Here is a 57,671-nt window from a genome sequence, read left to right as displayed (position 1 = left end):
GTGGCAGGAATGGGCGATGTGCTCTCGGGGCTGGTCGGCGCGCTGTTGGCCCAGCACGTTGAGGCTGGCGCCGCGGCGCGTTACGCCACGCTGGTACATGCGCGAGCGGGTGATTGTGCTGCAGTTTCTGGTGAATACGGTATTCTGGCGTCTGATTTGATAATGCCTATCCGAACCATCCTCAATACTAGGGGCTCCCATGAGTGACAGTTTGTTTGCGGCAGACGAGCAGGCAATGGAGTCGCTCGGTGCAGCTATCGGTCAGGCCATGGGGTTTCGTGGCGTGATCTACCTGGACGGCGATCTGGGTGCAGGCAAGACGACGCTTAGCAGGGGATTGATACGTGCGTTGGGCCATCGCGGGGCGGTAAAAAGCCCGACGTTTACGCTGGTTGAGCCTTACGAACTGGAGGTCGGAACGATCTATCATTTTGATCTGTACCGCTTGCTGGATCCCGAAGAGCTTGAGTTTCTCGGCATTCGTGACTACTTCGCCCCGGGGAGTCTCTGCTTGATCGAATGGCCGGAAAAAGGCGCCGGTGTTTTGCCAAGTTCGGACCTGACGATTACCATTGCCGCAGAAGGCGAGGGGCGCCGGCTGCATCTGGCTGGTCATAGTGCGCAAGGCCAGGCTGCATGCCGGCAACTGCGCGACAAACAGGAGTAACGCAATACCGTGATCGGAACCACACTAGGACAAGGCAAGGCACTGGCCGTCTGGGCACTGGTAACCTTGTGTGCGCTGGTCGCAGGTACGGTGAGCGCAGCGGAGATCGAGAACGTGCGGGTCTGGCGTGCGCCTGACAATACCCGCGTGGTATTCGACCTGAGCGGTCCGGCTGACCACAAACTGTTTACCCTGAGCAGCCCGGAACGCATTGTCGTTGACCTTTCCAATGCCAATTTCAGCGCCGCGACGGATGCGCTCCCGCTTGCGGATACCCCGCTCAGCGGCTTGCGGTCAGCTCAGCGTAACGGCAGCGATCTGCGAGTCGTTATTGATCTGAAACAAAGGGTTACCGCGAAAAGTTTCGCATTGCCGCCCAATCAGCAGTACGGACATCGACTGGTGCTGGATCTCTTTGATGATGGTCAGCCGCCAAACCCGCTGCAGTCGCAAACGTCACCCGAGCCCTCGGCGTCACCCTTACCGCAAAAGCCGACCCGGTCCGCCAGTGTTATCGGTAACCGTGACATTATCGTCGCGGTGGACGCCGGCCACGGAGGGGAGGACCCGGGGGCCGTGGGTCATAAAGGCGCCCGGGAGAAAGATGTGGTGCTGGCTATCGCGAGTGACCTGAAAGCGCTGATCGATGCCGAACCCGGCTTCCGGGCCGAGCTGGTGCGTACCGGTGATTATTTTATTCCCTTGCGCAAGCGCACCGAAATTGCGCGTAAGCACAATGCCGACCTGTTCGTATCGATTCACGCTGATGCGTTCACCCGCACCAGCGCATTCGGCGCCTCGGTATTCGCCCTGTCGGACAATGGCGCGACATCTGAAACGGCGAGGTTACTGGCCGACAAGGAAAACCGTTCCGACCTGATTGGCGGGGTAGGGGGCGTCAGTCTGGGCAACAAGGATCAGGTGCTGGCCAGTGTGCTGCTCGACCTGTCGATGACGGCGTCCCTGTCGGCCAGTCTTGATGTCGGCAATCAGGTTCTGGGCTCTATCGGCAAGATCACACCGCTGCACAAGCGTCGCGTCGAACAGGCGGGCTTCATGGTGCTCAAGTCACCGGATATCCCGTCCATCCTGATCGAAACCGGCTTTATCTCCAACCCGGGCGAAGCGCAAAAGCTGGTTACCCGCAAACATCAGCGATCACTGGCGCGTGCCATTCAGGGCGGTATTCATGACTATTTTCTGCGTAACCCGCCACCGGGGACCCGCGTCGCTTCGCTCAAGGCGAATGGCAAGATCGCCCAGGGTCCGCGGGAACATACCGTTACCCGTGGCGATACCCTGACGATGATCGCTGCGCGCTACAACATCAGCCTGGCGAGCCTGAAACAGGCGAACCGCCTGGGTGGCAGCGACGAAATCCGGGTTGGTCAGGTACTCAAGGTCCCTGCTGGTAGCGTGCTGGTCAAGAATGAGTCCTGAGATGTCCCGCATAGAGTTGCTGAGCCCTCGGTTGGCCAACCAGATTGCCGCAGGCGAGGTCGTTGAGCGTCCCGCTTCGGTCATCAAGGAACTGCTCGAGAATAGCCTTGATGCCGGGGCGTTGCGCATCGACATCGATGTCGAGCAAGGCGGTGTCAAGCTGCTGCGCGTGCGTGACGATGGGGTCGGGATCATTGAGAATGATCTTCCACTGGCGTTATCACGACACGCGACCAGCAAAATCCGCGATCTGGATGATCTCGAGCGGGTCGCCACGCTAGGGTTCCGCGGCGAAGCGCTGGCGTCGGTCAGTTCGGTATCGCGCCTGAGTCTGACTTCCTGCGCGGAAGGGGCTGATCAGGCCTGGCAGGTTGAGACTGAAGGGCGGGATATGGCGCCGCGTCTGCAGCCTGCAGCGCACCCGCGAGGCACCACCGTTGAAGTGCGCGATCTGTTCTTCAATACGCCGGCCCGAAGAAAATTTTTACGTACCGAGAAGACCGAATTCTCCCATCTTGAGGAAGTCGTCAAGCGGCTGGCGCTGTCGCGTTTTGATGTGGCTTTCAATCTGCGGCACAACGGACGTAGCGTGCTTGGGCTGCGACCGGCGCGCACCGAGCAGGAAGCCCGGCGGCGCGTTGCCAGCGTATGCGGTCCTGCGTTTGTCGAGCAATCGCTGAATATCGATAGCGAGCGCGACGGGCTGCGTTTGTGGGGCTGGGTCGGCATGCCAACCTTCTCGCGCAGTCAGGCTGATTTGCAGTACTTTTTTGTGAACGGTCGGATGATCAAGGACAGGCTGGTCGCCCACGCGGTTCGCCAGGCGTACCGTGATGTGTTGTTCAACGGTCGTCATCCGACTTTCGTGTTGTTCCTGGAGGTCGATCCGGCCGTGGTCGATGTCAATGTACATCCGACCAAGCACGAGGTGCGCTTCCGCGACGGTCGCATGGTGCATGATTTTCTGTTCAGCACGTTATATCGGGCGTTGGCAGACCAGCGTCCCGGCGAACAGGCCCAAGGATTACCGGAACAGACGACGGAAGCCATGCCCGTTGCCTCTGGGCTATCTGCGGGCGTGTTTTCCGGGCAGACGCATATGCCGTTGGCCGAGCCCGCTGCTGCCTGGACGGCCGGCCCCGCCCAGCCGTTTTCCGAACGCCCGGCGGCAACGGCGTTGGCTGGCGCGACCGAAGCGTACGGCAGTCTGTACGGCTCTGCGCCCGAGTCTCCAAGGCCAGCGATGCCTGATGGTCAGGATATCCCGCCGCTGGGCTACGCCGTTGCGCAGCTGCATGGCGTCTACATTCTTGCAGAAAATGCCCAGGGGCTCGTCGTGGTCGATATGCATGCAGCCCATGAACGCATCACCTATGAACGGCTCAAGCTGGCCATGGACCAGGAGGGATTGCGCAGTCAGCCGCTGCTGGTCCCTGAGTCGATCGCGGTCAGTCAGCGTGAAGCGGACTGTGCCGAAGAACATGCTGCCTGGTTTAACCGGCTCGGATTTTCGTTACAGCGCATGGGGCCGGAAAGCCTGGCGATCCGTGAGATCCCCTCGCTGCTGCGACAGGCGGATGCGCCTCAGCTGGTTCGGGATGTGTTGGCTGATCTGATGGAATACGGCACCAGCGATCGCGTTCAAGCGCACCTGAATGAACTGCTCGGGACGATGGCCTGTCACGGAGCCATTCGCGCCAGCCGACGCCTGACCCTGACCGAGATGAACGGCTTGCTGCGCGATATGGAGCAGACTGAGCGAAGTGGCCAGTGCAATCACGGCCGTCCTACCTGGACGCAGATGAGTATGCCGGAGCTGGACAAGCTGTTCCTGCGTGGCCGCTGATGGATAGTCTCGACGGGGCGCCTGACGCGGCGTTGCCGCCGGTGATCTGTCTGATGGGCCCCACTGCCTCAGGCAAGACCGAGCTCGCTTTACATCTGGCGGATCACTTGCCGTGCGAACTGATCAGTGTCGATTCTGCGCTGGTGTATCGCGGCATGGATATTGGCACGGCCAAGCCGGACGCCGCGACCCTGGCGGCGTATCCGCATCACCTGGTGGATATTCTGGATCCGGCTGAAGCCTATTCGGCGGCAAGGTTTCGTGATGACGCAATCGAGTTGCTGACTGCGATCACCAGGCGTGGCCACATTCCGTTGCTGGTGGGCGGCACCATGCTGTATTTCAAAGCCCTGTCTGGCGGGCTGGCCCAGATGCCATCTGCTGATCCGATTGTTCGGCAACGTATCACCAGTCTGGCTCTACAGCAGGGGTGGCCAGCGGTCCATGCCGAGCTGGCCAAGGTCGATCCAGCAGCCGCTGCACGAATCCATCCGAACGATCCCCAGCGCATCCAGCGCGCGTATGAGGTGTATCTGATCTCAGGGGTGCCGCTGAGCACCTGGCACGCCCGCCAGGCGCAAGAAAAAGCCGAAACGGGCGCGCCCGCGGGGCAGAAATTACCCTATACTATGCACCACATGGCGATCGCACCCGCAGAACGTCATGTTCTCCATGATCGTATTGCACAGCGTTTTGCTCTGATGCTTGAGCAGGGTTTCGTACAGGAAGTCGAAACACTTTACGCGAGGGGAGATCTTGATACGACGATGCCGTCCGTGCGAGCCGTAGGTTACCGGCAAGCATGGGACTTTCTGGAAGGCAAACTGTCCTATCAGGAAATGGTCGAACGTGGGGTTATTGCTACGCGTCAGTTGGCCAAGCGTCAGTTCACCTGGTTGCGCGGATGGGAGGCCGAGATCGAGTGGCTCGACAGTCTGGATCCAAAAAGATTCGGAATGGCCTTGAAACGTCTGGAGCGGATCACAATATAGTTCACAGATGTTCTGCTAACCTTGTTTTGCAGCCATAGGAGCCTCTGGAAACGTAGCGAGCGAAGGTCAGGCAAGACGAAATCCGACGAAAACGCGCAGTTTACGCAGTGTAAATGAGCATTTTGAGGAGGATTTCCACGCAGCTTGGCCGAGCGCAGCAGTTATTCAGAAGTTCCGTAAGGATACTGCCTGCTCGTCTTAGGGATAATGGACAGGCCGGCAAAAAACGCATTTAAATGCTTAAGAAACCTCTGAAACAGATTATCCAGAGGCTTCATAAAAAAACGGTTCCCATTAAGGAGTGAGGCAATGTCAAAAGGGCATTCACTACAAGACCCTTACCTGAACGTTCTGCGCAAGGAACGTGTTCCGGTATCAATTTATCTTGTAAACGGCATCAAGCTGCAGGGACAGATCGAGTCTTTCGATCAGTTCGTTATTCTCTTGAAAAACACTGTCAGCCAGATGGTCTACAAGCATGCGATTTCGACCGTGGTGCCGGGACGGCCGGTGCGGCTCCCGGTCCAGGCTACAGGCGATGAGGCTGAAGCTGGCAATCCTTGATAATCGCGGAGGCCTGATTGTTTTTTGAACGCCATGAAGGGGGTGAGCGAGCTGTGCTCGTTCATCTCGAAGGCATGGATGAGTCCAGCCGGGAAGATCCGCAGGAATTTCTTGAGCTGGTCGCGTCTGCTGGAGCGGATATTGTCGCTTTCCTCACGGTAAACCGGTTTCAGCCGAGCCCAAGATTTCTGGTTGGCGCCGGCAAGGTAGATGAGCTGCGCGAGCTGGTCGCCAGCCATGAAGGCGACCTGGTCATCTTCAATCACACACTTTCCCCCAGTCAGGAACGTAACCTTGAGCGCGAGCTGAAGTGTCGCGTGATCGATCGTACGGGGCTGATTCTGGATATCTTTGCTCAGCGCGCGCGGACCCATGAAGGCAAGTTGCAGGTAGAGCTGGCTCAGCTTGATCACCTGAGCACGCGCCTGGTGCGGGGCTGGACTCACCTTGAGCGCCAGAAGGGCGGTATCGGTCTGCGTGGTCCGGGTGAAACGCAGCTTGAAACCGACAGACGCTTGTTGCGTGTACGCATCAAGCAGATATCCCAGCGCCTTGAAAAGGTTCGCAGCCAGCGAGAGCAGGCGCGCCGTTCCCGTCAGCGTGCGGAAATTCCGGTTGTGTCGCTGGTCGGTTATACCAATGCCGGTAAATCTACCCTATTCAATGTTCTCACCGAATCCAGTGTTTTCGCTGCAAACCAGCTGTTTGCGACGCTTGATCCGACTTTGCGCCGAATCGAGCTTGCCGAGATTGGTCCGGCGATTCTGGCTGACACGGTGGGATTCATCAGGCACTTGCCGCATAAGCTGGTAGAGGCCTTCCGCGCCACGTTGGAGGAGTCCAGCCAGGCCGACCTGTTGCTGCACGTGATCGATGCGGCTGACGATGAGCGCACCTCACACATTGAACAGGTCCACCTGGTTCTGAACGAAATTGGCGCGCTGGAGCTCCCGATTCTGGAGATCTACAACAAGATCGACCTGTTGGACGGTTTTGAGCCGCAGATTCAGCGCGACGAGCAGGGCAAACCGGTGCGCGTCTGGATTTCCGCCCAAAGCGGACAGGGTCTTGAGCTGGTCGCTCAGGCGATTGCCGAGCGACTGGGTGAAGACATGATGCAGGAGTGGTTGCTGCTCGAGCATGCGGAAGCCCGGTTACGCGCGCAATTTTACGATGCAGGGGCAGTCCTCGGCGAGCGTGTCGCCGAGGACGGACGTCAGCAGCTCGAAGTACGGCTTCCGCGTAGCGATTTCAATCGGTTGCTCAAGCGCGAGGGGTGGCAGATGGACGACTTTCTCAAACAACACACTCTGCAATAATGCTTCTGGCAGCGGTTCGCGCTGCCATCGGCTTTTGCGGTAAGATTGCCCGGATCCGCGTCGGGCGTGCATGACTTCGCGACGTAACGTTTCAAACAACGGAGAACGCTATGGCCTGGAATGAGCCTGGTGGTGGTAACAATTCGAATAACCAGGATCCCTGGGGAAGTGGCGGAAACCGGGGCGGTAATCGCGGCGGCAAGCAAGGTCCGCCGGATCTGGACGAAGCATTGAAGAAGCTTCAGGATAGCCTCAACAAGATGTTCGGTGGCAAAAAGGGCGGTGGTGATCGAGGCAAAGGAACTGGCAGCGGTGGTGCCGGTATCCCGAAGGGCATGTGGATTGTCGCTGGCCTGATCATTCTCGCTGTCTGGTTGTTCAATGCTGTGTATATGGTTGACGAGCAGGAACAGGCCATCGTTCTGCGTTTCGGTGATTATCACCGTACGGTTGAGTCGGGCCTGCATTTATATTTCCCTCCCTTTGAACGCAAATTCCAGCGCAACGTGACTCAGGTTCGCTCGTATCGCCAGCAAGGGCAGATGTTGACCGAAGATGAAAACATCGTGGAAGTGCCGCTGGCGGTGCAGTACCGTATCTCCAATTTGGAAAACTTCGTGTTGATGAACGAGGATCCGGAAACCAGTCTGCGTCACGCCACCGAGAGTGCGTTGCGTCACGTGGTGGGCTCCACGTCGATGCACCAGGTGCTCACCGAAGGACGTGAGCAGATGGCGGTGGAAACTGCAGAGCGGCTTCAGCGCTATCTCGATTTGTACAATACCGGTATCACGGTCGTGCAGGTGAATATCGAAAGCGCTCAGGCTCCAGATGAAGTGCAGGACGCTTTCGACGATGTCATCCGGGCTCGTGAAGACGAAGTCCGCGAGCGTAACCAGGCTGAATCCTATGCCAACGGCGTCATTCCCGAAGCGCGCGGTCAGGCTCAGCGGCTGTTGGAAGAAGCCAGCGGTTATCGTGACGAAGTAGTAGCCCGCGCGATGGGTGAGGCTGAACGCTTCAACCTGTTGGTTGGACAGTATCAGCAATCGCCGGAGGTCATGCGTGAGCGTCTGTATCTGGACACCATGCAGGACGTCCTGAGTAATACCAGCAAGGTTCTGGTATCTGGTGGCGAAGGCAGCAACAATCTGTTGTACCTGCCGTTGGACAAATTGATGCAGCAGGGTGGGTCCGGGTCTGGCGGATCGTCGTCGGGTTCGACCAGTTATTCATCTGGGGCTGATGCTTCCACGCGGACGCCAGTGCAGTTGCCGCCACGCGATCCGCGCGCTAGGGAGACTCGTTAATGACTAACAAGTCGATGTTTGGCCTGATTACCGCACTTGTAGTGTTGGTGGTTGCCTGGAACAGTTTTTTTGTAGTCAGTCAGATTGAAAGGGGTCTGGTGCTGCAGTTCGGTAAGGTGGTCAAGGCTGACCTCGAGCCGGGGCTGCACTTCAAGTTGCCGTTCGTGCAGGATGTGAAAAAATTCGATGCGCGCTTGCTGACGCTTGATACGGCCACCCAGCGCTTTTTGACCCTGGAAAAGAAAGCCCTGATGGTGGATTCGTACGCCAAATGGCGGGTTGCGGATGTGCAGCGTTACTATACGTCCACATCCGGGCTGCGGACCTTGGCTGAGGAGCGTCTGTCTCGTCAGCTCGAATCAGGGCTCCGTAACGAAGTCGCCCGTCGTACTCTGCATGAAGTAGTCTCCGGCGAACGCGATCAGCTGATGGCGGATATTACCGAGTCGCTGAATAGCAGCGCGCAGCGTGAACTCGGTATTGAGGTGTTGGACGTTCGGGTTAAAGCCATGGATCTGCCGCGCGAGGTAAACCGCAGTGTGTTCGAGCGGATGAGTAGCGAGCGTGAGCGGGAAGCCCGTGAGCACCGCGCCAAGGGTCGCGAGCTGGCTGAAGGGATTCGTGCAGATGCTGATCGTCAGCAGCGTGTCATTCTTGCCGAGGCCTTCCGTGAGGCTGAAGAAATTCGCGGTGATGGTGATGCACAGGCTGCTTCGATCTATGCCGACGCCTACAACAAGGATCAGGAGTTCTATTCCTTCTATCGTAGTTTGCAGGCTTATCGCCAGAGCTTTTCGGATAAGTCGGACATGCTCGTCCTCGATCCTGAAAGCGAGTTCTTCCAGTACTTGCAGCGGGGCCAGGGCCGCTGATACAGCCTCAGCCACACTCGCCATGTTGCGAGTGTGGCTGGCTGAAAACATGCTACAATCGCGCAGCCGGGCCAGCCCGGCTTTTTTGTGACCAGCGCTCTGCTGGTTGTGGCCTGAAAAGGCCTGTCATCAAGGATGCAGGGTGTGTTGTCAGGCTTTGCGACAGCAGTGTGTCTGATGCTCATTGTTGAAGGCATGATGCCCTTTCTGGCGCCAGTGCGCTGGAAGCAGCTGCTGGTCAGTCTTGCCCAGCTTACTGATCGCCAGGTCAGGCTTGCAGGTCTGGCGAGCATGTTGATCGGAACCGCATGTCTGTACCTGCTTCGCTAGCACGTACCGGCGTCCACTGCGAAAGTAATAAGGTTGTGAAAATGCCTACTGTTGATCGTTGGCTGTTGCCCGACGGGATAGAAGAAGTGCTGCCTGAAGAGGCCGCACGCATCGAGACCGCCCGCCGCCAATTGCTGGATCTGTTTGCCAGCTGGGGTTATGACCTGGTCATTACCCCTCATATCGAATACCTCGAATCCCTGCTTACCGGCGCCGGGCATGATCTGGATCTGCAAACCTTCAAAATGACCGATCAGCTGTCTGGGCGCATGCTCGGGCTCCGTGCTGATATCACGCCGCAGGTCGCCCGTATCGATGCCCACACCCTGGGTGCTGACGGTGTCAGCCGCCTGTGTTATTGCGGCAGCGTATTGCATACGCGTCCACGTGCTCTGTCGACTTCCCGTAGCCTGATCCAGCTCGGCGCGGAGCTGTATGGCAATGCGTCCTGCGCAAGCGACATAGAAGTTATCTCCTTGATGCTTGAAACGCTGGCTGCCTGTCAGGTCGAGGGTGTCCATCTCGATATTGGTCATGTCGGTATCTATCGAGGGCTGGTGCAAGCCGCCGGACTCGATACGACCGTAGAGAGCGCACTGTTCAATGCCTTGCAGCGCAAGGCGGTGGACGAGGTCAGGGAGATAACAGCGGGGCTGGAGCAGTCATCCATCGCCGCGATGCTGTCCAGCCTGGTCGAGTTGTCGGGCGGCATGGAAGTTCTTGAACGTGCCCATGTGCTGCTGGACGGGGCTCCCGAGTCGGTCATGGCCGCACTGGATGACCTCGCTGAGCTGGCCCAAACGCTGAAACAGCGATATCCGGCGATCCCCTTGTATTTCGATCTGGGCGAGTTGCGTGGTTATCACTATCACACAGGCGTTGCTTTCGCTGCATTCCTGCCCGGTGTTGGCCAGAGCATCGCGCAGGGCGGTCGGTATGACGATATCGGCAAGGATTTCGGTAGAGCCAGACCGGCTACCGGCTTTTCCACGGATCTCAAGTTTCTTGTTGAACGCGGCACGATTATCAGTCGCCGCAGCGCCGGGGTCTGGGCACCTTTCAGTGACAAGGCCGGTCTCCAGGCTGAAGTTGTTGCGCTTCGCCGCCAGGGTGAGCGCGTAATAGTCGCGTTGCCGGGACAGCTGGAAGGTGATGCTGCTGAATACGGCTGTGACCGGATTCTGCGTTATGCGGAAGGCGGTTGGCAGGTCAGCGAACTTTAATTCGATATACGGCCTGCCGGGCCGCCACTTACAAACGAGGCTAGAGCTGAACATGGGTAAGAATGTTGTCATCCTGGGCACCCAATGGGGTGATGAGGGTAAAGGCAAGATAGTGGATCTGCTGACGGACCAGGTAGCGGCCGTAGTGCGCTATCAGGGCGGGCACAACGCAGGTCACACCCTGGTCATCGATGGCGAGAAAACCGTACTGCACCTGATCCCGTCAGGCATTCTGCGGGAAAACGTCACCTGTTTCATCGGCAACGGCGTCGTGCTGTCCCCCGAGGCGCTACTGAAGGAGCTGGGCGAGCTGGAGGCAAAAGGTGTTCCGGTGCGAGATCGCCTGCGCATCAGCCCGGCCTGTCCGCTGATCCTTCCCTATCACGTGGCGCTGGATCAGGCCCGTGAAAAGGCGCGTGGCGAGGCCAAGATCGGCACCACCGGTCGCGGCATCGGTCCGGCCTATGAAGACAAGGTTTCGCGTCGTGGCCTGCGCGTAGCGGATCTGTTCAACCGCGAACGCTTTGCCGCCAAGCTGGGTGAAGTGCTCGAGTATCACAACTTTGCGCTGCAACATTATTACAAGGTCGAGCCGGTTGATTTCCAGAAAACCCTGGACGAAGCCATGGGTTATGCCGAGTGGCTCAAGCCGCTGATGACCGACGTTACCGCGCGTCTGCATGAGTTGCGTCGGGAAGGTGCAAACATCATGTTCGAAGGCGCCCAGGGCTCGCTGCTGGATATCGACCACGGTACCTATCCCTATGTCACCAGCTCCAATACGACGGCGGGCGGCACCGCCACCGGCTCGGGATTTGGTCCTCTATATCTGGACTACGTACTGGGTATTACCAAGGCCTATACCACTCGGGTCGGCTCGGGTCCGTTTCCGACCGAGCTGTTTGATGCAACCGGTGCGCGTCTGGCTGAGCGTGGCCATGAATTCGGTTCTACAACCGGACGCGCCCGCCGTTGTGGTTGGTTTGACGCGGTCATTTTGCGTCGCGCCATCGAGATCAACAGTATCAGCGGGCTGTGCCTGACCAAGCTTGATGTGCTCGATGGGCTTGAAACCATCCGCATCTGCGTGGGCTATCGCAATGCTGACGGAGCGGTGATCGAGGCGCCGACGGATGCTGACAGCTATCTCGGCCTGGAGCCGGTGTACGAAGATGTGCCTGGTTGGAGCGAGTCGACCCTCGGCATCAAGTCCCTGGACGATCTGCCAGCCAATGCACGCGCCTACATTGCCCGGATCGAAGAGTTGGTCGGTGCGCCGATTGATCTGGTCTCGACCGGCCCGGATCGCCATGAAACCATCATTCAGCGACAGATTTTCTGAGTTGATGTTCTGAGCAGGATCCTGTTCAGACTGCACGTCTGGTCAGGTTGCAAAGAACCCGCAGAGATGCGGGTTTTTTGGTTTCTGGCGGCGCGATCTTATAGTGCAGAGAGTGGTTGAACCGGTCGGACGACGTTTCGACCCGGATCTGGCACGTATTTGGGTAGGCTGAAGCAGCAGGCTGTGAAAAGCGGGCACAAAAAAACCGGACATTGTCCGGTTTTTTTAAATTGGTGCCCAGGAGAAGACTCGAACTTCCACGGCCTTGCGGCCACTAGCACCTGAAGCTAGCGTGTCTACCAATTTCACCACCTGGGCGCATCATCAACAACGAGTGCTAAGATGAACGCTGGGTTCGTTCTTGCCAACCGTTGTCGTGTTGACGGCGCGAATAATACGAAGCCTGTAATGGTCTGTAAACCCCTGTTTGCAAAAATAATTGTATATCGACGGAAACAGGTGCATGTGAAGCGGATTCGCGGTTCAATAGGTGCCTATGACTAAAAAGACCAAACCCCAAGATCCGACTTCCTTGTCGGGCAATGCTTCACGTTCGGGCTCCGGACCCACCGATTGGATCAATCAGGATCCCGCAGCACAGCGCGAAGCAGAGAAATATGACAATCCGATACCGAGCCGCGAACTGATTCTTCAGTTGCTGGAAGAGCGTGGAGCGCCTGCGACCCGCGCGCAGTTACAGCAGGAATTTGGACTGGACGATGAAGATGCCATTGAGGCGCTTCGCCGCCGCCTCCGGGCCATGGAGCGCGATGGCCAGCTGATCTACACCCGCCGTGGTGCTTATGCGCCGGTCGACAAGCTGGATCTGATCCGTGGTCGGGTGCAGGGTCATCGCGACGGCTTCGGTTTCCTGGTGCCGGAGGACGGTGGTGATGACCTGTTCCTCGGGCCAGCACAGATGCGGCTGGTGTTCGATGGTGACAGAGCGCTAGCGCGGATTACCGGCGTTGATCGACGTGGTCGCAATGAAGGTGCGATCGTGGAAGTCATCGAACGCGCCCATGAAGTTCTGGTAGGCCGTTATTACGTCGAGAACGGCATCGGCTATGTGGTGGCTGATAATGCCAAGATCAATCAGGAAGTGCTGATCCCGCCGGGCCTGGATGGCGGCGCGGAGCATGGTCAGTACGCCGAGGTGCGCATCACTCAGTGGCCGGCGATCCATCGCCAGGCGCAGGGTGAGATCATCGAGGTGGTTGGTGATTACATGGCGCCGGGCGTCGAGGTTGAAGTGGCGCTGCGTAGCTACGACATCCCGAGCGTGTGGCCGCAGGCTGTATTGGATGAAGCTGATCAGCTCAGTGATAGCGTCGAAGAAAAAGATAAACAGAAACGCGTCGACCTCAGGCATCTGCCGCTGGTCACTATCGACGGCGAAGATGCCCGTGACTTCGATGACGCTATCTACGCTGAACCGCACAAGGCAAGTGGTTGGAGATTATTCTCCGGCGGCTGGAAACTTTACGTGGCGATCGCTGACGTGTCTCACTACGTTCCGCTCGGGTCGGCCCTGGATCAGGAGGCAGAGCTACGTGGCACTTCGGTGTATTTCCCAAGCGAAGTGATTCCCATGTTGCCAGAGGCCATCTCCAATGGTCTCTGTTCACTGATGCCGAATGTGGACCGTCTCGCCATGGTGTGCGAGATGACCGTATCGAAGAGTGGCGAGCTGACTGACTTTCAGTTCTATGAAGCGGTTATCCACTCCCATGCCCGACTGACCTACAACAAGGTCTCGTCGATGCTGGAGCATCCGCGGAGCAAGGAGGGCAGGGCGCTCAGCGAGGAATACGCCGAGGTACTGCCGCATCTGAAAAACCTGTATGACCTGTACAAGGCATTGGCCAAGGCGAGACAGGGGCGTGGGGCAATCGATTTCGAAACAACCGAAACGCGAATCATCTTTGGCGAGAATCGCAAGATTGCAGAGATTCGGCCGACTACCCGCAACGATGCGCACAAGATAGTGGAAGAGAGCATGCTGTGCGCCAACGTTGCCACAGCGCGCTTCATGCAGGAGTTGGAAGTGCCGTCGTTGTACCGGGTTCACGATTCGCCGAAACCTGAAAAGATCGAGCGGCTGCGCCAGTTTCTGGCATCCATGGGCATTACCTTGAGCCGAAAGAATGCTGACCCGACGCCGGAGGATTACAGCGCTGTGTTGCAGAAGGTGCAGGGGCGCCCGGACGCACAGCTGATCCAGACTGTGATGCTGCGCTCGCTCAGCCAGGCTGTGTACAGCCCGAACAATGCCGGACATTTCGGCTTGAACTACGAGGCCTATACGCACTTCACTTCGCCGATTCGCCGCTATCCCGATCTATTGGTCCATCGCGCCATTCGTAGTGTTATTCGTTCACGCAAAAAAACTGACCGGGTCAAGCGAAGTGGTGCGCCGGCTATAGCCAAAGCGGCTGTCTATCCCTACGACCACCAGGCGTTGGAGCAACTTGGCGAACAGTGCTCGCAGAATGAGCGGCGCGCCGATGAGGCGACCCGCGATGTGGTCAGCTGGCTCAAATGTGAATTCATGCAGGACCGGGTGGGAGACAACTTCGACGGACTGGTCACCGCGGTCACCGGCTTCGGCTTGTTCGTGGAGTTGACCGATTTCTACGTCGAGGGTCTGGTGCATATCACCGCTTTGCCCGCGGATTACTACAATTTTGACGCTGTGCATCATCGTCTTACCGGTGAGCGCTCGGGTAGAACCTTCCGTCTCGGAGATTCGGTTCGCGTGCAGGTTGCCCGGGTAGACCTGGATGACCGCAAGATCGACTTCGAAATGGCCAAGGATCAACCGGCCACGGTGGGTGGCGCTGATGTTGAAGCGAGCCGGGCAGCGCGCAGCAAGCTGATGAAGGAGGCAAAGGGCGCTGCTGCGGGGGACGGCAAGGGACGCGGAAAGGGCGGCAAGGCAAAGGGGCCGCGCGCGCCGGAGAAGCGCGCTGCCCGTGCGGCTGAGCGCAAGTCCAGTCGCAGCAAGGACGAGAGCAAGGCTGCGCCTGCTCCGCAGAACGTTCGCCCTCCACGCAAACGCAAGGCTCGGCCCGAGAAAGGTTAGATCAATCGAATGAGTGACAAGGAATACGTATACGGGCTGCATGCCGTACAAGCGATGCTGCAGCACGCGCCGAAACGCGTAAAGCAACTACAGCTGGTGCGGGGGCGCATTGACTCCAGGATGCAGGGGGTGGTGGATCTTGCGCAGCAGCACAAGGTTGCTGTCCAGCATGTCTCGACAGAGGATCTCGACAAGCTGGCTGACGGTGGTGTTCATCAGGGTGTGATCGCTGTGGTAACGCCCAGTCAGCTGTGGTCTGAAGACATGCTTGGGCATATGCTCGATGACCTCGACAGTGTGCCGCTACTGCTGGTTCTCGACGGCGTCACCGATCCGCATAATCTCGGTGCGTGCCTGCGTAGCGCCGATGCAGCTGGCGCGCATGCCGTGATTATTCCGCGTGATCGTTCAGCTAGTCTGTCTCCGACCGTGCGCAAGGTTGCCTGTGGGGCCGCTGAAACGGTTCCGCTGGTGGCAGTGACGAATCTGGCGCGCACCTTGAAGCAGTTGCAGCAGCGTGGGTTGTGGGTGGTGGGCGCCGCCGGCGAGGCCGAGCAGCTGTTGTATGAGGTCGATTTCAAGGTGCCCAGCGTTATTGTCATGGGCGCGGAGGGCAGCGGTATGCGCCGTTTGACCCGTGAAAATTGCGATTACCTGGCCAAGCTCCCGATGGGCGGGGCAGTGAGCAGCCTGAACGTCTCGGTAGCTGCCGGAGTCTGCTTGTTCGAGGCCGTACGGCAAAGAACCCAAACGAGCTAGATGTTCAATCGAACACCCGACCGGACTCCCTGGGTTTCGTCGGGTTTCGAGGCTGCTTGATCAATACCACTTGACGTGCTGCCGGCAATGTCTTTTCCTTCCAGCTTCCAGCCGTACGTTGCGCACCGCGTTCCCCTTGCTACTTCCCTTCGCCTTCCCTAGAATAGCCGCCCCAAACTAGAGTTCTACTCCTTGCCAGACCATTTGGGTGGCTGGCTACAACCCGTAAGGAGCACCAATGCGTCATTACGAAATCGTATTTCTGGTTCATCCGGATCAGAGCGAGCAGGTTAACGCGATGGTCGAGCGTTACACCAAGCTGATTGAAGAAGACGGTGGCAAGATTCACCGCCTTGAAGACTGGGGCCGCCGTCAGTTGGCTTACCCAATCGACAAGATCCACAAAGCTCACTACATCCTGATGAACGTTGAGTGCAGCGCCAAGGCTCTGGATGAGCTGACCGAGAACTTCCGTTACAACGATGCCGTGATTCGTAACATGGTTATCCGTCGTGACGAAGCCGTTACCGAACAGTCCGACATGATGAAGCCCGAAGATACTCGCGGCGGTGATCGTGGTGAGCGCAGTGATCGTGGCGATCGCGGCGAGCGCCGTGAACGTCGTGACGACAACGAGTCGGACGATCGTAACGCTGACAATGAAAGCCGCGACACCGATGACGGTGACGACGAGTAATTTCTTTTCGGTCCCAATTTCAGATTCCAAGGAGACGCTGCCATGGCACGTTTTTTCCGTCGTAGAAAGTTCTGCCGTTTCACTGCAGAAAATGTAAAAGAGATCGATTACAAAGATCTCAACACACTGAAGGCCTATGTCACTGAAACCGGCAAGATCGTACCTAGCCGCATAACCGGTACCAAGGCCAGATACCAGCGTCAGTTGGCTGTAGCCATCAAACGCGCCCGTTATCTCGCCCTGCTGCCGTTTACCGACAGTCACGGTCGTTGATCAGAGCTGAAAACGTGTAATCAGGGGTACTGAATCAGCATGCGCGGTCTGGCTGAATACATCATGCGTGGTAGCAAGCAGGCCACTTTGGTGGTGGCTGTTACCGCTGCGATACCGCTGCTGTTCTGGTTCAGTGCCGCAGCCCTGGCGCTGGTTATTCTGCGTCGCGGCCTGAACGACGCACTGTCGGTTGTGATATGGGGCATTCTGCCCGCCCTGGCATGGGCAGCAATGGGCGATTTAACGCCATTGCTGGTGATACTGGGGAGTGCAGCACTCGCCGTATTGCTGCGTCAGCGTAGCGACTGGGCTGTGGTGGTACTCGCGGCGGTCCCTTTGGGGGGGCTCTTTGCCGTAGTGCTGCAGACGGTACTCAATGAGCCCTTGGTGGCGCTGGCCGCGCAGATCCGGGAGATGTTGCCCGAGATGTTGGCGGGAATGAACGGATCGCTGGATGAGGCCGGGATGGCTCATCTCGAGGCGCTTCTGGTTCCGGTACTGGCAGGGTTGATGGGTGCGGTTCATACAGTCATGGCATTGGTCAGTCTGATGATTGGCAGATCCTGGCAGGCCCGGTTGTACAATCCGGGTGGATTTCGCGAGGAGTTCCACACGCTGCGGTTGTCGCCCTGGGTTGCCATCGCGCTACTGGTGCTGACTGTTCTCGGGCCGCAGTGGCCTGCATTGGCCATCTTGGCACCAGTAGCCAGTATTCCCTTGCTGCTGGCCGGGCTGGCGCTCATGCACGGTGTGGTCGGGATCAAGAGGCTGGGTACTGTCTGGCTGGTGGCGCTGTACGCGATGTTTGTTTTCGTCGCCCAGTTCGTCTACCCCCTGATTATGTTTTTAGCGTTTGTTGATAGCTTGTTCGATTTTCGTTCCCGCCTGCGGTCGCCTGACGGTCCGGCAGGGAGCTGATTCGAACAGCCAAGGTTGAATTTCAAGAGGTCATCGTTATGGAAGTTATCCTGCTCGAAAAGATCGCGAATCTGGGTAATCTGGGCGACAAAGTCGCTGTAAAAGCAGGTTACGCTCGCAATTTCCTGTTGCCGTTTGGTAAGGCAACTCCGGCTAATGCCGCCAACATCGAAGCCTTTGAAGCGCGCCGCGCCGAATTGGAAAAGATCGCTGCCGAGCGTAAAGCTGAAGCTGAAGCGCGTGCCGAGAAGCTGGCAGAACTGACCGTGACCATCACGGCCAATGCTGGTGAAGAAGGCAAGCTGTTCGGTTCTATCGGTACCCGCGACATCGCTGATGCCGTGACTGCCGCTGGCGTCGAAATCGAGAAAAGCGAAGTTCGCCTGCCGGAAGGTCCGTTGCGTAACGTCGGCACCTTCGACATCGCAGTACACCTGCACACTGATGTCGAAACAACGGTCAAGCTGGAAGTCGTTGCCGGCTAACGGGAGTTTCCCGGACTGTCGAGCAGCTTTGCATCATCGTGGTACGGCTGATTGAGTCGCTGATGATCTGACGCAGCTTTGCAGTTAGACTTACCAACACGGCGCATGTCACTGGCATGCGCCGTGTTGTCTTTTCTGTCTTCGCCGTTTCGAGCCCTTGCCCATGAATGATTCCGTCTATAGCGATACCGCTGAACTTGACCTGCAAACCACTGCGTTGAAGATCCCACCTCATTCGATCGAGGCGGAACAGGCGGTGCTGGGCGGCGTAATGCTGGAGAACACCGCATGGGAGCGGATCTCGGAACTGGTCAGCGAGACTGATTTTTATCGCCACGATCATCGTCTTATTTTCCGGGCCATGGTGCGGTTGGCTGCCCGTAATCAGCCATTCGACGTTGTGACCCTGGCTGAGGACCTCGACCGCGAAGGCCTTGCGGATCAGGTCGGCGGCCTGGCTTATCTGGGGCAGCTAGCGAAAAACACACCCTCGGCTGCCAATATCAGTGCCTACGCACAGATCATCCGTGAGCGTGCGACGCTGCGGCAGTTGATCAGCATCAGTTCGGAAATCGCCGATACGGCGTTCAACCCGAAGGGCATGCAAGCCGCTGAAGTGCTTGATGATGCCGAGCGCAAGATTTTCGCCATCGCCGAGAGTCGACCCAAGACCGGCGGGCCGGAGTCGGTGAATACGTTGCTGACAAAAGCGATCGACCGTATCGATACGCTATTCAACAGCGACGGTGCAATCACCGGTCTGTCGACCGGCTTTACGGATCTGGACGAAATGACCTCCGGTTTACAGCCGTCTGACCTGATCATTGTCGCCGGGCGTCCTTCGATGGGTAAAACCACCTTCGCCATGAACCTGGTCGAGAATGCAGTGCTGCGGAGCGAAAAGGCGGTTCTGGTATTTTCATTGGAGATGCCGGGCGATTCGTTGATCATGCGTATGCTTTCATCGCTGGGCCGGATTGATCAGACCAAGGTACGTTCCGGTCGGCTGGAGGACGAAGACTGGCCGCGGCTGACGTCGGCGGTGAATCTGCTGAATGACCGCAAGCTGTTCATTGACGATACCGCTGGCCTGTCGCCTACCGAGATGCGTGCACGGGCACGGCGTGTGGTGCGTGAACACGGTGATCTGGCGTTGATCATGATCGACTATCTGCAGTTGATGAGGGTAGGCGGCACTGGCTCGGAAAACCGTACCAACGAGATTTCCGAAATCTCCCGCTCGTTGAAGGCGCTGGCCAAGGAGTTCAATGCGCCGGTCGTGGCGTTATCCCAGCTCAACCGGTCGCTTGAACAGCGTCCAAACAAGCGTCCCATCAACTCGGATCTGCGTGAGTCCGGCGCGATCGAGCAGGATGCCGACGTCATCATGTTTGTCTACCGCGACGAGGTGTATCACCAGGATTCGCAGGACAAGGGCATAGCCGAAATCATCATCGGCAAGCAACGTAACGGTCCTATTGGTACCTCACGCCTGGCGTTTTTAGGCAAGTTCACCCGTTTTGAAAACCTGGCGCCGGGCTCCTATTCCGGCTACGGGGATATGGAGTAGATATGGCTCTCAGCATGCCGGCTGCCAAGCCGCTTTTTGATTATCCCAAGTACTGGGCCGAGTGTTTCGGCCCGGCGCCCTTTCTGCCAATGAGCCGCGAGGAGATGGACCTGCTTGGCTGGGATAGCTGCGATGTCATCATTGTCACCGGCGACGCCTATGTTGATCACCCTTCGTTCGGTATGGCCATCATCGGCCGTCTGTTGGAAGCGCAGGGCTTTCGCGTTGGCATCATCAGCCAGCCCGACTGGCACAGCAAGAATGATTTCATGAAGCTGGGCAAGCCGAATCTGTTTTTCGGTGTGGCCGCGGGCAACATGGATTCGATGATCAACCGTTATACGGCAGACCGCAAAATCCGCTCCGATGACGCCTATACAGCTGGTGGCAAGGCAGGCAGCCGGCCTGATCGCGCCAGCGCAGTGTACAGCCAGCGGTGCCGGGAAGCGTTCAAGGACGTTCCGATCGTACTTGGCGGTATCGAGGCCTCGTTGCGGCGAATAGCCCACTACGATTACTGGCAAGACAAGGTTCGTCACTCCCTGTTGCTTGATTCCAAGGCTGACATCCTGTTGTACGGCAACGCAGAGCGCGCGATTGTCGAGGTGGCGCAGCGCATTAGCCGCGGGGAGACCGTTCAGTCCATCACCGACATCCGCGGCACCGCATTTGTGCGCAAGGATACGCCTGCAGGCTGGTTTGAACTTGACTCCACTCGCGTCGACCGCCCGGGCAAGGTGGACAAGATCATCAATCCCTACGTCAATACCCAGGACACCAGCGCCTGTGCGGTGGAGCAGTCCAAGGGACCTGGGGACGATGCCGGCGACGCCCAGGTTGTACAGTTGCTGCCAAACCCCCGCATCGAACGTGATCGGACCGTGATCCGCCTGCCTTCCTACGAGAAGGTCAAGAGCGATGCGGTGTTGTACGCCCACGCCAACCGGGTGTTGCACCTGGAAACCAACCCGGGTAACGCTCGCGCCCTCGTTCAGCGAGACGGTGAGAAGGACGTGTGGTTCAACCCGCCGCCGATCCCGCTGGACACCGAGGAGATGGACTATGTCTTCGGCCTGCCGTACGCCCGTGTGCCTCACCCGGTCTACGGCGATGCGAAAATCCCTGCGTATGACATGATCCGGTTCTCGGTGAACATCATGCGAGGCTGCTTCGGTGGCTGCACGTTCTGCTCTATCACCGAGCATGAAGGACGGATCATTCAGAACCGTTCGCACGACTCCATCATTCGTGAAATTGAGGAGATCCGGGACAAGGTTCCGGGTTTTACCGGCGTTATCTCTGATCTGGGCGGGCCCACCGCCAACATGTACCGGCTCGCCTGTAAAACGCCTGAGATCGAGGCGTCGTGTCGTAAACCGTCTTGTGTGTTCCCTGGCGTGTGCAGCAATTTGCAGACAGACCATTCGTCACTGATCGGTCTCTATCGCAAGGCCCGCGAACTGCCCGGTGTCAAGAAAGTACTGATAGCCTCCGGTCTGAGATACGACCTGGCTGTCCTGTCTCCCGAGTATGTGAAGGAGCTGGTTACTCATCACGTAGGCGGCTATCTGAAAATCGCGCCCGAGCATACCGAGGCTGGCCCGCTGAATCAGATGATGAAACCGGGTATAGGCTCTTATGACCGCTTCAAACAGATGTTCGAGAAGTACACCAGGGAAGCGGGCAAGGAGCAGTATCTGATTCCATATTTCATCGCGGCCCACCCCGGTACAACCGATGAAGACATGATGAATCTGGCGCTGTGGCTCAAGCGCAACGGCTTCCGTGCCGACCAGGTGCAGGCGTTCTACCCGTCGCCGATGGCGACCGCGACGGCCATGTATCATTCGGGCAAGAATCCGCTGCGCAAGATCAGTTACAAGAGTGAAGCGGTCACCATCGTCAAGGGTGAGCGGCAGCGCCGGTTGCACAAGGCGTTTCTGCGTTATCACGACCCGAAAAACTGGCCCTTGTTACGCGACACACTTACCGAAATGGGCCGTACTGATCTGATCGGTAACAGCAAGCAGCATCTGATTCCGACCTATCAGCCCGCGCTGGAAGGCTATCAGAGTGCACGCCGCAAGAACTCGACGCCTGCAGGGAGCAAAAAGGTCGGTCGCATCCTCACGCAACACAGTGGTTTGCCGCCACGCGACAGCGGAGGCGGGCGCAGGAGTGGCGGCGGCAAAGGCAAAGCCAAGGGAACCAGCCGGCCGGCTGGCTGATAACTATGATGGCAATCGCAACTGCCTATTAGCGCAGGCTGTCAGCCCCGTTTAATCTATCCATGTTCTGGTCAAACGGGGGAGAGGTCCATGCCAGCATTGCACGTATTACACAGTTTCCTTGCTTCCTATGCTGCGGCGTCGTCCGGCGTCGCTGACGAAGTCTGATCAGCCGTTTTAGCGCATGTGTCGGGCCGACCTCAGGGTCTGGTGGCGGTGTCGGTTTCGGACCGGCGCTGGGACCAGAGGTCCAGTTGTTCTTTGAGCTCCGCCAGGTTCACGGGTTTGGCCATATGGCCACTCATTCCAACGCGCCTCGCCTTGTCCTGATGTTCCGGCAGGATATGCGCGGTCAGCGCAATGATGGGGACGCCGACGCGGTTATTTCTCCGTTCCCACTCCCGAATTTGGCGAGTGGCGGCGTACCCGTCCAGCTCCGGCATTTCGCAGTCCATCAACACCAGATCGTAGTCGCCGGTTCTGATCGCAGCCACGGCGTCGCGGCCATTCGGGACGGTATCGACTGTAACCTTGAGTTTACTCAGCATGCCACGGATGACTTTTGTGGAGACCAGGTTGTCTTCCGCCACGAGTACTCTGATCTGGCTTTTCTGCTGTAACGGGCTGGTTGTCTCTATGGGGTCAGCGTCAGTGTGGCGTGCTCGTAGCCACTCGTCTATCAGGGTGGCCTTGAGCGTATAGCCGGCGACCGGTTTGCTCAGCGTACGGCGAATGCCAGCGTTGCGGGCAGCGATACGGCTAGGCGTCTGGTTGACGCCGGTTAGCATGATCACTATGAGATCGGTGTTCGCGGTTGACTCGTCGTAAACCCGATGAGCCAGCTCCAGCCCGGTCATGCCTGGCATCGAGTGATCGACGAGCATGAAGTCGAACGGCATGCCCAGGTTTTCCTGCGTTCGCAGCATAGCGAGCGCTTCCTTCCCGTTGGCGGCAGTCTGGGCTTGCATGCCCCAGGCAGCCGTTTGCTGCTGGATGACCTTACGGCAGGTTGCATTGTCATCAACGATCAGTACCGAGCGGTCTGCCAGACACAGACCCTCCGGATCCAGTTCATTGGCGTGGGGTATGACCTCGGCGGGAAAGCTAAGCCAGACGGTTGTACCTTGTGCGGTGGAATGGTGAACGCCGAGACGACCTTTCATCATGGTGACCAGTTGCCGGGTGACCGCCAGGCCCAGATAGCTGTTGTCAGTCTGTTCCAGCAACCGGCTAGTGCTGATGTCGTTATCCAGCAGGCTGTCGAGAGCTTGTTGTGGCATGCCGTTACCGGTATCAAGCACGGCAACTCTCAGCACGTTCTGTTCGTGTTCGTCCGGCTCGCGACCAACCACCAGCAGAATCTCTCCATGCGTGGTGTGCCGTAGCGAATTAGCTAACAGGCTCATGATTATCTGGCGAAGGCGAGTCGGGTCACCCTCCATGGTCCGCGGTACGTCCGGGTGCACAAAGCTGACCAGCTCGATACCCTGACTCTCGGCACGGCTGCGCAGGATATCCAGGCAGTCATTGATCAATGCATGCAGGTCGAACTGCACTTTATCAAGCGTCAGCTGCCCGGATTCAAGCCGTGAGATATCCAGGATTTCGTTGATGAGATTGAGCAGGTCGGTGCCCGAGCCGTGAATGGTCTGAGCATAGTCGCGCTGCTTGGCGGAAAGCGCGGTATCCATCAGCAGTTCGGTCATGCCCAGCACCCCGTTCATGGGGGTGCGAATTTCGTGACTGATGCGCGCCAGCAGTTCTGCCTTGGTTCGACGCTCGGCCTGTTCCGTGGCATCGATACTGCGTCGGTTGAGGCGCACGGCGACGACTTTCTGATAGCGCAGGTGCAAGCCCCACGCATAGCACACCAGGCTTGACCATATCAGCAGGTCTGGAAGACTTTCGCTGAACACGTGCCAGGGGGTGAGCGAGGCGACCAGCCAACCAGCCAATAGCAACAAATGCCCCGCCAGCATCGGGCGGCTGATCCTCAAGCCGGAATAACGCAGATAGATGCTGATGCCAAGGGCGCCTATTGGTACACCAGCCTGGATCAGCCCGCTGAGCAATCCAAACCTTACAGGGTGGAACATGGCGGCAAGCACTGCCAGGCCAAAGCCAGCCAGCAATAGCCAGAATAACGGCCGGTAACGTATCCGTGTGATCTTGAACAGCATCATTGCAATCGCTGGATAGGCTGCCAGCGCAAGCAGGTCGCCGGCTCGTTCATGCATGGCCGGCAGACGACTGATCAGCCAACTGATATTGGTCAGACAACTTAAACCGAGCATGAGGCTGGCCAGCGCCAGCCAGCGGTGAGGGCGGTCACGTCCGAACCAGCCCTGCAAGAAACCGTGTAATACCATGGCCAGAAAAAGGCCCGCAAGTAAGCCCTGGAACGCCTGATGCTGGCCGTGGCCGAGTACCGCGCTACGTGGCGCTGAAAGCTTGAGATCGGTCTTGAGCGAATGTTGATGCTGTAGCCGGGCGTACAACACAGGCTCGGCAATGCCTGCGGTGGGTAAGGGCAGGACGAAGCCGGGGTAGGGCATTGGCGCCAAGGTTGTCGATGAGGGAGGGCCAGCCGGATAGCTGAGTTTGACCGATTCGCCGTCCAGAACGAAAATCTGCAATTGGTTTATCGCCGGATTGTCCAGCTCAAGAAACAGCAGGGTATCGCCTGGGATGGGTATCTGCACCCACAGCGCTGCCTGGTCACCAGGCAGGGTCAGCGAGCCCTCATAACCTGGTACGAAGCGGTTGGCGTATCGGTTGGAAAGTATATCCTCAAGCGCCAGGCGCCCGCTGGTATCGACGAACATTCGATACTGGGCATCTGGCACTTCTCCGACTGCAGCGGGGGATAGTACCAACAAAAGGCTTAACAGACTGCCAAACAGAAGCCAGCTGACTTGCTTCACAACGTTCGTCCTATCCATGACATAACAAGCGGTAGATCGCGGTCGGTCAGTATAGCCCAGCGTAGAGCAGGCTCTCGCAGTTCAGCTGTGCCTTCCGACCAGCTACCGTGGATCCTTCGTAACCGGCCGTGTCGCTATTTTACCGGTCAGCTTCCCGTGCGATGGCCCGATAACCGATGTCCTTGCGGTAAAAGCAGCCATCCCAGTCGACCTGCTTTGCCAGCTCGTAAGCCTTGCGTTGGGCCGCGGCAATATCGTCGCCTAGAGCGGTTGCGCAGAGTACACGTCCACCCTGGGTAACGACTTGATCACCGTTCAGCGCCGTTCCGGCGTGGAAGATCTTCCCCTCGCTGTCTACAGCTGCCGGCAGCCCGCCGATTACCGAACCCTTGGCGTAAGCTCCCGGGTAACCGCCGGCGGCTAATACTACGCCGAGGCTAGGCCGCGGATCCCATTGCGCTTCGATCTGATCCAGCTCGCCGCAGAGCGCGGCTTCGGTCAACCCTACCAGGCTCGATTGCAGGCGCAGCATGATGGGTTGGGTCTCCGGGTCGCCAAAACGGCAGTTGAACTCGATGACCTTGGGATTGCCTGCCTGGTCGATCATCAGGCCGGCGTACAGGAAGCCGGTATAGGTGTTGCCTTCGGCGGCCATGCCCTTGACGGTCGGCCAGATCACTTCATCCATCACGCGCTGATGAATCGTCTGGGTGACGACGGGCGCAGGAGAATAAGCACCCATGCCTCCGGTATTTGGACCGGTATCGCCATCGCCGACGCGCTTGTGGTCCTGGCTGGTTGCCATGGCCAATACATGTTCACCGTCGACCATGACGATAAAGCTGGCTTCCTCACCGTCGAGAAATTCCTCGATGACGACGCGCGAGCCTGCCTCGCCGAAGGCATTGCCGGCCAGCATGTCGCGCACGGCCGCTTCGGCCTCTTCGAGCGTCATCGCAACAATCACGCCCTTTCCCGCAGCCAGGCCGTCAGCCTTGATAACAATGGGTGCACCTTGCTGGCGCAGATAGGCCAGTGCCGGCTCGACTTCAGTGAAGTTCTGATAAGCCGCAGTCGGAATCCGGTGCCGTGCCAGAAAATCCTTGGTAAACGCTTTGGAGCCTTCGAGCTGGGCTGCACCAGCGGTAGGCCCAAAACACTTCAGGCCCCGTTCGCGGAACAGATCAACCACCCCGGCAACCAGTGGCGCTTCCGGACCCACAATGGTCAGCGCAACGTTCGCCGCCGCGAAGTCGGCCAGGCGATCGAGCTCCAGTACATCGATCGCGACGTTTTCGCATTTTTCCTCGGTGGCAGTCCCGGCGTTACCGGGTGCGACAAAAACCTTTTCAACCCGCTCATCCTGGGCCGCTTTCCACGCCAGCGCGTGCTCACGTCCGCCGCTGCCGATGATCAAAATGTTCATTCTTTATCCCTCAAAGCTTGCATTGGGGTTTCTGCCGACCGCGCGGCCGTTATTCATTTTCAATGTCTGAAGTGGCGCATACCGGTAAATACCATGGCGATGTCGGCCTCATCTGCCGCGGCGATGACTTCGGCGTCACGCATAGAGCCGCCCGGCTGAATCACGGCGCGGATACCCGCCTTGGCCGCATTGTCGATGCCATCCCGGAACGGGAAGAACGCGTCCGAGGCCATTACCGCGCCTGCAACCTGCAGTCCGGCGTGTTCCGCCTTGATGGCTGCGATACGGGCGGAGTTGACGCGGCTCATCTGGCCTGCACCGACACCGATGGTCTGACGTTTGCTTGCGTAGACGATAGCGTTGGATTTAACGAACTTGGCGACCTTCCAGGCGAAGACCAGGTCGTGGACCTCCTGCTCGGTCGGGGCGCGCCTGGTGACGACCTTTAGATCTGCTTCGGTAATCATGCCGGTGTCGCGGCTCTGTACCAGGAGCCCGCCATTGACCCGTTTGTAGTCCCAGTCGGCCTGACGCTCGGTAGTCCATTCGCCGCACTCGAGCAGGCGTACGTTGGCCTTGGCGCTGACCGCTTCACGGGCGGCGGCGCTGATACGCGGTGCGATGATCACCTCGACAAACTGGCGGTCGACGATGGCTTTGGCCGTTTCCCCGTCAAGTTCGCGGTTGAAGGCGATGATGCCGCCGAAGGCAGACTCGCTATCGGTGGCGTAGGCCAGTTCATAGGCCTGACGGATGCCGCCTTCGTTGTCCGGCACCACAGCGACGCCGCAGGGGTTGGCGTGCTTGACGATAACGCAGGCCGGTTTGGTAAAGCTCTTCACACATTCAAGCGCGGCATCGGTGTCAGCAACGTTGTTGTAGGACAGTTCTTTGCCCTGCAGCTGCACTGCCGTGGCAATGCTGGCATCGGCCGGTTGCGCTTCACGATAGAAGGCGGCTGACTGGTGCGGGTTTTCGCCGTAGCGCATGTCCTGGACTTTCAGTAACTGGCTGTTGAAGGTGCGCGGAAACGCGCTGCGATCTTCGGTGCTCAATGTCTCACGGGTCTGGTCGATGGTCCCCAGGTAGTTGGCGATCATTCCGTCATAGGCGGCGGTATGTTCGAAGGCCTTGAGCGCCAGGTCGAAGCGCTGGGCGTAGCTCAAGCCGCCGGACTTCAGCGACTCGATGATGTCAGCGTAATCGCTGGCATTCACCACAATGGCCACGTCCTTGTGGTTCTTGGCTGCGGAACGGACCATGGTGGGGCCGCCGATGTCGATGTTCTCGATGGCGTCCGGCAGGCTGCACCCGGGCTTGGCCACTGTAGCGGCGAAGGGATACAGGTTGACTGCCACCAGATCGATGGGCTGGATGCCATGCTGTTGCATGACCTCGTCATCCATATCACGTCGACCCAGGATGCCGCCGTGAATCTTTGGGTGGAGGGTCTTTACACGACCATCCATCATCTCCGGAAAGCCTGTGTAATCAGCGACTTCCACAGCCTCGATACCTTGCTCACGCAACAGCTTGAAGGTCCCGCCGGTGGACAGGATCTCTACATTGAGGGCGCTGAGTTCGCGGGCAAATTCTACGATTCCGGTTTTGTCCGACACGCTGATGAGCGCGCGACGTACCGGTAGGCGGGTAGTTTGGTGGGTCATCTTGGATCCAGAGTCAATGGGTTGGTCATGTTCGGTGTCGGGGTTATAAAGGCTATAAGCTGGAAGCTGGAGATCAAGCATTGTGTCGGTTGCTGGACTCTGAGGTTTCACTGAAATCAATCTTACGTCCCAGCCTCTAGCTTCTAGCTTCTTTTTTACAACAGCCCGTACTGTTTGAGCTTCTTGCGCAGGGTGCCGCGGTTCAGGCCAAGCACTTCAGAGGCGCGGGTCTGGTTACCTTTCACGTATTCCATCACGCTTTCCAACAAGGGTGCTTCGATTTCGGCGAGCACCATGTTGTAGACGTTTGTCACGTCCTGGCCGTCCAGATGCTTGAAATAGTTCTGCAGAGCTTGCTCGACACTGTCACGCAGGGTCTTGTCTCGCTGCATTGCGTCTTCCGAGACATAATCCATGGAGGGGTCGGTGGTCTCGTTCACTGGAAGGGTTCCGTCGATCGGGGATGTGTTGATCAGGCTCATGCCGCCAGGTCTCCTTCCTGCAAGCGGTTGAAAAACGTTTGTATGCCCCGCCGTTGTTGAACGGCGCAATCAATCCGGTTGAATGTGCGACGGAAATCTTCCGCGCCTGGCATGGTCTGCAAATACCAGCCCACATGTTTGCGGGCAATACGCACCCCGTGCTCGCTGCCGTAAAAGGCGTGCAAGCCGTCGAGGTGTTCCAGCATGATGTCTCGCTGCCAGCTCAGCTCCGGGGTCGGGAGACAAGCGCCATGGCGCAGATAATAGTCAATCTCGCGGAAAATCCAAGGCCGGCCCTGTGCCGCTCGGCCGATCATTACCGCATCGGCGCCAGTATAGTCCAGAACCTGGCGTGCCTTGGCGGGGGAATCGATATCACCATTGGCGAACACCGGGATGGATATAGCCTGCTTGATTGCGGCGATGGTGTCGTACTCCGCATCGCCTCGATACAGATCGGAGCGGGTACGGCCATGAACCGCCAGCGCACGGATGCCGCTCTGTTCGGCGATACGTGCTATTTCCACGCCGTTGCGGTGATCGGGATGCCAGCCAGTACGAATCTTCAGGGTAACCGGAATGCTGACGGCACTGACAACCGCTTCAAGGATGTCGGCTACCAGCCGTTCGTCGCGTAGCAACGCCGAGCCGGCCGCCTTGTTACATACCTTCTTGGCCGGACAGCCCATGTTTATATCGATAATCTGGGCGCCCATCTGTTCATTCTGGCGCGCGGCATCGGCCATCATCTCCGGGTCGCCCCCGGCGATCTGAACCGAGCGGGGCTCGGCTTCACCTGTGTGATCCAGACGTTGACGGGACTTGCGGCTGTTCCACAGGCGGGTATCGCTGGTTACCATTTCCGAGACCACCAGGCCCGCGCCCAGCCGCCGGCAGAGCTGGCGAAACGGGCGATCGGTGACACCTGCCATGGGAGCAAGGATGACGCGATTGGCTAGTTGGTAAGGTCCGATACTGATCACTGCTCATCCATCCCTGTTTTGTCCAGTGGTTCGAGGCACGCCCTGAAGTCGCCGCTACGTCTCAGGACCGCCGGGCAGGGTTAGAAGCATGAAAGGGCGCTAATCATACCCGCTCTGGATGACCTTATAAAGACTGCGCTGGTTGATATTCGAACAGCTTCCTCTGAGCGCACCGGGCGCGGGTGCGCTACGAGTTATCGATCAAGGGGTTACGAAGCCAAGCGTGTAGCTGACCGCCTGTTCGCCCGGATCAAGCATGTTGAGCGCAACGTGGATAGGCGTCTGGGGCGGCATCAGCCGGGCGCCAGCCAGTTCGCCGGAGAGGTATTCCTCCGGGCGGAAGCGGCGCACGGCCACTTCATGACCGTGCGTGTCGGTGAAGTTCATTCGTAGCACCGGGAAGGGCTGCGCGAAATCCGCCCGGTTGTAGAGAATGACATCGATAGTCAGCGCGTTAGGGAATTCGGGATGCGGACGTACCATCAGATTGCTGCTGCGCAACATGCTCACATCCACCCGTGCCGGCAGTTCACAACCGGCCAGCAGGCATACCGTTTCCATCATGGGGCGAGTGCGTTCGTTGTGGGCGAGTTCATCAAGGTTGTAGAAAATGAACTGACCAATCAGAGCTATCAGCGCCAGTCCGCTGAGGGTTGTCCAGAGTGCGGTGTTCTTGCGCCGACGCGCTGGTCGAGGCCGCTCGGCCAACAGGATGGGCTCGTCATGAATATCAGGAATGTCGAGTTCGCCCAGCTCCGGCTCGGGCTCAGCGGCTGCGGCTTTTCGGTCAATCGGTTCGAGCCGGGCCGGGGGCACCTCGATCGGTGGATCCTCGGGTTCGTCGTCGAGCTCATGCCATGCGAGCTTGGGTGTGATGTATTCGGGGCGATCGCGCATGAAGATGCTGGGCTCATCCTCTTCGTCCGCTATCGGGCGCAGCGGGGCGTCCTGTCTGGTATTTTCCAATGAGGATGCGACCCACTCATCGAGATCATCATGCTCGGTCTCCGGCGGCGCTGCAGGGTCCTGGGGCGGGCCGTCGACGATGTCATCATGCAACTCAAAATACGGATCGGCTGAAAGCGATTCGCCGTCTTCATCTGCCCCTGGCTCCTGTTTCAGGACTGGCTCATCCCGGAGGCGGCCAAAGCCAAACTCGTCGTCTTCCTCGTCCTGTGACCCCTGAGAGCGGGAAGATTGCTGGCGGGATTCGTTGCCGGTCACCACTGAAACGGGCACGACTTCTTCAAGGGGGATGTCAACGATATGGGGAGGATTGACCTCATCGACCAGGGACTCATCCAGCCCCAGCGCCTCGAGATCCAATTCATCAAGATCCAGGTCATCATGGATGAGAAAGTCATCCGGATTGTTTCGCGGAGGTGTCGGGTCGGCCGGCGCTTCAGTCGGGGCGTCACGCTCCCCCTCGGCTGCTTGCTGCCGCTGCTGTTCAGCAGCCACCGCTAGTGCGTTGTACACCTTCAGGCATGCACCACAGCGGACATTCCCTGCCGCCGCGCTCAGCTGTTCTTCAGACAGACGGAAGCGGGTCTGACAATTAGGACATTGTGTGACCAGCGTTGCGCTCATGTATCTGTAATCCTTAGAGTCTGTTGCCGTTTCATCGCGAGCCGCGTTGCTGTGTCAAATGGCGCCAGGCCGGGCGGCGTTCCGCAAGGCAGCGCCCGCTCCCGGCGGGCTTGCTGCATTCACCGCATCCATGTGGATCGCGCGGGACGCAGGTAATGGTTGTTCCCTTGCCAAGTCCTGCAACGCCGCATGGCGTCATTTGACGCGCAACCTAGGCGGCCCCACCCGAAGGGACGGGGCCCGTTTGCCGCAGCACTGCGTTACTCGTCGCTCATTTGGAGCAACCACAAAAACGCCTGGAGCGTTTTTGCGCGTAAGCCCCGAAGGGGTGAAACACATGGATGTGTTGAACAAACTTCACTCCTCGCGCCTTGTTCTGCACCAAACGGGGCCTCCGTCGCGGCCGCGATGAAACGGCAACAGACCCTAACTCAGCCGCTTGACGTTCTTCTTGCCGGCTGTGAGCTGGCAGACAACAACAGGCCTATTGTGCCTCTATGCTGTCGACGCTGTCACGACCGGCGCATGCCACTTACCCGGATCCATCCGTCACGCTCGGCAACAGGGGCAAGTACAAAAGTGTCCCGATAGGCGGTAATTATATCGTCGGCTTGCTCGGCAAGGATGCCGGACAGTGCGATCAGACCGCCCGGCTTGACCAGGCTGGAAAGTTGCGGAGCCAGGCTGACCAGCGGGCCAGCAAGTATGTTTGCTACGACAATGTCAGCAGGCTCCGTCGGAAGATTTTCCGGCAGATACAGGTCCAGGGACTGGTCCGGCAGGCCGTTACGTTGAGCATTGTCGCGCGATGCTTCCAGTGCCTGGGTATCGATATCCGTGCCGACGGTATGTTCAGCGCCGAGCAGCAGGGCGGCAATGGCCAGGATGCCCGACCCGCAACCGAAGTCGATGACTCGCTTGCCTTTTACCGCAGTGCTATCTAGCCACTCAAGGCATAGCGCAGTGGTCGGGTGTGTACCGGTGCCAAACGCCAGGCCAGGATCAAGCAGCAGATTGACCGCGTCGGGTTCGGGTGCATCGTGCCAGCTGGGTACGATCCATAACCGCTTGCCGAAACGCATAGGCTGAAAATTGTCCATCCAGCTACGTTCCCAGTCCTGATCGGCGATATTCTCGAATTCGTATGCGGGCAGAGGCTGTTGCCAATGCGCCTGCAACGTCTCGATCAGCGTCTGCGGATCGGTTCCCGCTTCGAATAATGCCAGAAGATGCGTGTTTGACCAGAGCGGCGTCGTGCCCAGGTCAGGCTCGAAAATGGGTTGGTCTTCTGCGTCCATGAAGGTGACCGAAACGGCATCCAGGCCAAGCAGGGCGTCTTCCAGTGGTTCAGCCTGTTCAGGTTTGATGGCGAGACGCAGTTGTAACCAGGGCATAGCAGAATCCTTCGTAAAAGTGACGCTGAATGAAAAAACCGGGATGCGGCGCTCCGCATCCCGGTTCAGTCGATAGGCCTATTCTAACGTCTGGCTTATCCGATCAGCTGATACCGAGTTTATGCTCGAGGTAGTGAATATTCACGCCGCCCTTGCAGAACTCGGAATCGCGCACCAGCTCGCGATGCAGCGGGGTGTTGGTCTTGATGCCATCAACCACCAGCTCATCGAGTGCATTACGCATACGGGCCAGGGCTTCATCCCGGGTCGCACCGTGGGTAATCAGCTTACCGACCAGCGAGTCGTAGTTCGGCGGAACCTTGTAACCGCTGTACAGGTGCGAATCGACCCGCACACCGTTACCACCCGGTGCGTGGAAGAACGTCACCGTGCCCGGGGACGGCATGAAGGTCTTCGGGTCCTCGGCATTGATCCGGCATTCGATCGAGTGGCCCCGGATCACTACGTCGTCCTGGGTGATGCTCAAAGGGTTACCCGCGGCGACCAGGATCTGTTCCTTGACGATGTCGATCCCGGTAACCATCTCGGAGATGGGATGTTCGACCTGAATCCGGGTGTTCATCTCGATAAAGAAAAACTCGCCATCCTCGTAGAGAAACTCGAATGTGCCGGCGCCGCGATAGCCCAGATCGATACAGGCCTGTACGCAGCGAGCCTGCACTTCAGCGCGGGCCTTTTCATCGATGCCCGGTGCTGGGGCTTCTTCGATGATCTTCTGGTGCCGGCGCTGCAGCGAGCAATCCCTGTCGCCCAGGTGCACCGCGTGGCCCTGGCCGTCGGAAAGTACCTGAACCTCAACGTGGCGCGGGTTGGTCAGAAACTTTTCCATGTAGACCATGGGGTTGCCGAACGCTGCTCCGGCTTCGCTGCGGGTCATGCTGATCGATTTGATCAACTCGGATTCTTCATGCACGACGCGCATGCCGCGTCCGCCGCCGCCGCCGGCGGCCTTGATGATCACCGGATACCCGACCCGACGTCCGGTCGCCAGGCATTCTTCCTCGTCATCCGACAGCGGGCCATCCGAGCCCGGTACAGTGGGCACGCCGGTCTTCTTCATCGCGGCGATCGCCGAGACCTTGTCGCCCATCAGGCGAATCACCTCGGCGCTTGGGCCGATGAAGGTGAAGCCGGAACGCTCGACCTGTTCAGCAAAATCAGCGTTCTCGGCAAGAAAACCGTAGCCCGGGTGAATACCGTCGGCTCCAGTGACTTCTGCGGCGCTGATGATGGCCGGAATACTCAGATATGAGTCGGTGGCGACGGCTGGCCCGATACATACGGACTCGTCAGCCAGCGCCAGATGCATGAGTTCACGGTCAGCCGTGGAGTGCACGGCTACGGTCTTCAACCCCAGTTCCTTGCAGGCGCGGATAACGCGCAATGCAATTTCACCACGGTTGGCTATCAGTACTTTTTGCATCGCAGCCTCCGGGCCGGGCTCAGGCGATGCTGAACAGGGGTTGGTCGAATTCCACCGGCTGGCCGTTGTCCGCCAGGATGGCCTGAATCACGCCGCTCTTGTCGGCCTCGATGTGGTTCATCATCTTCATGGCTTCAACGATACAGAGTACATCGCCGGCCTTGACCGACTGGCCGACTTCGGCAAATGACGGGGAACTCGGGTCCGGAGAGCGATAAAAGGTGCCGACCATGGGTGAGCGTACCAGGTGACCGGCGGGCTCGGCGGGCGTAATGTCAGGCGTCGCAACAGGCGCGGCGGGCGCAGCTGCGGGAGCGGCAGGAGCCGCTGCAGGCGGGGCGGAAAAATAATGCTGCGGGCCAGCCGGCTGCTTGCTGTGACGGCTGATGCGGACGGATTCTTCGCCCTCATGAATTTCCAGCTCGTCGATGCCGGACTCTTCAAGGAGTTCGATGAGTTTTTTTACTTTGCGTATATCCATTGATACGTGCGCTCCAGAGCAGATTAGTCGCGTTCAGATTGTTCGATTCGGTGTACAGCCGCTTGTAATGCCAGTTCGTAGCCTTTGGCACCCAGCCCGCAGATGACGCCTTCGGCAATATCAGACAGGTAGGAATGGCGGCGAAAAGGTTCGCGTTTGTACACATTGGATAAGTGGACTTCGATGAATGGGATGCTCACTGCCAGCAACGCGTCACGTATTGCAACGCTGGTGTGAGTAAAAGCTGCGGGATTGATCAATATGAAGTCAATCGCTTCATCGCGTGCAGCATGGATTCGTTCGATCAGCTCATGCTCTGCGTTGCTTTGCAGGCTCAGCAGATGATGTCCCGCGGCGGTGGCTTGCTCACGAAGGCGCTGATTGATCTGTTCCAGCGTGGTGGCCCCGTAAACGCCCGGTTCACGGGTGCCAAGAAGATTCAGGTTGGGTCCATGCAGAACCAGGATGCTGGCCATGTCGTTTCCACAGTAGCTTTATTGTTTGGCCGGACGATCAAGCTGACCGGACAGTCAGTTGCAGACCGGAATTTTGCAGCAATGCCATCGTGCTGTCCAGAATCCGAAGGTTAACATCAGATGCCCGCATGATGTCAGCGTTAACGGCGAAAATTACCGGGAGGCGGTGCTGACGCGCTCCAGAAACTCTTCCTGGGTCACTTCGCCCTGTATTCGAGCGGCCGGAACCTGCTGCCCCTGGGCATCGAGGAAGACAAACGCGGGAGGCCCGAACAGTGATTGAGCTGAAAGCCAGGCACGCTGATCCGCGGTGTTATCGGTCAGGTCGAATTTTACCCGAGCGAAGCCGTCCAGGGCGCTGCGAACCTGAGGGTCACTGAGAACCTCGCGTTCAAACACTTTGCAACTGATACACCAGTCGGCATAGACCTCGACCACCGCTGGCTGGCCGTTACTGCGCGCGTTGTCGAGCTGGCGTTGCAGAGCGGCCTGGTCAGTCACCCGCGTAAAATATTCGCCTGACTCAGGCAGAGCTGTCTGTGAGACACCAGTGAATGGCTGCAGCGGACGCAGCGGGTCAGAACCTCCGGCCAGCGCGCCAACCAGAGCGGCGCCTGAATAGAGCGCGGCGAGCAGCGCGAGCGTCTGGCCTGTACGACCGATGCCGTTGCGCGGCGTGCGGTCGAACAAGCCAAGTTGAACCGCAATACCAGCCGCCAGGGCGGCCCATAGCGCCAGGCTGACCGAACCCGGAAGGATGCGCTCCAATAGCCACACGGACACGCCGAGCAAGCCAAAGCCGAAGAGCTGCTTGACGTTATTGAGCCATTCGCCAGAACGGGGTAGCAGGGCGCTGCCAAACAGGGCAACGAGCAACAAAGGCAATCCCATGCCGAGCGCGAGTGCGAACAGGCTCGCAGCCCCGCCCAACGCATCCCCTGTCGCGCTGATATAAACCAGCGCGCCAGCCAGCGGCGCAGAAATGCAGGGGGACACCACCAGTGTGGACAGCACGCCCATCACCGCCGCCCCGGGTACTGAGCCGCCCCGTGTGCGGCTACCCAGGCGTTCCAGTGGCTCACGAATGCGTGCCGGAAGACGCAGTTCAAAAAGCCCGAACATGGCCAGGGCGAAGATGACAAAAAATGTTGCAAATATGCCTAGTACCCAGGGCGACTGGAGTCGCGCCTGGATATTCAGTGCCGCGCCAAACACACCAATCAGCGCGCCAACCAGGGCGAAGCTGATCGCCATGCCAAGCACATAACTCAGCGCGAGAACGAAGGCGCGGGTGCGATCCATGTCCTTGCGTCCCAATACCAGGCTGGACAGGATCGGCAGCATGGGCAGCACGCAGGGAGTGAATGTCAGGCCCAGGCCGGCAATGAAGAACAGCAACAAGGCCAGCTCGAAGCTGTCTCCGGTCAGCAGATCCTGCATGCCGCTTGATGCGCTGACAGTGCCGTTGCTTGCGGAGGTAGCGCTGGTGCCGGCGCGGAGCTCATTGGGAAGCTCCAGCAGTACAGTCTCTGGCGGATAACACAGGCCGGCGTCTGCGCAGCCCTGGAAGCCGACCTTCAGCTGACGACCCGCTTCACTCCCGGGGTCCAGCTCAAGCAGCACTTCCAGTCTGTCGTAATACACCTCGACGTCGCCGAAATACTCGTCCGTCTTGTGTTCACCGTCCGGCAGTATCACCTCGACAATACTGCCGTTACCGCCTTGCAGTGCGAACTCCAGGCGGTGACGGTACAGATAATATTCAGGGGCGATATCAAACTGCACCCGCACCTGTGTCTCTGTGGTTTCGATTACGCCTGGGCGAAAGGCTTCGTGCACCGGCAGAAAATCCGCCTGTCCGCCGCTGCCATCCAGCAGCCCGCCGGACCCCTGGTTGGACGGGGAGGCAAACTGGCCCTGCGCGGTGGTAGCGACTAACAGGCATAGCAAAAACAACAGGCGACGCAACAACATGAGAAATCCGGAGTGGAGAGCGAGCCGACATCATAATCCCTGGGGGGCTACTTGCCGAGTGACAATAGGCCTCATGGAGCAGCAGCCCGCACCTTGAGATATTGACCGCTGTTTGAACTACAGGGCGGCCAGCGTTCAAAGCTGGATCCAGATACTGGGTGCCATGTGTAATGGCATGACCGATGATATGCTGAAGGCAATTCACAGACAGGAGCAGGAAATGAAATTCGGGAACAGGGCATCCGGCTATTCGGACGGCGGTTACAGGTCAAAATTCGGAACCGCGCTCGCTTATGGCCGGGGCACGCTTGGCAAGTTGATTGTCGGGCTGCTGGCCGCGCTGTTACTGATTCTGCTGATTGTCGGCTGGTACTGGAGCCGGGAACCTGGGCTGGAGCCCCTGGTGCCACCGCCATCGGCGGAAACCCCGCAGGTCATTGGCAGCACCACCGCGCGCACTGTGAACGGCTTGATGTACACCCTGCTCAACAAGCCTGGGGGCTTTTTGAATAACGACATCATGCCGCCTGGGGTATGGCTGGATAACATGCCGAGCTGGGAGTTCGGGGTGCTGGTTCAGGTACGTGACATGACACGCGCGTTGCGCCGCGATATGGCGCGCTCACAGTCGCAGTCAGCGGAAGATCCGAGCCTGGCGCTCGCCGAGCCGCGCTTCAACTTTGACAACAACAGCTGGGCCCTGCCGGCGAGTGAAAACGAATACCAGCGCGGGATGGACGCCCTGTCTGATTACATTGTCCGGCTTGAACGCGGTGACGCCGAATTTTATGCCCGCGCTGACAGTCTCGCCAGTTGGGTGGGCGACGTCAGCACGCGGCTCGGTTCCTTGTCCCAGCGGTTATCCGCCAGCGTTGGGCGTGCCGAGGTGACTGATGAGGGACGCACCTACAAGCGCACGCGCTGGCTCAGGATCGATAACGTGTTTTACGAAGCGCGCGGCTCGGCCTGGGCGCTGGTGCATTTGCTACAAGCCGTCGAGCGGGATTACGCCGAGGTACTGGCGCGCAAGAACGCGCTGGTCAGCCTGAGACAGATCATCCGTGAACTGGAGGCTACACAGCGCCCCATGCGCAGCCCGATGGTACTGAATGGCAGTGGCTTCGGCATGACAGCGAACCATTCCCTGGTTATGGCTAACTATCTGTCCCGGGCCAACGCGGCGATGATTGACCTGCGCCGTCTGCTTGAACAGGGGTAAAAGTGGATCGACAAGCGATAAAGGCGTATCTGGCCGCCTCCGAAGCTGAACAGGTTTACAGCGTAGATAGCGATGACCGTCTGCTCGGAGTGGTTCCACGGCACCAGGTGCAACGCGAACGGCTGATTACCCGCTGCACCTATGTTTTTGTGTTCAATACCCGCGGTGAGCTGTGCATGCATCGCCGGACCCTGCACAAACGTCTCTATCCGGGGTATTGGGATGTGGCGGCAGGCGGCGTGGTCGGCGCCGGCGAAAGCTATAGGGATGGCGCGGTTCGGGAACTGGAAGAGGAGCTGGGCGTATCCGGCATTCCGTTGCGCGAGCATTTTCGTTTTCATTACAACGCGCGTGAAAGCCGACTCTGGGGCGGTGTGTTCAGTTGTATGTGGGACGGGCCGGTACATATGCAGCCGGAGGAGGTCATGGCGTTTCGCTGGGTAGATCCGCGTACACCCTGGCGACAACCCGCCGAGTGGTACTCCCCCGATTCGTTGCTGGCGCTGGAACTGTTGTTATCGAGATATATCCGGAACAATCTGCATGAGCAATAAACAGAAAGGACTCCAGGCCCTGAGCGGCCTGGTGTATTCAACAGAAACCGGGCGCATGTGCCCGGATTGCCGGCAACCCCGAGACGCCTGCGTATGTGGCGCACCCGCCGTGCCAGAGGGCGATGGTGTTGCCCGGGTACGTCGGGAAACCAAGGGCCGCGGCGGCAAAACGGTCACTACCATCAGCGGTCTGCCGCTGCTTCCCGATGACCTCAAGGCACTGGCCAAGCGCATGAAAACCCGCTGCGGTTGCGGTGGCGGCATCAAGGACGGCGTCATCGAGATTCAGGGCGATCAGGCTGAGCTACTTTGCCGGTGGTTGATCGAGCAGGGTTTCAAGGCCAAGCGCGCGGGTGGATAGGCGCTGTTGACCTTTCTCCACGGCCGCGATGGAACCGGTCACCTTGAATAAAGCGGAGCTGCTTGCCTGCTGGCGGCATCAACCTACGCAGCGCAAAGTCTGGGCGCTGGCTGCGCCGATGATCCTGTCCAATATCAGCGTCCCGCTGGTCGGTCTGGTTGATACCGCTGTCATCGGCCGGATGGACGCCGCCTATCACCTGGGCGGTGCCGCCGTCGGCGCTACGCTGATCACCTTCATCCTCTGGGGTGCCGGTTTCCTGCGCATGGGTACTACCGGTTTCGCTGCCCAGGCCTATGGCCGGAGCGATGGCGATGCGCTGCGCCTGGTGCTGCTGCAATCGCTGTGGATGGCCTGCCTGATCGCGCTGGGGGTATGGCTGCTGCAGGACGTACTTTTTTCCGCGGGTGTCTATTTCCTCGATAGCAGTCCGCAGTTACTGGAGCAGGCGCGGCTGTATGTAGGGATCCGGCTCGTGAGTCTTCCCGCCGCTTTGGCCAACTTCGTATTGGTCGGCTGGTTTATCGGTGCGGGCAAAGGCCGCGCGCCGCTACTTCTGCTCCTCACCGTTAATATTACCAACGTGGTCCTGGATATCTGGCTGGTGGTGGGGCTCGAGTGGGGCGTTGCCGGCGCCGCCTGGGCCACCGTCATAGGCGACTATTGTGGGTTGTTGCTCGGGCTGGTATTGCTCACTCCGGTGTTTGACGAACTCCCTGGCCGCATGCGCTGGCGCGCTGCCATGCAGCTGCGAGGCGCCGCGCCGATGCTGCGAACCAGTCGCGACATTCTCATCCGCACTCTGGCTCTGCAGGCAGTGTTCTATCTTCTGATGCTGCAAGGCGCACGGCTGGGGGATGAAGTCGTTGCCGCCAATGCGGTGTTACTGAATTTTCTGTTATTGACGTCACATGGACTCGATGGCCTGGCGCATGCGGTCGAGGCGTTGGGCGGGCAGGCGCTCGGCAAGCGCGACCGTCCTGCGCTGAAGCGCGTGCTCGTGGTGAGTCTCGGCTGGTCACTGCTGGTAGGGTTTGGCTTTGTGCTGGCGTTCAGCCTGTTCGGTGATCTGATCATCGCGATGCTGACGACGATTGACTCAGTACGCGACACCGCCAGCGCCTACTTGCCCTGGATGGCATGGATGCCACTGGTAGCCGTCTGGAGCTATGTGCTGGATGGATTGTTTATCGGTGCCACCCGTGCGAAGGCGATGCGCAATGCCATGCTCATGGCAACAGTATTGATCTATTTGCCAGCCGCCTGGCTGCTGCGGGACGCGGGTAACCATGGTATCTGGCTGGGCTTTCACCTGTTCATGTTTGCGCGCGGCGTGATTCTCGGGCTCTGGTTCTGGCATCTGTGGCGGCAGGGGCGCTGGATGCCGCGCCCCGTCTCCGGATGATGCCGTAGTGCTCACGATATCGCTGGGCGCAGCCACCAGTGCAGATAACGGCCGAGATGACGGTACGCGGGGTGTCGGCTGTAGAGAAGCTCCTGCTCGATGATATCCTGTTCCTGGCTCTGCGACTTGAAAGGCTCGTGCATGTAATCATGGAACACGCGAATGCCGGTCTGGTGGATGCGCTGCAGTCCAGCCATGGCTGCCCAGTCCAGCGCTTCGCGGGGATCGAGCGGCTGTTGTGGCGTCAGGCTGCGTCCGCCTTCTCCGGCCAGCTGGTTGCGCTTGAGTTTGCGAAACTGGCCCTTGATCAGATTCTTGTAGATAAGCGCGTCGCGGTTGTACAGCGCGAGGGAGACAGCTCCTTGCGGGCTCACCAGTTGCCGCAGATAGCCCATCGCCGCAGCCGGGTCTGCCAGCCATTCGAGTACTGCATGGCATATCACCAGATCATAGGTTCGCCCTTGTTGCGGCAAATCCTGCAAAGTGGCCTGCAGATATTCGATCGGGTAGGCGGACGGCATCGCGTCCAGTCGCTCGCGAGCGCCTTCAAGCATTTCTGTTGAGGGTTCGCAGAGTGTCACGCGATGCCCGCGAGCTGCCAGCCATTCGCTGATGTGCCCCAGCCCGGCACCCACGTCCAGAACTCGCAACGACTGATCCGCCTCGCCCAGCTCGCCCGTCCATTCTTCCAGATCGCGGGTCAGCACGGCCAGGCGGATAGCACCCTTGGGGCCGGCGTAAATCTTGCGCGCAAAATGCGCACCCAACTGGTCGAAGTAGCGGTCGGTCATCCTTTAAACCTGTGCGGAGAAGGGGAGTCAGCAGAGCCTAACCTAGCATTTTAATGAGGGCCGCGGAGGGCCTTCAGCGGTAAGGACATTTTTTCGCCGTTTGAAGGGAACTTTTTTTAGGGTGTATGTCATATAGCCATCAGAATCGGGTCCGCGCACTGCTGTGATGGCGCAATGATTCTGTTACCCTATTGTTACCTGGAAGGAACGACTGATGAAAGCGGGAATTGTCAAGAAAATTTCGATCCGAGCAATGAACCGTCTGGAGTGTAGAGGTTTCGCGCCTCGCCGACAGCAGAAGGGCGCTGCAGCACTTGAATACCTCGTGCTGGCTGCCGCCCTCGTGCTGGTGCTGGGTGGCGCGTTCAATACCGGTCTCGAAACGACTATCACTGAGGCCTTCAACAATATTTTCGAGAGTGCCGCCAGTGGCGGAGTCGAGGGTGGATAAGTACGCCCGCCCGCGCTGGTCTTTCGGATGAAGCGACAAAATCAAGAAGGGGTGGTAGCGCTGGAGTTTCTCTTCGTCTTTCCGCTGGTGCTCGCCATGCTCTACGCGGCAGCCGCTTATGGGGTGCTGTTTTTCAGTAAATATGAAATGCAGTCCATCGTGGACAGGGCGGCTGCCACAGCGTTGAGAATCGATCGAAACCGGTACTCCGAATCGAGCCTGGGAGAAAAGCTGGTCGCCACGGCTTCTGCCGTGATGACGCAAGGACGAACAACGCTTTCTGCGCGACTGCAAGAGGGCATCAAGGATGACGGGTCAGGCTGTGCGATTTCCCCTGTCGGTGAACTCCAGCTGATGCGTTGTTCCATGACGCTCAATAATCGAGAGCCGCCTATAGTCCCTCAGCTTGGCTTCGGGTTATTGGGGCAATTTCCGCCGATGCCGGTCAGCCTGACGGTTGAGGCATCAATCGCTTTCTGACCGGGTCGCGAAACTGCTCGGTCGATTGCTCCTGGGTTTGCCTGTGAAGCGCACAATATGAATTCGAGATTAGTCTACGCGGCGCCCGCTACCCTGCTGGCGCTCGTTGCATTGGGATTGGCAATCGCTGGTTTCCTGTCGACCAAGAAAAACCTGGCTGTCGCACCCGACACGCAGGAACGGGTGGAGACCACGGTCGCTTCAGCGCCAGCGTATCGATATCTGCTGGCTACCCGGGGAGTCTTGCAGGGGCAGGCCCTGTCAGCCGATGCCTTTGTCACAGTGCTATCCGATAATCCTTTGCCCGAGGCGATTGGTGCGGAAGAAGCCCCGTTTGGCGCAGCCGTGAAGACGGCCATAATGTCCGGTGAATTGCTGACCGCGTCGAAGCTGGAGCCGAACAGTCTGTTGCAGCGCCTGGTTGCGCCGGGTTATCAGGCTTTGGCTATCCCGCTTGACGACGTCGCAGGTGTCGGTGGCCTGCTGCGCCCCGGTGATCGAGTGGATGTGAATGCATCCTTCCGTCGCTCGGATAAGGCCAACCCGGCGGCGGTGCGGCTGCTGCGTAATGTCATGGTGATTGCCGTCAAGGGCGTAACGCAGGACGGAAGCAGCGCTGGCGACGACGCTCACCAGCGCAACAACACCGTCGTGCTTGAAGTACCCGAAGGCAAGGTTCCCGACGTTTTGCTGGCCTCCGCCGAGGGCCAGCTTAGGCTGGCGGCAATCGCGGCGCCCGAGGGGAAAACTGGCTGGGCGTGAAGCCAGTACTCTCGATAAGCCGGGTAGCGCCTTGGCCGAGGCAGTGTATTTCGAGGAGCTGTTTCCTCCGCAGCCCAAAGCGGCACCCGGTCATACCGCGCAGCCATCGGCACCGCAGGTGCGGGTCTTTGAAGGCGCCGCATCGAGGTTAGTTCATGTGCGTTAATCGATTCAGCCTGCGAATGGTTTCCGTGCTACTGGGCCTCCTGGCTCTTCCGTTCCCGCTTTTCGCCTTCACGGGTGACATCGCCGAAGGCGCGCCCATCAGAATGGGCAACGGCGAGCAACAGGTGCTGAGCTTTCCCGAGCGCTTGACCAAGGTAGCTATTTCGGATCCAGACGTGGCGGGCGTTACCGTCTCGGATGACCGGGAAATATTGCTTACAGCCAATGCCGAGGGCAGCGCGGAGCTATCGGTGTGGCTGCAGGGCCGCGCGGATCCTTTGCGGGCATTGGTCGTTGTGGCGGCGACCTTGGGCCAGACTATGCCCTTTGGCATGCAGATACAGACCGATATCCGTATCGTCGAAGTCAATCGGAGTGAACTCAATTCCCTGGGCGTGTACTACGCCAAACTGTTCAACGGCGGTGCGTCCGCCGTCGGGGTCGCGCCCCCGGGCAGCAGCTTTCGTGGTTTCCCCGGGCCGGAAGCAGCCTCGGCTGTCATCAGCGCCGAAGGCTTCAATCTGTTTGGTTTTGGTTCGAACTCGTTGACCATCATCAATGCGCTGGAGTCCGGCGGGTTTGCTCACACCCTGGCTGAGCCCTCGCTGGTGAGTCTCAGCGGTCAGAATGCAACCTTTCTTTCGGGCGGCGAATTCCCCATTCCGGTCAGTAATGACGAGAACGGGGTGCGGGTGGAATACAAGCAGTTTGGCATCAGCCTCAGTCTGACGCCGACGGTGGTTGCCGAGAACCGAATCATCCTCAAAGTAGCGCCTGAAGTAAGCGAGCTGGATTTTTCCTCCGGCGTGGCCTCGGCGGGTGTTGCCGTGCCCGGCCTGCGGGTTCGTCGTACCGAGACCACCGTGGCAATGGGCTCCGGTGAGACCTTCATCATCAGCGGACTCGTCAGTCGCAACACGTTCAACAGTAGCGACCGAATCCCGGGGCTCGGCAGCCTCCCGTTGCTGGGTGCTTTCTTTCGATCGGACCGGGTATCCCGCGAGGACCGCGAGCTGATCATGGTGGTTACGCCTCGCCTGGTAAGTCCGGGCCGGCAAGACAGTGCGGATATGACGATCGGAGAGGAATACCAGCACAGCAGCGTCCGCTGGCTGGACATGGCAGCCGGCTCGGAGCCAGGTTCGCGCCCGATAAAACATGGATTGAGCTGGTGACATGATGGAACGGGAAGATGTTCTGATTTGCATAACCGATGATATCGGCATTCGTGTCTGGTTGGAGCGCACCCTCGATGGAGCCTGGCCGGTAGAGTTTGTCGCGGCTTGGGATCTGTCGCGGGCCAGTCGCCTGGTTGAGGCGACCCGCAGTCGTTTTGTGATGGTGGCGGTAGACGAAAACGAGCCGGAAAAGGCGCTGCGGATCATTTCCGCCCTGAGTGCGTCCGGCGAGGGCCTGTCCGTGGTCTCGCTCGCGCGCCGTCTGAATCAGGGTCACCTCTTGCAAAGCATGCGCGCGGGCGCCCGTGACTGCTTCATTGCCAGCAGTGACGGTGAAGAGATTCGCGGACGAATCAGGCAGCTCTTGCATAGCGGTCCAGGCAGCTCGTCAACGAACGCGCCGTCGGCCATGCGCCGTAAAATGACGCTGGTTACCAGCGCCAGTCCGGTGGTCGACGCCCGGTTGTTTGCCCAGAGCCTGGCGTTTGCCTTGAACCAGCGTAATCCGAAGGCGCGGATACTGGCGCTGGATACCGCTGCCACGGCGCGCTCTGTGTTCTATCTCGACAGCCATAACCGGCTGACCCTTGAGCATCTGCTACGCAGCCCCGAAGCACTCGACGAAAGCCTGATCGAGACGGCACTCGAAGAATACGCACCAAACTTGCGTCTGCTGGCCGCTTGTCTGTCCGCTGAAAGCGCGGTAAACGATCGCAACGCAGATCTGCTCATCGCAGTAAACCAGCTGGCGGGTATGTTTGATCACGTCATCATCAATGTCGATCCAGCGATGGCAGATTTCTGGATCGCTGCGGTCGGGCTGTATGCCAGGGATCTGATGATGTTGATTCACCCTATCGTAGAGCAGGCCCACGCCGCTCGAGAACGCCTGGACTCCTGGCGGGAGCGTCTGCCGAAAGAGTGCCGGCGATCCTTTTTGCTGGATTGTCACGAACCCAAAGGCAGCCCGAGCCTGAGCGCACTGCAACATGCGGTCGGCATCGAGTACCTGGGCGCGCTGCCACTGGATTGGCCAAGCCGGCTAATGGCGATCAACGCTGGCCTTCCGATACACAAGTTGCCGGGTAAAGCCACCTATCTGCGGCGCTTGGAGGAGATCCTGAAACGCTACGAGGCTGCTCCGTCAAAAAGCAGGCTGACCGCTCTTCGCGGTCTCGTCCGGACGGCGTGAGGAGTCTGTAAATGGCTACTAGATTGGACTCGGAATACCAGGATCTGAAAAGGCGCGTGCATCAGTTTCTGGTCGAGCGACTGGACGAAGAGGGGATTGACGTGGGGAGGGCTGCCCGGGCTTCCCTCCAGGCCTTCGTTCAAACCAACATTAGCGCTTTTATCTCCCAGAACCGTGTACCGCTTTCCGCCCAGGACATGATTCTCTTGACTAGGGAAAGTTTCGACGAGGTGGTTGGTTTTGGTCCGCTGGAACCCCTGCTTGCTGACGACAGCGTCAACGACATTCTAGTCAATGGCCCCGAAAGCGTTTTTATCGAAGTAGCCGGCGTCCTGCAGAAAGCGCACACGCGTTTCATCGATGACGATCACGTCGTGAGGGTGATCCGGCGGATTCTCGCGCCGCTCGGTCGCCGGTTGGATGAGTCCAGTCCCATGGTCGATGCCCGTTTGCCGGACGGTTCTAGGGTGAACGCGGTGATTCCGCCGGTTGCCCTGGATGGCCCTTCTCTCAGTATCCGCAAATTCGCCCGAAAGCATCTGGGGGCTCAGGATCTCGTCAATAGCGGCTCGATCTCTGCCAGTTGCCTGCAGATATTGACCTCGCTGGTCACAACACGGCGCAACATTCTGGTCAGCGGAGGCACCGGGACCGGTAAGACCACCATCCTCAATATGCTCAGCCAGTTCATTCCCGCTGATGAGCGTGTCGTGACCATTGAGGATGCCGCCGAACTGCAACTGAATCACCCGCATATCGTACGGTTGGAAACCCGACCGGCGAATCTCGAGGGAACAGGGCAGGTGACCGCGCGAGACCTGGTCATCAATACCCTGCGCATGCGCCCGGACCGAATCATCCTGGGTGAGGTGCGCTCCGGTGAAATCCTCGAGTTGTTGCAAGCGATGAATACCGGCCACGAAGGATCGATGAGCACCATCCATTCCAATAGCGCCCGCGATGCTCTGGTGAGGATCGAAACGCTGCTTGCGGTAAACGGTTATGACGCAGGTGAGCGGGCAATTGCACGGCTCATCGGCTCGTCACTGGATGTGATCGTTCAGCTAGTCAGGTTGCCGGGCGGCCGTCGCCTGGTAAGTGAAGTGGTGGCATTGAAAGCAACGGCGGACGATCCGTACCGCATGGAATATTTGTACCAGGTGCACCGTTAGGTGGTCGGCACCACTAGGGTCTGTTGCCGTTTTATCGCGTCCGCGGCGGTGACCCGTTTGGTGCAGAACAAGGCGCGAGGAGAGCAGTTTGGTCATTCCAGATAAACGACGGGCAACGCAGTGCTGCGCCAAACAGGCCCCGCCCCTTCGGGTCGTGCCTCAGATGTCGACGTTCGGCGTTGCGGGACCTGGCAAGGGAATAACCATTAGCTGCGCCGCGCGCCTTGCGGATTGCCGCGCGGTCTGGCGTCATTTGACGCAACAATGCGGCTCGCGGCGAAACGGCAACACACCCTAAGGAGCGGTCCGTGCAACAAGAGATTCTATTTGCTGGCGCTTTTATCTGTGCATTGGGTGCCGGCTTGCTTATTGCCGTCCAGAGCTGGTGGAGCCATCGTAGCACCCAGCGCCGGCTGTTCAGGCGCATGACCGAAAGATTGAGCGAGCCAAGCGAGTCGGGCACTGTTGGCGAGACCGGCCTCGACCTGGGCGTGCTGAATACCTTCCTGCAGCGTGCCGACATTTCCTTATCGAAGCGCAGACTTGTTATGTTGACGGTTGCTTTGCTGGCGGCACTGACGGTTGTCACCGCCTATCGTGGCGTGGCGGTTCTGATGGTGGTGGCGTTTCTTCTGATCACGGCAGGCGCCTTGTGGTGGCGGACACGGTTCCAGAAGCGGCGGCAGCTGATTCTGGCGGAGCTACCTGGAATCATCGATACAGTACAGCGCAATATCGAGGCGGGAAGGTCGCTGGATCGTGCTTTGGTGATCGCCTTTGAAGACGCGTCGCCGGTTTTCCGTCCGCTGGTCTTTCGCCTGCGCAGCACCGTGGAATCGGGCCGGGAATACACCGGCCTGTTCGAGGAATTCGCAGCGCTGTACAAGGTGCCCTCGCTGATACTCGTCGCCATTGCACTGCGTACCTCAAGCCGATTCGGCTCCTCGATTCGGCCGGTACTGCAGCAGGTGGCCAATTCCCTTCGCTCGCAGCAGGAGTTGCGCCGGGAGTTTCTGGCAACTACCTCCGAAACACGGTTCACTGCCGTAATCTTTGCGCTGCTGCCGCCGGCACTTGCCGGCTATATGGTACTGATGAACAGCGAGTACGCGGATGTGTTGCTCCATACCCAGACCGGCCACCAACTGCTGATCACCGCTGGGGTTTTGCAGACGCTCGGTATGCTGATGATGTGGAGGATGATTCAGGGGGTGGGCCATGGCTGACGTGTATCTCTGCGCTGCCGTGGCGGCCTCTCTGGCTGCTCTCTGGATTGCCATAGCGCTCGCGCCGAAATGGTCGCTCAGGGCGGATATCGACGCACGCCTGCGTAATCGTTCGGCGAAAAATGGAAAGCCTGCCGCGTCCTGGCTGGGGCGCTTCGCTCAATGGTTTACCACTCGCGCTGCCATCCGGAGCGATTTTCGCGAGCTGGAATCAGCTTTGGATATTACCGGACGCAACGAACAGCAGATCCATACGCTCTACCTGACCCTGTGTTGGCTGATGCCAGCGTTGGCTTTTGTGCTTGGGTTCGTGTTCTGGGGAGTGACAGGCGGTGCCGTTCTGGCCATGGCCGGTTTTTTACTGCCCCGGCGGGTTGTCCGGGCCATGGGGGGCCGCGCCGAAATGCAGCAAAACCTGGAATCCATCGAGTTATGTCACATGACACGAATGTTGATGGAAGCCGGGCTATCCATCGAGCGCGCCGTGCGCCTGGCGGCCCTACAGGGTCGTCAGGTTATGCCCCATCTGGCGACCAGGCTTGACCGCTTCAACCGCGTGATAGCGAGTGGCGCCGATCGAACGGCAGCCCTGGATGAACTCGGGCGCAACCGGCGCATTCCGGTGTTGCGTCAGTACGCGAGCCTGATGAAACAAAGCGGAACCCTCGGCGCTGGTGTTTCGCTTAGCCTCGATCAGATCATTAACGAAGCCCTGCATGCTGAACGCAGCCGGCTGAAGGAAGCCACAGGCCGGACCGGCGCCAAAATGACGGTAATCATGATGGCGTTCATGTTGCCGGCGTTGTTCATTTTAATCGGTGGGCCCGCTGTGATATCCGTCGCAGCCAGCCTCGGCCGTTGAAGCAACGAGAGAGGCCATGATCAGAAAGCAATTTCCCAAGGGCCAGCCTGCCGTTTGGGTTTTGGCGCTGGCAGCGGTTACCACTGGCTGCGCGACGACGGCAACGGTCGCCAGGAACCCGATGGAAACCGTTAGCTGTTCGCAAGAGGTTCAGCCGGAGCATCAGATGCAACTGGATCTGGTGGACTCGCTGACGGGCCGATCCCAACCGTATGCGGCAATGGCACGGCTTGAGAGCGAGGGTCTGCATACCGAGCAGCACTGGCTGCGGTACGCTCGACTGCTTGCGGCGACAGATCAGCTGGTTCGTGCCGAAGAGGTGTTCCGCTCGCTTGTGGTCGCCTGTGCTTCGGCCGATGCATATCACGGTCTGGGACGCGTATATATCCAGCGGAGCTGGCTCGAACAGGGCCTGGAACAGCTGGCCGAAGCGCGAAGGCGGGAACCTTCATCCGGCAATATCCGCAATGATTTCGGCTATGCATTGTTACTCGCTGGCCGTGGTGAGGACGCCGTGTTCGAGTTGCGCACCGCCTTCGAGTTGGTCAATGGCGAAGGGGCCGTTCGCCAGAACCTGGCGGCTGCTTATCTGTTGACTGGCAACAAGGCGGGGCTTTCATGGCTCAAAGAAAACTACGACTTTGGCCTGGAAGAGTATGCCTACGCCGAACAACACGCCAAAGGAATCGGGGGGCAGCCATGAAGCACGCCGCCATCTTTCTGTGCGCCCTGTTACCCGTAGCGGCGCTGGCGCAGGAGCGCCCAGCATTCGGCCTCTCGGGATCGTCTGTGCAGACAGGGTCGTTACCGGAGGCGCGGCGCATGCTTGAGGAGCAGGGCCGTTCTGGCGGGGCAGGGCAGAGCGAGTTGTCGGTTCAGCTCTACATAGACACCCAGCAACGTATCGCAGAAACCTTTCGCAGACCCGTGCCAGATGATCTGACCGAGCGAACGCATGGTGAGGACTAGGGCCAGGTCTGGCCATCGCCAGCGGGGTGCGCTGATATTCATCACGCCGCTATTACTGACTGCAATAGCGCTGATGTCCGCGTTGATCATTGACGCAGCCCGGCTGTATGCCCTGAAGGCGGAAATGCAAAGCCAGGTCAACGCAGCAGCTACTGCTGCGTCCGATGCATCCCAGGCGTGCGGAGGCCCGGGGGTAACGATGCAAGACATGTCCCAGCGAGCCCTTTCCGCCGCCAGGGCGCAGGGATTCGATGGCGACCAGGCTGATCTGAACGTGCAGGCCGGGCTGCTGGACGCATCGCCGGACGAGCCTGACCAGCTAGTATTCCAGCGCGCGTCCAGCTTCGACCAGAGTAACGCGACGCTCGTCTCGTACCGCCGGGATGAGCCACTATCCCAGTTGTTTCCTAAATTGCTGGGCAACGTGATGCTGCAGACCAATGCTGCTGTGCGAAAAGAAATGATCGCGACCCTAAGCGCAAGCGGGTCCGCAGCCGGGGTGGGCGAGGGACTGCTGGGAAGCGTTCTCGGAGCGTTGCTGAACGAGCCGGCATACCGTCTCGATCCGCTCGACATCGACAGCCTCGGTAACACCTTGTTTCGTGTCGGCGACATCCTGGGCGAACTTGGGGTCGACTCCCTGGAGGCGGCGCTACCTCTGGGAGCGGACCAATTGGCGACAGCGCTGCGGAGTATCGCTGGCGCAGCATCACCGGCAGGGGAGCTTGCCGATGATCTTCTTGGAGTTGCGGGCATAGATTCCGTGCTGGTCGGCGACTTGATTCGCACCGTCGAGGGAGCTGAGGCGCCAGATGATGCAACGATCCGCTCGTATGATCTTCTGGTAAACCTGGCTCTAAACATCGCGCGGCAACAGCAATTATCAAGCGGCTCTCCGCTGGAGATACGCGGTCTGGAGACGCTTGGCTTGCCGCTGCTTCCAGCCATTGCTCAGGACAGCCTGGTGCTTCGGTTGTTCGTCAACCGTGCCCCTTCCATCGCCGTTGGGCCAGCCCGCAGGGGAACGGATGGCATGTGGCTGACACGCTTCGATGCGCCGGGCATCAGCCTTGAAGTGGAGGCCAGCCTCGGTTTGCTGTCTTCCGTAGATCTTCTGGGTGTGGTGAAGTTCAGCCTGGCCGACTTGAACATTCCGCTTGCCATCGAGCTGGGCGGAGGGTCTGGGGAGCTGGTCTCCGCGAAGTGCGCCAGGGGAACGCAGAACGAAACCACCCTGGGGGTGCGGGTGGTTACCAAGGGCGTTTCGCTGGGCAGTGGCTCGATTGAACCTGCCACCGGAGAGTTGTTGGCCAGCCCTATTCAGGCCGACATCGGCCGGTTGACCCTGCTGGGCGGGCTCTTCGGAAGCCTGCTGACAATTGACCCGGCGGTAGGGTTGAGTCTCACTATTGATGGCCGATTGAACGGCGTTGAAACAACTATCAACTCTGACCCTTATTCCTTGTTCTGCGAGTCTTCAGGCTGCACCAGGCTTCGTCTGGGTCACGCCGGAGGGATCGGTGGGTTGGACTTGAACGTCTACGACGCCCAGCTCGTCCTGCTTGGCGAAATCACCATTGCAGGCTTGTTGGACGCGCTGCTCTCGCTGGTCCTTAATCTGCTCAATGACGCGATTTCGAGCCTGCTCGAGGCCTTGGTCAGTCCACTGGCCAAAGCCCTGGGGGTTGGTGTTGGCGGCATGCAGGTGAGTATCGAGGCCGCCAAACAGGACAGCAGCCAGCTCATCGAAAACGTGGCTGTGTACAGTAGTGCTCAGTGACCATAAGGAGATGTGACAATGCTTTCAGCCGTCAGCGACGGATGGGCCATGACCAGCGGGTTAATGTCCGCCGCCTGGGTACAGGCAACGGCTGCGTTGCTGATGCTGCTCCTGCTGGTTTCAATGGTCAGGCATGGGCTGCTTCGTAGCAGGGCAAGCACCACTCGATCTGAGAGCGATTCGCCCGAACGCCCGCTTGTCGATAAGGAACAGGATCTGCGGGCTATGTTCGACCAGTCCTGCGCTGCCGTGATGCTGCTCGATCGCGCTTCTCGCGCTCCGATATACGCCAACCAGACGGCGCTTGCCGCATTTGGTGCGCATAGCCCCGAACAGCTTGCCGGGCGGATAATGGGTTGTGCTGATGCCTGGCCGGATGAGCCCTTTAGTCTGTCTGATTTCGAACGGCGTCTCGACCAGGTCCGGGCTTCTGGGAACCAGCCATTCGAGTGGTTGGCATTACCCGCCGGGGGCATTCCCACCTGGCTGGAGGTTTCGCTGTCGCTGGTGCAGTACGGCGGTAAGGCAGCCCTGATGTTTACTGGCCTGAATATTACGCCCCTGAAAAATGCTGAACGAGCGGACCGTCTCCGGCAAAAGGCGATGGCCTCTATGGCCCGTGACAGCGTCCTTAGTGTCACGCTTGACCAGCTCGCGGCGATTGTCGAAATCGCCATCCCCGGGGCGCATTGCGCCATCATGGTGCATGATGACGAAACGGATATGCTCCGATTGGGCGGAGGCAAATCGGTGCCTCCCGAGTTCCGCGAGGGCCTCGGCTTAGTCCCGGTCGAATTTGGGGCGGCTGGCTGCGGCACCGCGGCGTATATCCAGGGGAGCGTGGTCAGCCACGATATCCGTGCTGACCAGCGTTGGGAGCGTTTTCGCCGTTGTGCCGAGCTTGCCGGGTTCCGCGCCTGCTGGTCTGAGCCCATGTTCGGCAGTGGCAACGTTTTGCTGGGCACGTTCGACGTATATCACACGGCACCCTGGACGCCAGGCAACGAGGATATTGACAGACTGACCGGCCCTCTCCATCTTGCCGGCCTCACCATCGAGCGGCATCGGGGTAAGATAGCCTTGGACAATATGGTGATGTCCGAGCAGATGGTCCGGCGCATCAGTACGGACCTGCTCACAGTCGATCCTCACGAAACCGATCAGGCGATCAGCAGGACCTGTTCTGAACTTGGAGAACATTTCCAGGCACAACGCGTTGTGCTATGTCAGCTTGATACTGCAGGTGAAAATCTGCACCTTACTCATGAATGGGCTGACAGTACCGAGCAACTGCTTGCGCAACAGGCTGTCGAGCATTTTCCGCTGAGCGAAACTGCGTTGCAGGCGCTGTTCGGAGATCAAAGCAAGCTTGTCGTTAGCGGGAAAGGTGAACGCCCTTCATCTTCAGATGGCGTCTCCGAGCTGCTTCCCCTCGATGGAAACCAGTCCCTGCTGCTCGCGGCCGTGAGCCGGCAGGGCCGCATTGCCGGGTTCCTCGGCGTCGTGAGAAGCTCGACAACCACGGCGTGGACATCCCGGCGAATCCAGACCGTCGAGCTAATGGCCAGCCTGCTGTCCAGTGCGATTACGCGCAAGGATCTAGTCAACAGCCTGACGTTCCAGGCAGTCCGTGACCAGCTTACCGGCCTTTACAACCGGCATAAACTCGAAGAAATCCTGTCCCAGGAAGTGGCGCGTTGCCTGCGCTACAGCAGCGTTTTCTCTGTGATCATTTTCGATCTGGACCATTTCAAATCCGTCAATGATCGTTTCGGCCATAACGGAGGCGACGCCGTTCTGTCTTCCATTGCTCGCATCGTGGAGGCCAACGTCAGGGAAACTGAAATTGCCGGCCGGTGGGGCGGAGAGGAATTTCTGATGGTCCTGCCAGAGACGACGCTTGACAGCGCTTTGCAGTTGGCCGAGCGACTGCGCAGTAACGTCGAGGCGCACCAGTTCCCCATACCCCAACAGGTCACGGTAAGCATTGGTGTCGCGTCGTTTGCGTCGGGAGATACTCCGAAAAAGATCGTGCAGCGCGCGGATGCGGCGCTGTACGCTGCCAAAGAAGCGGGCCGCAACCGAGTGATGTCGTCGCTTTGAACCGCCTCGTGCCGGCCTGCCATCATGGATTTCTTCAGGCATAAAAAAAGCCAGCTTGTGGCCGGCTTTTCAACTTGGCGAAACGCTTATTTTTGGTAAGCGTCTACTGCCTTAACAATTTCTGCGCGGGCTTCTTCAGCGCCGCCCCAGCGATCGATCTTGACCCATTTGCCTTTCTCGAGATCCTTGTAGTTCTCGAAGAAATGCTGGATCTGCTGGATCAGCAAGTCAGGTAGATCGGTGTATTCCTGGATGTCATGGTACAGCACGCTGAGCTTGTCGTGCGGCACGGCAACCACCTTGGCGTCGCCGCCGCCGTCGTCGGTCATGTGCAGGATGCCAACCGGACGGCTGCGAATCACCGAGCCCGGCGCGACGGGATGCGGGGTAACGACCAGTACGTCCAGCGGGTCGCCGTCATCGGCCAGGGTGTTGGGGATGTAACCATAGTTGGCTGGATAAAACATCGGAGTCGCCATGAAGCGGTCAACGAACAGCACGCTGCTGTCCTTGTCGATCTCGTATTTGATCGGCGCATGGTTGGCCGGAATTTCGATGGCAACGTAGATGTCGTTAGGTATGTCTTTGCCTGCGGGGATCTGGTCGTAGCTCATGTTTTACCTGATTCGGGCATGGGGGAGGGGGTGCTGAACAGCCCTGACTGGACGTCTGGCCAGGCGTTGTTCAGTAGCACCTGCAAAATGTTGGCCGGGATTATAGAGGCATTAGGTCCGCAGACCAAGCGCCAGGCTATAAAACCATGGTCTAACTATTCTTTGGTAGCGGTAGAGACCGTTGTGCACGATGGTGACGGGCTCTACCGTTACTGCCATCTCGATCAGATCGAGAAGGTTTCCAGCTTGCGCTCAACCGGTGCGTTATTCAGTCGCACGTAGCTGGGCATGCCATTGACGAAGGGCGGGAAGTCCTCACCCTGGATCAGCGGCGACAGATATTCGCGGCAGGCGTCGGTGATGTGGAAGCCATCCTCGGTGATGAAATCGCGGGGCATGAATTTCTCGACGTTCGCCACATCCTTCAACGGCGCCTCGATGATATCCCACTGGTAAGGGGTGTCCTGCAGACGTCGAATCGCCGGCATGATGGCGTTCTTGCCTTCCAGGGCAATGCGTACTGCCGCCTCACCCAGTGCATAGGCCTGTTCCACGTCGACCTTGGAGGCAATGTGTCGAGCCGCGCGCTGTAGATAGTCAGCAACAGCCCAATGGTATTTGTAGCCCAGCTCCTGCTGTACCAGTTTGGCGATAGTAGGTGCCACGCCGCCCAGCTGAGCATGGCCGAAGGCGTCGGTCAGACCGGACTCGGAGAGAAACTTGCCGTCACTGTTCTTGATGCCTTCGGAGACGCCAATAACGCAGTAACCATGTGTTTTGACACATTCGTCAACGCGCGCCAGGAACGCTGCCTGGTCGAATTCGATTTCCGGGAACAACAGAATATGTGGCGCTTCACCCTGGCCTTCGCTGGCCAGGCCGCAAGCAGCGGTAATCCAGCCGGCGTGACGGCCCATCACTTCAAGAATGAAGACCTTGGTCGACGTGGCGGACATTGAGTCGACATCGAAACCGGCTTCCCGGATAGACGTTGCAACGTACTTGGCAACCGAGCCGAAGCCCGGGCAGCAGTCGGTGATCGGCAGATCGTTATCCACGGTCTTTGGGACATGAATAGCCTGAATCGGATAACCCATGGTCTCAGCCAGTTGGGAAATCTTGAGGCACGTGTCGGCAGAATCCCCGCCACCGTTATAAAAGAAGTAACCGATGTCGTGCGCCTTGAATACTTCGATCAGTCGCTCATATTCAGCGCGGTTGGCTTCCACGCTCTTGAGCTTGTAACGGCACGAGCCGAAAGCACCGGAAGGGGTGTGGCGCAGCGCTGCGATGTTTTCTGCCGATTCCTGACTGGTATCGATCAGGTCTTCGGTCAGGGCGCCAATGATGCCGTTGCGGCCGGCGTACACCTTGCCAATCTTGTCCGGATGTTGGCGAGCTGTTTCGATTACCCCCGCTGCCGACGCGTTGATGACGGCGGTAACGCCGCCAGATTGGGCATAAAAGGCATTCTTGACTGTCATGCTGACTCCATGTTTTGAAAGCTGATGGCCTGGTGCTGATAGGCTCTCCCTGCAACGCCCGAAGGGCGCCGCGTTCAGCGGAGGTACGGCCTACGGCAAAATGGCGGCGATAATAGCGCAAAGCCGCACGCTTTGCATGGACCTCCGGCGGGCTGTAAGGTTGCATGGGCGTGCGTGATAGTATTCGCAGTGACGCGATTCAAACTCAAAGCAACCTGATCCTGGATAGACGATGCACCTGCATATTCTTGGTATTTGCGGCACTTTCATGGGGTCGCTGGCCCTGCTTGCGCGGGAACTCGGACATCAGGTGAGCGGCAGCGATGCCAATGTCTATCCGCCGATGAGCACCCAGCTGGAGGCGCAGGGCATCCAGCTCATGGAAGGTTATCTGCCTGAGCACCTGGAGCCTGCGCCTGATCTGGTGATCATCGGCAACGCCTTGTCCCGGGGTAATCCGGCCGTCGAGCATGTGCTGGATAAGGGCCTACCCTATGTTTCCGGCCCGGAATGGCTTGCGCGGCATGTGTTGCAGGACCGTTGGGTACTGGCCGTCGCCGGTACGCATGGCAAGACTACGACCTCCAGCCTGCTGGCCTGGTTATTGGAAGATGCCGGCATGGCGCCGGGCTTTCTTATCGGGGGCGTGCCACAGAATTTTGGCTTGTCGGCTCGCCTGGGTGACACACCCTTCTTCGTCGTTGAGGCAGATGAGTACGACAGCGCCTTCTTCGACAAGCGTTCCAAGTTCGTGCACTACCGGCCCCGCACGGCAATCCTGAATAATCTGGAATTCGATCATGCTGATATTTTTCCGGACCTGGCAGCGATCGAGAGGCAGTTTCATCATCTGGTGCGGACGGTCCCGGCCAGCGGACAGATTATTTATCCGCACGGCGAGCAGGCCCTGCAACGCGTTATTCAGATGGGCTGCTGGACGCCAACGCAAACCACAGGGGAGGGCGGTAACTGGCAAGCCAGGCTGCTGGCCGCCGACGGGTCGCAGTTCGAGGTGCGGCTGGATGGCCAGTTGCAAGGCGTCGCCAACTGGTCACAGACCGGCGATCACAGCGTCGCCAATGCCTTGACGGCGATGGCCGCAGCGCGACACGTCGGGGTCACGCCCCAGCAAGCCATCGCATCCCTTGCAGGATTTCGCAGTGCCAAACGGCGCATGGAAAAACTGATAGAAGTGAATGACATCGTTCTGTACGACGATTTCGCCCATCATCCAACCGCCATCGCTACGACCATTGCCGGCCTGCGCGCACAGATCGGCGATGCTCAACTGATCGCCGTTATTGAGCCGCGCTCCAACACCATGCGGCTCGGCAGTCATATGGCGTCGCTGCCCGCCAGCGTGTCGCAGGCCAGTGAGGTTATCTGGTACCAACCTGAAGGGCTCGACTGGTCCCTCGATTCGGTGGTTCAGCAAAGCCCGGTGCCGGCGCAGGTCGAAACCAGTATCGAGCGCATCATCGACAAGGTCGTTACTGGCGCCAGACCGGGTGCGCGGGTGGTGGTCATGAGCAATGGCGGCTTTGCTGGTATCCATCAGAAACTGGCAGCAGCCCTGGTGGCACGGCATGGCTAATTTGCGCGTTACGCTGGCAGTGACCGGCGCCTCTGGTTCGCAATACGCGCTGCGGTTGCTGGAGTGTCTGGTTCGGGCAGACGTGGACGTATCTTTTTTGATCTCCCAGGCTGCGCAGTTGGTGGTCGCCACCGAAACTGAGCTGCAATTGCCACCCAAACCGCAGGCGCTCGAGGCCTTTCTGACCGAGCGGTATGCTGTGCGGGCGGGGCAGGTCCGCGTCTACGGCAAGCAGGACTGGATGGCTCCGGTTGCCTCAGGCTCTGGGGCGCCGGCCTCGATGGTGGTGTGCCCATGTTCCACCGGCACGCTCTCGGCGATTGCCACGGGAGCCAGCAATAACCTGATAGAACGCGCTGCGGATGTGGCGCTCAAGGAGCGTCGTAAGTTGATTCTGGTGCCTCGTGAGTCGCCTTATTCGACGGTGCATCTGGAGAACATGCTCAAGCTGAGCCAGATGGGCGCCGTGATTTTACCGGCCAGCCCTGGCTTCTATCACAAGCCGCAGTCGGTCAGCGACATGGTGGATTTTGTCGTGGCGCGGATTC

The 57,671-nt window shown here is 59.0% G+C and carries 52 protein-coding genes and 1 tRNA gene (2 of these 53 only partly in view); 38 read left to right on the top strand and 15 right to left on the bottom strand.

The features are described from left to right. From G3M63_RS19040 to G3M63_RS18985, 12 genes are all read left to right on the top strand, one after another. Positions 1-207: the final stretch of an NAD(P)H-hydrate dehydratase gene (locus G3M63_RS19040; RefSeq protein ID WP_163984094.1), read on the top strand. 1,299 nt of this gene lie to the left of the window's left edge; the window shows 207 of its 1,506 coding nt (coding positions 1,300-1,506); the start codon falls outside the window, past its left edge; it ends in the stop codon at positions 205-207. Next, a complete protein-coding gene (gene tsaE / locus G3M63_RS19035) occupies positions 200-667 on the top strand; it encodes a tRNA (adenosine(37)-N6)-threonylcarbamoyltransferase complex ATPase subunit type 1 TsaE (RefSeq protein ID WP_163984093.1) in 468 nt (155 codons plus the stop codon). Before G3M63_RS19040 ends, tsaE begins: the two co-directional genes overlap by 8 nt. 42 nt (positions 668-709) lie before the next feature. Next, on the top strand, positions 710-2,107 hold the full coding sequence (locus G3M63_RS19030) for an N-acetylmuramoyl-L-alanine amidase (RefSeq protein WP_223824972.1): 1,398 nt from the start codon (positions 710-712) through the stop codon (positions 2,105-2,107). A 1-nt stretch (position 2,108) separates the two neighbouring features. Continuing rightward, a complete protein-coding gene (mutL, locus tag G3M63_RS19025) occupies positions 2,109-3,953 on the top strand; it encodes a DNA mismatch repair endonuclease MutL (protein ID WP_256669884.1) in 1,845 nt (614 codons plus the stop codon). Beyond that, positions 3,953-4,945 (top strand): tRNA (adenosine(37)-N6)-dimethylallyltransferase MiaA, encoded by a 993-nt coding sequence (gene miaA / locus G3M63_RS19020; protein ID WP_163984091.1) that lies wholly within the window; start codon positions 3,953-3,955, stop codon positions 4,943-4,945. The genes mutL and miaA overlap by 1 nt, the downstream gene beginning before the upstream one ends. Positions 4,946-5,254: 309 nt before the next feature. Next, a complete protein-coding gene (hfq, locus tag G3M63_RS19015) occupies positions 5,255-5,509 on the top strand; it encodes an RNA chaperone Hfq (RefSeq protein ID WP_150299616.1) in 255 nt (84 codons plus the stop codon). Positions 5,510-5,526: 17 nt separating this feature from the next. Continuing rightward, positions 5,527-6,828, top strand: a complete 1,302-nt coding sequence (gene hflX, locus G3M63_RS19010; RefSeq protein ID WP_163984090.1) for a ribosome rescue GTPase HflX — start codon at positions 5,527-5,529, stop codon at positions 6,826-6,828. A 110-nt stretch (positions 6,829-6,938) separates the two neighbouring features. Next, positions 6,939-8,138 (top strand): FtsH protease activity modulator HflK, encoded by a 1,200-nt coding sequence (gene hflK / locus G3M63_RS19005; protein ID WP_150299618.1) that lies wholly within the window; start codon positions 6,939-6,941, stop codon positions 8,136-8,138. Further along, complete coding sequence (hflC, locus tag G3M63_RS19000) at positions 8,138-9,010, top strand: protease modulator HflC (protein WP_163984089.1); 873 nt, start codon at positions 8,138-8,140, stop codon at positions 9,008-9,010. The genes hflK and hflC overlap by 1 nt, the downstream gene beginning before the upstream one ends. A 135-nt stretch (positions 9,011-9,145) precedes the next feature. Next, entirely contained in the window at positions 9,146-9,340 is a 195-nt protein-coding gene (locus tag G3M63_RS18995; protein ID WP_163984088.1) for a DUF2065 domain-containing protein, read from the top strand. Between the two features lie 41 nt (positions 9,341-9,381). Then, entirely contained in the window at positions 9,382-10,563 is a 1,182-nt protein-coding gene (locus G3M63_RS18990) for an ATP phosphoribosyltransferase regulatory subunit (RefSeq protein ID WP_150299621.1), read from the top strand. 52 nt (positions 10,564-10,615) lie between these two features. Beyond that, positions 10,616-11,905: an adenylosuccinate synthase gene (locus tag G3M63_RS18985; protein WP_163984087.1), complete on the top strand. Its 1,290-nt coding sequence runs from the start codon at positions 10,616-10,618 to the stop codon at positions 11,903-11,905. A 231-nt stretch (positions 11,906-12,136) separates the two neighbouring features. Here the strand turns inward: G3M63_RS18985 and G3M63_RS18980 are convergent. Beyond that, positions 12,137-12,223: transfer RNA gene (locus G3M63_RS18980), tRNA-Leu, on the bottom strand. Positions 12,224-12,401: 178 nt separating this feature from the next. Here G3M63_RS18980 and rnr point away from each other — a divergent pair. The 8 genes from rnr to G3M63_RS18940 all read left to right on the top strand — a co-directional run bounded on the left by rnr (position 12,402) and on the right by G3M63_RS18940 (position 21,920). Continuing rightward, positions 12,402-14,990, top strand: a complete 2,589-nt coding sequence (gene rnr / locus G3M63_RS18975; protein ID WP_163984086.1) for a ribonuclease R — start codon at positions 12,402-12,404, stop codon at positions 14,988-14,990. A 9-nt stretch (positions 14,991-14,999) separates the two neighbouring features. Then, on the top strand, positions 15,000-15,749 hold the full coding sequence (rlmB, locus tag G3M63_RS18970; protein WP_150299624.1) for a 23S rRNA (guanosine(2251)-2'-O)-methyltransferase RlmB: 750 nt from the start codon (positions 15,000-15,002) through the stop codon (positions 15,747-15,749). A gap of 238 nt (positions 15,750-15,987) precedes the next feature. Then, the gene (gene rpsF / locus G3M63_RS18965) at positions 15,988-16,446 is read left to right on the top strand and encodes a 30S ribosomal protein S6 (RefSeq protein WP_150299625.1); all 459 of its coding nucleotides are present in this window, start codon (positions 15,988-15,990) and stop codon (positions 16,444-16,446) included. A gap of 42 nt (positions 16,447-16,488) precedes the next feature. Continuing rightward, complete coding sequence (gene rpsR / locus G3M63_RS18960) at positions 16,489-16,719, top strand: 30S ribosomal protein S18 (protein WP_150299626.1); 231 nt, start codon at positions 16,489-16,491, stop codon at positions 16,717-16,719. Positions 16,720-16,758: 39 nt separating this feature from the next. Beyond that, the gene (locus G3M63_RS18955) at positions 16,759-17,637 is read left to right on the top strand and encodes a hypothetical protein (RefSeq protein ID WP_163984085.1); all 879 of its coding nucleotides are present in this window, start codon (positions 16,759-16,761) and stop codon (positions 17,635-17,637) included. Between the two features lie 38 nt (positions 17,638-17,675). Next, on the top strand, positions 17,676-18,122 hold the full coding sequence (gene rplI / locus G3M63_RS18950; protein WP_150299628.1) for a 50S ribosomal protein L9: 447 nt from the start codon (positions 17,676-17,678) through the stop codon (positions 18,120-18,122). A 163-nt stretch (positions 18,123-18,285) separates the two neighbouring features. Next, entirely contained in the window at positions 18,286-19,692 is a 1,407-nt protein-coding gene (gene dnaB, locus G3M63_RS18945; protein WP_150299629.1) for a replicative DNA helicase, read from the top strand. 14 nt (positions 19,693-19,706) lie between these two features. Next, the gene (locus G3M63_RS18940; RefSeq protein WP_163984338.1) at positions 19,707-21,920 is read left to right on the top strand and encodes a YgiQ family radical SAM protein; all 2,214 of its coding nucleotides are present in this window, start codon (positions 19,707-19,709) and stop codon (positions 21,918-21,920) included. 200 nt (positions 21,921-22,120) lie between these two features. Here the strand turns inward: G3M63_RS18940 and G3M63_RS18935 are convergent, their stop codons facing one another. The 11 genes from G3M63_RS18935 to dsbD all read right to left on the bottom strand — a co-directional run bounded on the left by G3M63_RS18935 (position 22,121) and on the right by dsbD (position 36,761). Then, on the bottom strand, positions 22,121-24,844 hold the full coding sequence (locus G3M63_RS18935; protein WP_163984084.1) for a response regulator: 2,724 nt from the start codon (positions 24,842-24,844) through the stop codon (positions 22,121-22,123). 139 nt (positions 24,845-24,983) lie between these two features. Next, positions 24,984-26,270, bottom strand: coding sequence for a phosphoribosylamine--glycine ligase (purD, locus tag G3M63_RS18930; RefSeq protein ID WP_163984083.1), 1,287 nt, complete (start codon positions 26,268-26,270; stop codon positions 24,984-24,986). A 59-nt stretch (positions 26,271-26,329) separates the two neighbouring features. Continuing rightward, entirely contained in the window at positions 26,330-27,937 is a 1,608-nt protein-coding gene (gene purH, locus G3M63_RS18925; RefSeq protein ID WP_163984082.1) for a bifunctional phosphoribosylaminoimidazolecarboxamide formyltransferase/IMP cyclohydrolase, read from the bottom strand. A 155-nt stretch (positions 27,938-28,092) separates the two neighbouring features. Then, the gene (gene fis / locus G3M63_RS18920) at positions 28,093-28,353 is read right to left on the bottom strand and encodes a DNA-binding transcriptional regulator Fis (protein WP_150299755.1); all 261 of its coding nucleotides are present in this window, start codon (positions 28,351-28,353) and stop codon (positions 28,093-28,095) included. 62 nt (positions 28,354-28,415) lie between these two features. After that, positions 28,416-29,402, bottom strand: coding sequence for a tRNA dihydrouridine synthase DusB (dusB, locus tag G3M63_RS18915; protein ID WP_223824959.1), 987 nt, complete (start codon positions 29,400-29,402; stop codon positions 28,416-28,418). Between the two features lie 201 nt (positions 29,403-29,603). Further along, entirely contained in the window at positions 29,604-30,992 is a 1,389-nt protein-coding gene (locus G3M63_RS18910; protein ID WP_150299633.1) for a DUF3426 domain-containing protein, read from the bottom strand. Between the two features lie 512 nt (positions 30,993-31,504). Next, positions 31,505-32,386 carry a 50S ribosomal protein L11 methyltransferase gene (gene prmA, locus G3M63_RS18905; protein ID WP_150299634.1) on the bottom strand — a complete coding sequence of 294 codons (882 nt, stop codon included), beginning with the start codon at positions 32,384-32,386 and terminating at the stop codon, positions 31,505-31,507. A 103-nt stretch (positions 32,387-32,489) separates the two neighbouring features. Further along, positions 32,490-33,830: an acetyl-CoA carboxylase biotin carboxylase subunit gene (accC, locus tag G3M63_RS18900; RefSeq protein ID WP_150299635.1), complete on the bottom strand. Its 1,341-nt coding sequence runs from the start codon at positions 33,828-33,830 to the stop codon at positions 32,490-32,492. Between the two features lie 19 nt (positions 33,831-33,849). After that, the gene (accB, locus tag G3M63_RS18895; RefSeq protein ID WP_150299636.1) at positions 33,850-34,311 is read right to left on the bottom strand and encodes an acetyl-CoA carboxylase biotin carboxyl carrier protein; all 462 of its coding nucleotides are present in this window, start codon (positions 34,309-34,311) and stop codon (positions 33,850-33,852) included. A 23-nt stretch (positions 34,312-34,334) separates the two neighbouring features. Further along, the gene (gene aroQ / locus G3M63_RS18890; RefSeq protein ID WP_150299637.1) at positions 34,335-34,787 is read right to left on the bottom strand and encodes a type II 3-dehydroquinate dehydratase; all 453 of its coding nucleotides are present in this window, start codon (positions 34,785-34,787) and stop codon (positions 34,335-34,337) included. 153 nt (positions 34,788-34,940) lie between these two features. After that, positions 34,941-36,761, bottom strand: coding sequence for a protein-disulfide reductase DsbD (dsbD, locus tag G3M63_RS18885; protein ID WP_256669881.1), 1,821 nt, complete (start codon positions 36,759-36,761; stop codon positions 34,941-34,943). Between the two features lie 220 nt (positions 36,762-36,981). Between dsbD and G3M63_RS18880 the strand changes: the two genes are divergently transcribed. From G3M63_RS18880 to G3M63_RS18865, 4 genes are read left to right on the top strand one after another with little or no spacing between them, the layout of a single operon-like run. Then, positions 36,982-37,980 (top strand): DUF2333 family protein, encoded by a 999-nt coding sequence (locus G3M63_RS18880; protein ID WP_163984081.1) that lies wholly within the window; start codon positions 36,982-36,984, stop codon positions 37,978-37,980. Between the two features lie 2 nt (positions 37,981-37,982). After that, positions 37,983-38,534 (top strand): NUDIX domain-containing protein, encoded by a 552-nt coding sequence (locus tag G3M63_RS18875; protein WP_150299639.1) that lies wholly within the window; start codon positions 37,983-37,985, stop codon positions 38,532-38,534. Continuing rightward, positions 38,524-38,895, top strand: coding sequence for a translation initiation factor Sui1 (locus tag G3M63_RS18870; protein WP_163984080.1), 372 nt, complete (start codon positions 38,524-38,526; stop codon positions 38,893-38,895). Before G3M63_RS18875 ends, G3M63_RS18870 begins: the two co-directional genes overlap by 11 nt. A 43-nt stretch (positions 38,896-38,938) precedes the next feature. Beyond that, the gene (locus tag G3M63_RS18865) at positions 38,939-40,300 is read left to right on the top strand and encodes an MATE family efflux transporter (RefSeq protein ID WP_256669880.1); all 1,362 of its coding nucleotides are present in this window, start codon (positions 38,939-38,941) and stop codon (positions 40,298-40,300) included. A gap of 11 nt (positions 40,301-40,311) precedes the next feature. Here the strand turns inward: G3M63_RS18865 and G3M63_RS18860 are convergent, their stop codons facing one another. Next, on the bottom strand, positions 40,312-41,091 hold the full coding sequence (locus G3M63_RS18860; protein ID WP_150299642.1) for a methyltransferase domain-containing protein: 780 nt from the start codon (positions 41,089-41,091) through the stop codon (positions 40,312-40,314). A 214-nt stretch (positions 41,092-41,305) separates the two neighbouring features. Here G3M63_RS18860 and G3M63_RS18855 point away from each other — a divergent pair, with 214 nt between their 5' ends. The 12 genes from G3M63_RS18855 (at position 41,306) to G3M63_RS18800 (ending at position 53,431) form a co-directional block, all read left to right on the top strand. After that, positions 41,306-41,542 carry a hypothetical protein gene (locus G3M63_RS18855; RefSeq protein ID WP_150299643.1) on the top strand — a complete coding sequence of 79 codons (237 nt, stop codon included), beginning with the start codon at positions 41,306-41,308 and terminating at the stop codon, positions 41,540-41,542. A 27-nt stretch (positions 41,543-41,569) separates the two neighbouring features. Continuing rightward, positions 41,570-42,022: a TadE/TadG family type IV pilus assembly protein gene (locus G3M63_RS18850; RefSeq protein ID WP_163984078.1), complete on the top strand. Its 453-nt coding sequence runs from the start codon at positions 41,570-41,572 to the stop codon at positions 42,020-42,022. A gap of 57 nt (positions 42,023-42,079) precedes the next feature. Next, a complete protein-coding gene (gene cpaB / locus G3M63_RS18845) occupies positions 42,080-42,784 on the top strand; it encodes a Flp pilus assembly protein CpaB (RefSeq protein WP_163984077.1) in 705 nt (234 codons plus the stop codon). Between the two features lie 155 nt (positions 42,785-42,939). Then, entirely contained in the window at positions 42,940-44,124 is a 1,185-nt protein-coding gene (locus tag G3M63_RS18840; RefSeq protein WP_178101015.1) for a type II and III secretion system protein family protein, read from the top strand. 1 nt (position 44,125) lies between these two features. Continuing rightward, positions 44,126-45,319, top strand: a complete 1,194-nt coding sequence (locus G3M63_RS18835) for a hypothetical protein (protein ID WP_163984076.1) — start codon at positions 44,126-44,128, stop codon at positions 45,317-45,319. 11 nt (positions 45,320-45,330) lie between these two features. Then, positions 45,331-46,491 (top strand): CpaF family protein, encoded by a 1,161-nt coding sequence (locus G3M63_RS18830; RefSeq protein WP_150299647.1) that lies wholly within the window; start codon positions 45,331-45,333, stop codon positions 46,489-46,491. 308 nt (positions 46,492-46,799) lie between these two features. After that, positions 46,800-47,717: a type II secretion system F family protein gene (locus tag G3M63_RS18825; protein WP_150299648.1), complete on the top strand. Its 918-nt coding sequence runs from the start codon at positions 46,800-46,802 to the stop codon at positions 47,715-47,717. Next, a complete protein-coding gene (locus G3M63_RS18820) occupies positions 47,710-48,579 on the top strand; it encodes a type II secretion system F family protein (RefSeq protein ID WP_150299649.1) in 870 nt (289 codons plus the stop codon). Before G3M63_RS18825 ends, G3M63_RS18820 begins: the two co-directional genes overlap by 8 nt. Positions 48,580-48,595: 16 nt before the next feature. Then, positions 48,596-49,282 (top strand): M48 family metallopeptidase, encoded by a 687-nt coding sequence (locus tag G3M63_RS18815; RefSeq protein ID WP_150299650.1) that lies wholly within the window; start codon positions 48,596-48,598, stop codon positions 49,280-49,282. Continuing rightward, a complete protein-coding gene (locus tag G3M63_RS18810) occupies positions 49,279-49,548 on the top strand; it encodes a hypothetical protein (RefSeq protein WP_150299651.1) in 270 nt (89 codons plus the stop codon). The genes G3M63_RS18815 and G3M63_RS18810 overlap by 4 nt, the downstream gene beginning before the upstream one ends. Further along, entirely contained in the window at positions 49,535-51,328 is a 1,794-nt protein-coding gene (locus G3M63_RS18805; protein WP_150299652.1) for a hypothetical protein, read from the top strand. The genes G3M63_RS18810 and G3M63_RS18805 overlap by 14 nt, the downstream gene beginning before the upstream one ends. Positions 51,329-51,346: 18 nt before the next feature. After that, positions 51,347-53,431, top strand: a complete 2,085-nt coding sequence (locus tag G3M63_RS18800; protein ID WP_150299653.1) for a diguanylate cyclase — start codon at positions 51,347-51,349, stop codon at positions 53,429-53,431. 86 nt (positions 53,432-53,517) lie between these two features. Here the strand turns inward: G3M63_RS18800 and ppa are convergent, their stop codons facing one another. Beyond that, the gene (gene ppa, locus G3M63_RS18795; RefSeq protein WP_150299654.1) at positions 53,518-54,045 is read right to left on the bottom strand and encodes an inorganic diphosphatase; all 528 of its coding nucleotides are present in this window, start codon (positions 54,043-54,045) and stop codon (positions 53,518-53,520) included. A gap of 224 nt (positions 54,046-54,269) precedes the next feature. Next, complete coding sequence (locus G3M63_RS18790; RefSeq protein ID WP_163984075.1) at positions 54,270-55,529, bottom strand: 6-phosphofructokinase; 1,260 nt, start codon at positions 55,527-55,529, stop codon at positions 54,270-54,272. 232 nt (positions 55,530-55,761) lie between these two features. Between G3M63_RS18790 and mpl the strand changes: the two genes are divergently transcribed. Then, the gene (mpl, locus tag G3M63_RS18785) at positions 55,762-57,123 is read left to right on the top strand and encodes a UDP-N-acetylmuramate:L-alanyl-gamma-D-glutamyl-meso-diaminopimelate ligase (protein WP_150299656.1); all 1,362 of its coding nucleotides are present in this window, start codon (positions 55,762-55,764) and stop codon (positions 57,121-57,123) included. Then, positions 57,116-57,671: the 5' portion of a flavin prenyltransferase UbiX gene (locus G3M63_RS18780; protein WP_150299657.1), read on the top strand. The gene runs 50 nt beyond the window's last position; 556 of the gene's 606 nt are visible here — the first part of the coding sequence; it begins with the start codon at positions 57,116-57,118; its stop codon lies off the right edge, out of view. Before mpl ends, G3M63_RS18780 begins: the two co-directional genes overlap by 8 nt.

Origin of the sequence: Pseudomonas sp. OIL-1, assembly GCF_010669185.1 — a bacterium.
GTDB lineage: Bacteria > Pseudomonadota > Gammaproteobacteria > Pseudomonadales > Pseudomonadaceae > Halopseudomonas > Halopseudomonas profundi.
This window is presented reverse-complemented; position numbering and strand designations above follow the sequence as displayed.

Coding starts and splice junctions, on each gene's coding strand:
- G3M63_RS18985 (WP_163984087.1), top strand. CDS start 10,616: ATGGGTAAGAATGTTGTCATCCTGGGCACCCAATGGGGTGATGAGGGT.
- rlmB (WP_150299624.1), top strand. CDS start 15,000: ATGAGTGACAAGGAATACGTATACGGGCTGCATGCCGTACAAGCGATG.
- G3M63_RS18955 (WP_163984085.1), top strand. CDS start 16,759: ATGCGCGGTCTGGCTGAATACATCATGCGTGGTAGCAAGCAGGCCACT.
- rpsR (WP_150299626.1), top strand. CDS start 16,489: ATGGCACGTTTTTTCCGTCGTAGAAAGTTCTGCCGTTTCACTGCAGAA.
- cpaB (WP_163984077.1), top strand. CDS start 42,080: ATGAATTCGAGATTAGTCTACGCGGCGCCCGCTACCCTGCTGGCGCTC.
- G3M63_RS18855 (WP_150299643.1), top strand. CDS start 41,306: ATGAAAGCGGGAATTGTCAAGAAAATTTCGATCCGAGCAATGAACCGT.
- G3M63_RS18850 (WP_163984078.1), top strand. CDS start 41,570: ATGAAGCGACAAAATCAAGAAGGGGTGGTAGCGCTGGAGTTTCTCTTC.
- purH (WP_163984082.1), bottom strand. CDS start 27,937: ATGACCCACCAAACTACCCGCCTACCGGTACGTCGCGCGCTCATCAGC.
- rplI (WP_150299628.1), top strand. CDS start 17,676: ATGGAAGTTATCCTGCTCGAAAAGATCGCGAATCTGGGTAATCTGGGC.
- fis (WP_150299755.1), bottom strand. CDS start 28,353: ATGGATTATGTCTCGGAAGACGCAATGCAGCGAGACAAGACCCTGCGT.
- G3M63_RS18860 (WP_150299642.1), bottom strand. CDS start 41,091: ATGACCGACCGCTACTTCGACCAGTTGGGTGCGCATTTTGCGCGCAAG.
- G3M63_RS18940 (WP_163984338.1), top strand. CDS start 19,707: ATGCCGGCTGCCAAGCCGCTTTTTGATTATCCCAAGTACTGGGCCGAG.
- G3M63_RS18830 (WP_150299647.1), top strand. CDS start 45,331: ATGGCTACTAGATTGGACTCGGAATACCAGGATCTGAAAAGGCGCGTG.
- rpsF (WP_150299625.1), top strand. CDS start 15,988: ATGCGTCATTACGAAATCGTATTTCTGGTTCATCCGGATCAGAGCGAG.
- mutL (WP_256669884.1), top strand. CDS start 2,109: ATGTCCCGCATAGAGTTGCTGAGCCCTCGGTTGGCCAACCAGATTGCC.
- G3M63_RS18870 (WP_163984080.1), top strand. CDS start 38,524: ATGAGCAATAAACAGAAAGGACTCCAGGCCCTGAGCGGCCTGGTGTAT.
- G3M63_RS18820 (WP_150299649.1), top strand. CDS start 47,710: ATGGCTGACGTGTATCTCTGCGCTGCCGTGGCGGCCTCTCTGGCTGCT.
- accB (WP_150299636.1), bottom strand. CDS start 34,311: ATGGATATACGCAAAGTAAAAAAACTCATCGAACTCCTTGAAGAGTCC.
- G3M63_RS18800 (WP_150299653.1), top strand. CDS start 51,347: ATGCTTTCAGCCGTCAGCGACGGATGGGCCATGACCAGCGGGTTAATG.
- G3M63_RS18910 (WP_150299633.1), bottom strand. CDS start 30,992: ATGAGCGCAACGCTGGTCACACAATGTCCTAATTGTCAGACCCGCTTC.
- rnr (WP_163984086.1), top strand. CDS start 12,402: ATGACTAAAAAGACCAAACCCCAAGATCCGACTTCCTTGTCGGGCAAT.
- dnaB (WP_150299629.1), top strand. CDS start 18,286: ATGAATGATTCCGTCTATAGCGATACCGCTGAACTTGACCTGCAAACC.
- G3M63_RS18995 (WP_163984088.1), top strand. CDS start 9,146: ATGCAGGGTGTGTTGTCAGGCTTTGCGACAGCAGTGTGTCTGATGCTC.
- mpl (WP_150299656.1), top strand. CDS start 55,762: ATGCACCTGCATATTCTTGGTATTTGCGGCACTTTCATGGGGTCGCTG.
- hflC (WP_163984089.1), top strand. CDS start 8,138: ATGACTAACAAGTCGATGTTTGGCCTGATTACCGCACTTGTAGTGTTG.
- ppa (WP_150299654.1), bottom strand. CDS start 54,045: ATGAGCTACGACCAGATCCCCGCAGGCAAAGACATACCTAACGACATC.
- G3M63_RS18815 (WP_150299650.1), top strand. CDS start 48,596: ATGATCAGAAAGCAATTTCCCAAGGGCCAGCCTGCCGTTTGGGTTTTG.
- hfq (WP_150299616.1), top strand. CDS start 5,255: ATGTCAAAAGGGCATTCACTACAAGACCCTTACCTGAACGTTCTGCGC.
- accC (WP_150299635.1), bottom strand. CDS start 33,830: ATGCAAAAAGTACTGATAGCCAACCGTGGTGAAATTGCATTGCGCGTT.
- hflK (WP_150299618.1), top strand. CDS start 6,939: ATGGCCTGGAATGAGCCTGGTGGTGGTAACAATTCGAATAACCAGGAT.
- miaA (WP_163984091.1), top strand. CDS start 3,953: ATGGATAGTCTCGACGGGGCGCCTGACGCGGCGTTGCCGCCGGTGATC.
- dsbD (WP_256669881.1), bottom strand. CDS start 36,761: ATGTTGTTGCGTCGCCTGTTGTTTTTGCTATGCCTGTTAGTCGCTACC.
- G3M63_RS18790 (WP_163984075.1), bottom strand. CDS start 55,529: ATGACAGTCAAGAATGCCTTTTATGCCCAATCTGGCGGCGTTACCGCC.
- tsaE (WP_163984093.1), top strand. CDS start 200: ATGAGTGACAGTTTGTTTGCGGCAGACGAGCAGGCAATGGAGTCGCTC.
- aroQ (WP_150299637.1), bottom strand. CDS start 34,787: ATGGCCAGCATCCTGGTTCTGCATGGACCCAACCTGAATCTTCTTGGC.
- G3M63_RS18990 (WP_150299621.1), top strand. CDS start 9,382: ATGCCTACTGTTGATCGTTGGCTGTTGCCCGACGGGATAGAAGAAGTG.
- G3M63_RS18840 (WP_178101015.1), top strand. CDS start 42,940: ATGTGCGTTAATCGATTCAGCCTGCGAATGGTTTCCGTGCTACTGGGC.
- purD (WP_163984083.1), bottom strand. CDS start 26,270: ATGAACATTTTGATCATCGGCAGCGGCGGACGTGAGCACGCGCTGGCG.
- prmA (WP_150299634.1), bottom strand. CDS start 32,386: ATGCCCTGGTTACAACTGCGTCTCGCCATCAAACCTGAACAGGCTGAA.
- G3M63_RS18805 (WP_150299652.1), top strand. CDS start 49,535: ATGGTGAGGACTAGGGCCAGGTCTGGCCATCGCCAGCGGGGTGCGCTG.
- G3M63_RS18810 (WP_150299651.1), top strand. CDS start 49,279: ATGAAGCACGCCGCCATCTTTCTGTGCGCCCTGTTACCCGTAGCGGCG.
- G3M63_RS18835 (WP_163984076.1), top strand. CDS start 44,126: ATGATGGAACGGGAAGATGTTCTGATTTGCATAACCGATGATATCGGC.
- G3M63_RS18880 (WP_163984081.1), top strand. CDS start 36,982: ATGAAATTCGGGAACAGGGCATCCGGCTATTCGGACGGCGGTTACAGG.